Raw genomic sequence first — 57,671 nt, 5'->3', positions numbered from 1 at the left:
ACCAAGAATTTTGTTGAGATGTTGGATTATTATTGGATCGCCTTTCATGACAAAGCCCTCCTCTTTGGCTCTTTTAACTTTAGAACCAAATAAGAGAGTGTCAAAAAAGATGTAGTGCTATATCTGACTTTTCAGTCAACAAAGCGTCTCAATTAACTTGCTTGTTTCAGTTGCACGACCTCAACTTCACTTAAAATTTCCTTTGCCTGACGTACGCATTTACCACATTGAGAGCCCAATGGCGTGCATTGTCTGATACCACGGATATCCGTAATTCCTTGCTCGATAGCGAGGCTCTTAATTTTCTTATCAGAAATACCATGACACAAACAAACGTACATACTGCAACCTTAAAAACGACCTTTGTTCGAAATATAAAAAAGAATCGTTCTTATTACCAGTAAGTTTTACATGTTATTCAGATCGATTAGTTATAAAAGAAGAGAACAATTTGAAAGAGAAAATAGTTAGCGGAATAACACAAAAAGAAAGGATATTTAAGGTGCTGTTTTTATATGATTTATAACGGGCATAATGCACTACAATAGAAAAAACCTTTATAACTAAACTTCAATCGCTAGTTAAATGTTCATCTAATTCTAAGCTAAAAAGCAAAAAGGGAAGCCGAAGCTTCCCTTTTCTAATGCGAGGTTCGCAGTAAAATTTCGCTATTAAGCGAAGATTTTAGCTACAACACCAGCACCAACTGTACGGCCACCTTCGCGGATCGCGAAACGTAGACCTTCATCCATTGCGATTGGAGCGATTAGCTCTACAGTCATTTGGATGTTGTCGCCTGGCATTACCATTTCTACGCCTTCTGGTAGAGAGATATCACCAGTTACGTCAGTTGTACGGAAGTAGAACTGTGGACGGTAGCCTTTGAAGAACGGAGTATGACGGCCGCCTTCATCTTTAGAAAGTACGTATACTTCTGATTCGAACTTAGTGTGTGGAGTGATTGAACCAGGCTTAGCTAGTACTTGGCCACGTTCAACGTCATCACGCTTAGTACCACGTAGTAGTGCACCAACGTTCTCACCCGCACGACCTTCGTCTAGAAGCTTACGGAACATTTCTACACCAGTACATGTAGTTGTTGTAGTGTCGTGGATACCAACGATTGCTACTTCATCACCTACACGTAGGATACCGCGCTCGATACGGCCAGTTACTACTGTACCACGACCTTGGATTGAGAATACGTCTTCGATTGGCATTAGGAACGGCATATCTACTGCACGCTCTGGCTCTGGAATGTACTCGTCTAGTGCTTTAGCAAGCTCTAGAATCTTCTCTTCCCACTGTGCTTCGCCGTTTAGCGCGCCTAGTGCTGAACCTTGGATAACTGGTAGGTCATCACCTGGGAAATCGTACTCAGATAGAAGTTCACGAACTTCCATTTCTACTAGTTCTAGTAGCTCTTCATCGTCAACCATGTCACATTTGTTCATGAATACGATGATGTAAGGGATACCAACCTGACGGCCTAGTAGGATGTGCTCACGAGTTTGTGGCATTGGACCATCTGTTGCAGCAACAACTAGGATACCACCGTCCATTTGCGCAGCACCAGTGATCATGTTTTTAACATAGTCAGCGTGTCCTGGGCAGTCTACGTGTGCGTAGTGACGAGCTGGTGTATCGTACTCTACGTGTGAAGTAGAGATTGTGATACCACGCTCACGCTCTTCTGGAGCGTTATCGATAGATGCGAAGTCACGAGCTGCACCACCGTAGTGTTTAGACAGAGTAGTACAGATAGCTGCTGTTAGAGTTGTTTTACCGTGGTCAACGTGGCCGATAGTACCAACGTTTACGTGCGGTTTCGTACGTTCAAATTTTTCTTTAGACACGTTCGTGTTCCTTCCTAGTTATGATTCACCCCAAGTAACGTTCACTCAAGGCGCGCCAGAATTTGCTATTTTATGCGCCAACGCTCGTCAGCGCAATAGATTCGTTATTAATCAAATAACGTTAACCGCGTTCCGCAATAATTGCTTCCGCAATATTTTTAGGAACCTCAGCGTACTCACAAAACTCCATAGAGTAAGAAGCACGGCCTTGGGTCGCAGAACGTAGGTCCGTTGCATAACCAAACATCTCAGAGAGAGGTACTTTAGCATGGATAATTTTCAGACCAGCAAGGCCATCATCCATACCTTCGATCATGCCGCGACGACGGTTTAAGTCACCAACAACATCACCCATCCAATCTTCTGGAGTGGTTACTTCAACTTTCATTAGCGGTTCAAGAATAACTGGGTTTGCTTCAAGCGCACCTTTCTTGAATGCCATTGAGCCAGCGATTTTAAACGCCATCTCACTTGAGTCGACATCGTGGAATGAACCATCAAATAGTGTAGCCTTAACATCCAAAACTGGGTAGCCAGCTAACACACCGTTGTTCATTTGCTCCTCGATACCTTTCGCTACCGGAGCGATGAATTCCTTAGGAATTGCACCACCAACGATCTCGTCAACGAAGACAAAGCCCTGACCTACTTCAGCAGGTTCAATCTTCAGCCAAACGTGACCGTATTGACCACGACCACCTGACTGACGAACAAATTTGCCTTCTACTTCCGATTTACCACGAATGGTTTCACGGTAAGCAACCTGAGGTTTACCCACGTTGCAGTCAACGCTGAATTCGCGTTTCATACGATCAACGATGATGTCTAGGTGAAGCTCGCCCATACCAGAGATAAGCGTTTGACCCGTTTCTTGGTCAGTTTCAACGCGGAAAGATGGGTCTTCTGCAGCTAGTTTACCCAGTGCAATTGCCATTTTCTCTTGGTCAGCTGTAGAGCGTGGCTCTACTGCGATCTGAATAACCGGTTCAGGGAATTCCATACGCTCCAGAATCACTTTGTGGTTCTGGTCACACAGAGTGTCACCTGTCGTTACGTCTTTCAGACCGATCGCTGCGGCGATATCGCCAGCACGAACTTCTTTAATTTCTTCACGCTTGTTAGCATGCATTTGTACGATTCGACCAAAGCGCTCTTTCTTCTGTTTTACTGAGTTATAAACAGCATCACCTGAGTTCACAACACCAGAATAAACACGCATGAAAGTTAGCGTACCCACAAATGGGTCAGTCGCAATCTTGAATGCTAGTGCAGAAAACGGTTCATTGTCGTCAGCATGACGCTCAACTTCATGATCGTTTTCATCAACACCTTTGATTGAAGGTACGTCAATCGGAGCTGGTAGATATTCAACAACCGCATCCAGAACTGCTTGTACACCTTTGTTTTTAAACGCACTACCACAAGTAGCCAGTACGATTTCGTTATTTAGTGTACGTTGACGTAACGCTTGCTTGATTTCAGCTTCAGTCAGCTCACCATCATCAAGGTATTTTTCCATCAATTCTTCGCTTGCTTCTGCTGCAGTCTCAACCAAGTGACTACGCCATTCTTCAGCAAGTTCTTGCATGTCAGCTGGAATGTCTTCGTATGTGAACGTCATGCCTTGGTCGGCTTCATTCCAGTTGATAGCTTTCATCTTGATAAGGTCGATAACACCTTTAAACTCTTCTTCCGCACCAATGTTTAATTGGATTGGAACCGGAGTTGCACCAAGACGATGTTTAATTTGATCGATAACGCGTAAGAAATCTGCGCCTGCACGGTCCATTTTGTTTACAAATACGATACGTGGTACGTGGTATTTGTTTGCTTGACGCCATACAGTTTCAGACTGAGGTTCAACACCTGAAGCTCCACAGAATACAACCACTGCACCATCTAGCACGCGAAGTGAACGCTCTACTTCGATAGTAAAGTCAACGTGTCCAGGGGTATCGATGATGTTGATGCGATGATCTTGGAATTGTGCTTCCATACCACGCCAGAAAGTCGTAGTCGCAGCTGAAGTGATAGTGATACCACGTTCTTGCTCCTGCTCCATCCAGTCCATGGTTGCGGCGCCATCGTGAACTTCGCCGATTTTGTGAGAAAGGCCAGTGTAGAACAGAATACGTTCTGTAGTCGTTGTCTTACCTGCATCTACGTGAGCACAGATACCGATGTTACGGTAGCGCTCAATAGGAGTTTTGCGAGCCACGATTGAATCCTCTTATTAGAGATAGGGACTATTGCTATAGCTAAAAGTGATTGTCAGTTCAAAAACTATTGTTAGCTAAAAAACGAACCTCTAGATATAGCAATAGTTCCTAGCATAAGCATAGGAACTAAAGAAGTGCTGCAAGGAACCTTGCAGCACTGAAAAGGTATTACCAACGGTAATGAGCAAACGCTTTGTTCGCTTCAGCCATACGGTGAACGTCTTCACGTTTCTTAACAGCTGTACCTTTGTTTTCTGACGCGTCTAGCATTTCAGCAGCTAGGCGAGCAGCCATAGATTTTTCACCACGCTTACGCGCAGCTTCAACTAACCAACGCATAGCAAGTGCGTTACGGCGAACCGGACGTACTTCTACTGGAACTTGGTAAGTAGAACCACCAACACGGCGAGATTTAACTTCTACCGCTGGGCGTACATTTTCAAGAGCTTCTTCAAATACAGCTAAGTGATCTTTACCAGATTTCTCAGCCATAGTGTCTAGTGCAGTGTAAACGATTTTTTCTGCAGTAGATTTTTTACCGTCAACCATAAGGATGTTAACGAATTTTGCCAGCAGTTCAGATTTGAACTTTGGATCTGGAAGGATCTTACGCTGACCAATAACGCGACGACGTGGCATGGAATATTCTCCGTTGTCTTCTTCAGGTTATCCAAAACTTTTCAGTTTCTTCAAATATACAATAATTAATTTAGTGTTTGGCCTTACTTAACGGAATCCATTAAGACTTAGGACGCTTCACACCGTACTTAGAACGAGCTTGTTTACGATCGTTCACGCCTGCACAGTCAAGTGCACCACGAACGGTGTGGTAACGCACACCTGGAAGGTCTTTAACACGACCACCACGGATTAGAACAACAGAGTGCTCTTGAAGGTTGTGACCTTCACCGCCGATGTACGAAGTCACTTCGAAGCCGTTTGTTAGACGTACACGACAAACTTTACGAAGTGCTGAGTTAGGTTTTTTAGGTGTAGTAGTGTAAACACGAGTACATACACCACGTTTTTGTGGGCACGCTTCTAGTGCTGGCACGTTGCTTTTAACAACTTGCTTTGCACGTGGCTTGCGAACCAACTGGTTAATAGTTGCCATTAACTAGCTCCTGATTTGCTGAAATTAGCTTTGTGAAAAATCTATCCCTATTCACAATGCGTAAATAGGGACGCAAAATTCTATGCAGCAGTGAGATGTGTGTCAAGAAATATACAGATCTTTTTTTAGCCCGTTACCGAGCAGAAAACCGACCTGAAGTTGGTAAATAAATAATTAGTTACCAAGATATTGATTTTGAATGGTTTACTGTTAACTCAACGAACTCAAATCTATTGATAATTTGAATGTTTTCTGCGGCTTTTTCTGACCAACCACGGGCTTGGAGATCCTCTTGCAAGGCAAATACCTGACTAGCCAAAGTGATTTGGTCAAAATGTTCAGAATATTTACTGGATGCATAGACGGCATTTTCCACCAGCAGAAGTTCGTCTGTGGGCTGTAGATAGCGAGTCACAAGCTTCAGTTTTTCCAAAGATTTTACGATATGTAGCACTTGTACACCTTAGAAAGTTAGCAGTTGGTCGAACTCGTTCCAGTGCTCTGCAATTTGCTGTGGAGAGATAACTTCACCATCGATAATTAAATCGTTCGGCTCTAATCCCCACTCTTGCAAGCCCTGTGCGCAAATATAACGCTGCTCAATATCATACAAATCCAGCAGTTTAAACGCACTGATATAGTCTCGGCTCAGTACTTGAGACGGATCCTGCCCATTTAGCAGCTGTAACACCCCTTCACCAACAAAGAAAACAGCTAGCTCTTCCGAATACGCAGAGGCAGCTAAAATCGCGTCCAACCCTTCACGAGCAGAAGAAGAACCATGGGGAGGTGTATGAAAAATAAAAGCGACTTTTTTCAAAATTGAACCACTCTATCCTGACTCAACAAAGCTTCCGCTAAGCTTCCCAATCCTGATTGCTCAAAGTGTTCTGCCAGATTACTTGAAGGCAATTGATGTTGGCTTGCTTCATCTTGCCCAATGACGCCACGACGTAGTGCTGCTGCAACACAGGTTTCCAGACGAACTTGATACTTAACAGCCAATGATTGCCAAGCTTTGACTAAATCAAACTCATCATTGGCAGGTACGGTCAGTTTTGACGCATTGAACACACCATCTTGATAGAAAAAGACACTTTTCAACTGGTGCCCTTTTTCTATCAAAGTTTGTGCAAACAGATACGCATTACGTGCAGACTGCGTTCCGTAAACAGACCCATTGACCACTAAAGAGTAACTCAACGAAGCAGGACTTGAACTCACGCTTCATCGTCCTCTGTTTTACGCTGACGAATATACAGGTAAACAGTGTGCTTAGAGATGTTTAGTCGGTCAGCAACACGGTTAATCGCATCTTTAATATCAAAGATGCCCTTATCGAACAGTGCCATGACGATTTGACGGTTCTTAGTATTGTTCGACACCGTTTTATCGGTGTTGATTTCTTCAATAGTGCGCTCAACCGTTTGGTCAACAAGTTCTTCTACATCGCTCGCAAAGTTTACTGAAGAGGCAGCATCTTGTGCTTCTTGAGTAGGCATGAAAGATTGAAGTACTTGAGAGAAAGGTGCGTCAAGGTTGACGTTAATGCACAACAACCCAATTACACGGTTTTCACCATTACGGATAGCAACCGTAATCGACTTCATCAACACTCCGCCTTTTGCACGTGTGAAATAAGAACGTGAAAAATTGCGTTCTGAGCCTTCAATATCGCGCAGCATTTTTAAAGCAAGATCGGTAATAGGCGACCCTACTTGGCGACCTGTGTTTTCACCGTTAGCGATTTTAATTGCAGAGGTATTTAAATCTTCTAATGAGTGCAAAACAATCTCACAAAAAGGACCAATTAAGCTGGCAATACCATCTACAACAGCCTCATAAGAGCGCAAAATTACTTTGTCATGCTCAGTGAATGGTTTCACATGAACGGATTCCATTTCGAGCAGCATATCTGCATTGTTAAATGTTTCTGTTGTTGTCACTGTACTTTGACCTTAAAACGCAAAATCAACAAATTGTTGTAAGTCTATCAGAAAATTTTATTTGAATGCTTAGCTATATCACTAACAAGTGACTTGAAACAAATTATGTGGTGAAGCTCACTGAAAGAAAAAAGGTCTGAACCAATCAGACCTTTTCATCAACTTTAGTTAGCTGCTTTGTTACCACTAGATAACTGAGCTTGAGATAACTTATTGAGCCGCGGCTTCACCGCTATCAATTTTTAGCAGTTCAACTTCAAATACTAGCGTTGAGTTAGCTGGAATCGTTGGTGTGTCTTGCTCACCGTATGCTAGTTCTGGCGGGATAACAAACTTGAATTTTGAACCAACAGGCATCAACTGAACACCCTCAGTCCAACCTGGGATAACGCGGTTTAGAGGGAACGTTGCAGGCTCGCCACGATCGTAAGAGCTGTCAAACTGAGTACCGTCAGTCAGCGTACCTTTGTAATGTACTTGAACAGTATCAGTTTCTTTTGGCTGCTCACCTTCTGCTGGTGTGATCACTTGGTAAAGTAGACCAGATTCAGTTTTCTTTACGCCTTCTAGAGCTTCAAACTCAGAGCGGAACTTATCACCCGCTTCTTTATTTGCAGCAGCTTTCTCTGCAGCTTTCGCTTGCATAGTTTCAGCAACACGCTTGTCTAGAGCTTCTAGCGCTGCGCGAGTATCTTCTTCAGTAAGTTCTGCTTTGCCAGCGAAAACGTGTTCAATACCCTGAAGTACAAGATCTTTGTTTAGCTCAATACCGATTTCACGAGGCTTATCTAGGCTAGTATTTAGGTAGTTCGCGAAAGAAACACCAATAGCGTATGCCGCTTTATCATCGTCCGTTTTAAAAGTGACTGCTTGTTGCTCTTGTGCTGCTGGAGTCGCTTCCGCTTTCGGTGCTTCATCTTTTTGGCAACCGACAGCGAGCATAACTGTTGCAGCTAGCAGTGACACTTTAAATAGTGATTTCATTGAATTCTCCAATTTGTTGGCAAAGCTTATTTTATTGATAAAGCTTGAGTTATCATGCATAAAACCAGTTGTCTAACTGGTGCATCACGAAAAGTTGTACCAATATAGCGGTATGTTTTGAGATTGTCTCTACGGATAATTAGACCTAATGCGGATAATTTACCATCTCACCCTATGTTTTACTGTCATTGTTGCGTTAAACGGCTGCTTTTTCTCTGGAAAAGAGCTGGAACGCTGGGATTTAGAACCTAATGGTTCTGCCAGTTTCGGCTTAAGCCGTGACGGACGATTCGCACTCATCTATTCCCAGGAACACCAATTGGTTCTTTGGGATTTAAACTCACGAGAGAAACTCGCCGAACTCGGCGCACAAGACCCACAACAAAACACGGTGTCGCGCATCCGCATTTCAGATAATGGGCAATTTGCCGTTACAGCTAGCCAAATTAATTTTGCCGTTTGGAATCTTGCTTGGTCACAAGCGAAAGGCTTGTGGTCAATATCTGACGGTTTGATCCGCGACATTGATATCAGCAGTGATGGGCAACAAGTCTTGCTTGGTCTGTCTAATGGCAAAGCCATTTACGTCGATTTAGTCAGCGGACGCCGCATGGAGTTCCTTGCTCACCAAGAAAAAGTCAATTCCGTTGCACTCTCCCCTAATGGCCGCTACGCCCTTACTGGTGGTAACGACTATAAAGCTTACTTCTGGGACACAAAAACTGGGCAAATCATCCATAGCTTTGAACACCAACAGAGAGTAAATCGTGTGGCATTGCAGCGAGACGGGCAGCTCGCTTTTACTTCTGATGGCGGTGATGAATCCTTTATTTGGCAATTGCCAAGCGGTATCAAACAAACTCAACTGCACAGTTTCTCAAGACAATTGATCTTTTCCAGCGCACGTTTTTCTGATGATGGGGCGTTTTTAGTGACTGGAACACCCTCCAGTCGAATTGAAATTTGGGACAGTAAAAGCGGCGACAAACTTGAGAGCTATGAAGCTGAGCCGAGAAAAGATGCACGTCCACCACGAGCAGTAGTGTATGATGCCGCCTTCGATTCAAAACAGCGGATCATTTCAGGTACTTCTGCAGGAATTGCACAAGCCTGGCAGATAGACAAATAAGCCTGAAAACCACATCTGGGTATTACGATGACAGAACAACACACAGTACAGTTAGAACAACGTATTGAAGATTTGGAATGCAAGGTTGCGTTTCAAGAGCAGACTATTGATGAGCTTAACGAAGCTCTTTCTCAACAACAGCTTTTGATCAACAAGATGAAAGATCAAATGACATATGTGGTAGGGAAAATGAAGAACATGGAGACGTCTAGTATGGCGGACCCAAGTAAAGAGCCGCCACCGCCACATTACTAGAATCTCAACTCAATAGTGAGTTTTACATAAACAATGGCTTGCGTATTCAATATCCCTGCTTATTCAATGTTAGGGATTCAAGAAAAGTAATAGGCTATCACTGCACCAGCCACCACTAGGCAGCCACCAATCCGTCTAAGTTGGTTATCTGGTTGCTCGCTCAGCTGAGCGACCATTTGGCGCCAACCGTTTGGTGCAACAAGAGGCCCCAGCCCTTCAGCCACCAGCACTAAACCCAGTGCCATCCAAAGTGAATTACTCATTGTTGTTTTCTCCATAAATATGGCGTCATAAAAACAGGACCATAAGAAAAGGCTCCCAAAGGAGCCTTTTTATCAATACTTCAATTCATTACTTCGCAGAAGTGCCTTTTGCGTTATTCATGTATTGGAAGAAGTCACTCTTCGGATCCAACACTAGAATGTCACCTTTCTGGCTGAATGATTTCTCATAAGCTTTTAGTGAACGAACAAAGCCGAAGAACTCAGGGTCTTTGTTATACGCTTCAGAATAGATCTTCGCTGCTTTCGCATCCGCTTCACCACGTGTAACACGGGCTGTTTTGTCTGCTTCAGCTAGGATAGTCGCCACTTCAAGTTCTGCTTGTGCACGAATAACTTCTGCCTTCTCACGACCTTGAGAACGGTGTTTACGAGCAACAGATTCACGCTCAGCACGCATACGACGATAGATAGACTCACTGATTTCATCAGGTAAGTTGATTTTCTTCATACGGAAATCAACCACTTCTACACCAAGGTCTTTCATCGCACTTTGACGAGTATCGTTAAGTACGTTCGCCATGATTTGGTCACGTTGACCATCAATCTCTAGTGCTTGCTTCGCTGCTTCAGTCGTGACTACTTCTGAGTCAGAGCTGTCTGGCAACACATCTTTGTTACGAGGACCAGAAACGATCTGCTTAATTTCGCGAGAACCGATTTCTGAACGCAGCACGTCTGTCACTTTACGCTCAAGTAGTGCTTCTGCAGTCAGAGCATTACCACCACCCGTTGCTAAGTAGTATTGACCGAAGTCTTTAATACGCCACTTAACATACGTATCGATGATCACGTCTTTTTTCTCTGACGTTACGAAACGGTCAGAACGTCCATCCATAGTTTGAATACGCGCATCTAAAGATTTCACACGATCAAACAGAGGCATTTTAAAGTGTAAGCCCGGCTCGTAGATTTTCGCTGCATCGTTATTGTCTTTCATTACTCGACCGAATCGAATAACAAAGCCTTTCTCCCCTTCAGGGATAACGAACATAGACATCAACAACAGAGCAAGAACAACAACCACTACAGGGATCATTAACTTACGCATTATTAGTATCTCCCTTGACGTGAAGTAGTTGAACGGTTTTGAGCATCAGTTTCGCTATCAGTAGCTGAACGCTGAGACTCTAACTCAATGTTGTCATAAGTCGATGAAGACTTATCTGCACGTTTAGTCGGAGCTGCCTGTTGGCCTGCTAACTTATCAATCGGTAGGTAAAGCAAATTACCGCTCGATTCTGAATCAATCAGCACTTTAGACGTATTGCTGTATACCTCTTCCATCGTATCTAGATACAGACGGTTACGTGTAACTTCAGGCGCAGCTTTATACTCAGGTAGTAGTTTCTCAAACTGAGCAACTTGACCTAATGATTCGTTAACCACACGCTCGCTGTAACCCAAAGCTTCTTTTTTCAGACGCTCTGCACGACCAGTCGCTTTAGGAAGAATTTCGTTCTTATAAGCTTCTGCTTCACGAATGAAACGTTCTTCATCCTCACGAGCCGCAATTGCATCGTCAAAGGCATCTTTAACTTGCTCTGGCGGACGCGCAGATTGGAAGTTTACGTCAACAATCATTAAGCCCATGTCGTAACTATCAATAACTTGATTTAACGTCTCTTGAGTACTTTGACGAATTTGTTGGCGGCCACTGGTTAGGATGCTATCCATCAGTGAGTCACCAATCACCGCGCGTAATGCTGAGTCTGTCGCTTGGCGTAAGCTATCGTCTGCATTAGTCACTCGGTACAAGTATTTGAACGGATCAGATACACGGTATTGAACATCCATTGCTACTGTCACAACGTTTTCATCTTTAGTCAGCATTAGACCAGACGCACGCATTGAACGGATTGCTTGAATGTTCACTGGTGTAACTTCATCAATAAAGCGAGGACGCCAGTTCAAACCTGGGTCAACGATACGGTCATATTTACCTAATCGTAAAACCACACCGCGCTCAGCTTCGCTGATGGTATAGAAACCAGCAAAGAACCAGATAGCAATTGCGATAACAGCGATAACACCAAAACCAATGGCACCACCACCAGAGAAAGAAGGCCCTTTACCGCTTCTACCTTTGTTACCAAATTTTCCACCCAGTTTTTGACTCAGTTTGTTAAATACTTCGTCTAAATCTGGCGGACCTTGCTCACGGCCGCCTTTATCACCGCGATTATTGTTATTACCCCAAGGGTCATTATCGCGGCCATTGTTGCCGTTGTTATTTCCGGGCTCATTCCACGCCATTAGAAAGCTCCATCATTTGATATGACGTTATACTCTAGCAGTCCTTTAAGTAACTATAAAGTCACGTAAAACTGCCTCTTCTCTTTTTTCTAGTCTAGACCAATCTACTTGCTGCATACGAATTGATATCAGCAAATTGCCCTCAGAATCATATTCTTCATCTTGAATACACTTCATTTGGAAGAAAGTACTGCGAATTCTGCCTTGATGTTGCGGCGGAACACGTAGTTTATGTTCGACTATTTGGCTAGCCAGACGCTCTGTTAAAGCTTGGAATAGCAGATCAATGCCTAAGCCATCCATTGCCGAAATCCATACGGTTCTCGGCACACCCTCGTCATCTCTTTCAATGCGAGGCTCTTGAACGTCTAGATTGTCAATCTTGTTCATGATTAGCAGGGATGGTACTTCGTGAGCATCAATCTCCTGTAACACATCATTTACAGCTTGAATATTCTCACGAAAACGGTCATCGCTGGCATCAACAACATGTAACAAAATGTCAGCTTCTTGTGTTTCTTGTAACGTCGCCTTAAATGCCGCTACTAAATCGTGCGGAAGATGACGAATAAACCCTACCGTGTCAGCCAAAATTGCAGGACCAACATCGCTAAGTTCAATTTTTCTCAGAGTAGGATCTAGTGTCGCAAACAATTGGTCTGCGGCATAAACACCTGCCTCTGTAATTCGGTTAAATAGGGTCGACTTACCCGCGTTGGTATAACCAACCAATGATACTGTAGGTATCTCTGCTCGGGTTCTGGCACGTCTACCTTGTTCACGCTGCTTAGCTACTCGCTCTAAACGACGCAAAATCGCTTTAATACGCTCACGCAGCAAACGTCTGTCGGTCTCTAACTGAGTTTCACCCGGTCCACGTAGACCGATACCACCTTTCTGACGCTCCAAGTGAGTCCAACCGCGAATCAAACGAGTCGAGATATGACGTAACTGTGCCAACTCAACTTGCAATTTACCTTCGTGGGTACGAGCGCGCTGAGCAAAGATATCGAGGATCAAACCAGTACGGTCAACGACACGACACTGACAGAGATGTTCGAGGTTACGTTCTTGGGCAGGAGAAAGGGAATGGTTAAAGATCACGACATTTGCTTCTGTCGCTTGTACCGCTTGTGCGATCTCTTGGGCTTTACCTTCACCAACAAAATATTTAGGGTGAGGAGTTTGACGGCTTCCTGTAACAACTTGAAGTGTCTCTACTCCTGCGGAAGACACCAGCATTTGACACTCGCTGAGGTCTTCCCATTCACCCTGTTGTGTGAAGTTGATATGAACAAGTACGGCTCGCTCACCGGCTTCATAACGGTCAAACAAGCTACCAACTCCTTAATAAATATAGCTTTATATTTTTAATATTAATCTTCTGATTTCTCTGAAGGACGATCTGAAGGAGAACGTTCTGCAGTGTGGTGACTTACTGGACGAGCAGGTACCACAGTAGAAATAGCGTGCTTGTAAACCATTTGGTTAACTGTGTTCTTCAATAGGATCACAAATTGATCGAAAGACTCAATTTGGCCTTGTAGCTTAATGCCGTTAACCAGATAGATAGAAACTGGAATACGCTCGCGACGTAATGCATTTAAGAATGGGTCTTGTAGAGATTGCCCCTTAGCCATTTTTATTTTCCTTATTTGTATTTTGTTGTAGTTATTTAGCTAGCGGTGCACTAAAAAGTCTGTGCCGACCATGCCTATGAGCTAAACGAATAAAACCCCGTTGTTACAAGATATGGTGATGAAACGACCAAAAACAAGTAACGATCCCTGACAGGGTAAATTACGCAAAAGCGATCACATTATACACAGCGAAATCAGTCTAACGCTATGGCATTTGAAACAGTTTCGAATGCAAGATCAATGTTTTCGCTATCTAACCAAGTTAGATCATCCCAGCTGCGCAACCAAGTGATCTGACGCTTGGCCAATTGACGGGTTGCACAGACACCACGAAAGATCGCTTCATCTAAAGTGCAATTACCATCCAAATAGTCCCACATCTGTCTGTAGCCAACACATCGAATTGATGGCAAATCCGGATGAAGATCTTTTCGAGCATAGAGTGCTTTCATTTCATCTTCAAATCCATTCTCAACCATTTTTTCGAATCTTAGCTCAATTCGACGATGGAGCTCTGCCCTTTCCTTGGGTGCTATCGCGAACTGCTTAACACGAAATGGAAGTGGTTCTCCTTTCGTTTTAGTCAGCTCAGTTAGAGTTTTACCTGAAATTCGATAAACTTCCAATGCCCTAGACAATCTTTGTGGATCATTTGGGTGGATTCTCTCAGCAGAAACTGGGTCGATGACTTTTAGTTGGTCGTGCAATGCATCCCAACCGAGCTCAACCGATTCCTTCTCAATCTGCTGACGAATTTCAGGATCCGCGGCTGGAAGTGGTGATAACCCTTCCAACAACGCTTTGTAATACAACATAGTGCCACCCACGAGAAGTGGGATCTTACCTTCAGCCACAATATCGTTCATTTCTTTGAGCGCGTCACGACGAAAATCCGCAGCAGAATAGGATTCACTTGGATCCAAAATATCGATTAATCGATGTGGAGCAAGCTCCTGCTCTCGCACATCCGGCTTCGCTGTACCAATATCCATACCCTTGTAAATCAGAGCCGAATCAACACTGATGATTTCTATCGGGTACTTTTGACGGAGGCGAATTGCCAGTTCAGTTTTGCCCGATGCAGTTGGCCCCATAAGAAACAGAGCTAGAGGTAATTCTTTGGTCATGAGTTTTGCTTAAATACTTAATGCTTGGATAGTCGCTGAAAAATCGACAGGCTTGACGAAATTGCCATTGTTCAATGGCAGTTTGCCTTGCCATAACTGCTCTAATTCCGCAATCAATTGAATTGCTTCAGACAAAGTGTAGCTGGATTTTTTCACTGCCACATGATCGCTGAGCCATTGTGCTAATACTTGATGATCAAGAGAGCTTTCAGCCTGAGATAAGGTCGAAGCCGCGTAAGATAACAGATCCTGAACTAAATTTTGTAAATTTTGCTGACGTAATGGTTGTGGCACACCCATCAACATAACGCTTTGCGATGAACGACGCTGAAACTCAATACCGAACTTAGCAAACAATGCCTGATAACGCTCTAATGCTGAAACTTCTTGTGACGATATTTTCAGAGATAGTGGCACTAACAAAGGTTGGCTTTTTAAAGCCCCCTGCTCAACGTTCAGCTGTCCTAACACTTTAAACCATTCGGCTTTTAGTAAAGACAGCAGGACGCAGCCTTGAGGCGAGTTCATCAGCAAATAGCGCTGCTCTACCACGGCTATTGCTTTACCCAACTGTTCAATATCCACATGATCAAGAGCGACAGAATATGATTGTGGCGGTTGAAATTCTTGGCTATCTCCATGATTCAGCGATAAATACGTAGAATCATTATCAGGCGTTGTCATCAACTCTTGATAGACCCTAACCTCTGCTTTGCTCGGTGACTTTGCAGGCATTCTTTCCGCAGAAGGCTTACTTTTGGGTTTGTCTGAAGTTATCCACGGATTGCGTTCCAATTCTTTCAACTCGCTGCGTTCGGTTGCCCATTCATTACGTTGGACATTTTCACGCACCTGATAAGATCCGCCTTGAGAAGCATACGAATTCTCCGTAGTCGCTTTTCTTGGATACGAAGGTGAATTTTCAATCGTATGGAGAGCTCTTTGCTGTGCATCTTGCGATTGGTCAAAAGAAGTATCGGGTTCTTGCGTATCATTCGAGTGGAATGCCCCCTCATTGATACTTGGAGCATCAATATGATGGCTTTCCGCAAGTGCACTACTTAATGCCTGATAAATAAAGTCATGCACTAAACGGGCTTGATGGAATCGCACCTCGTGTTTTGCTGGATGAACGTTAACATCCACCTGATGAGGATCGATTTCAATATAAAGCACGTAAGTCGCAAATTGATCCGCTCTCAAGCTGCTTTCATAACTTTGACGAATAGCATGATTGATCAGCTTATCGCGCATCATACGTCCGTTAACGTAGCAGTACTGAATATCACTTTGCTGGCGAGCGCCTTCAGGTGTGGTTATCCAACCATGCAAACGTAATCCTTGATGCTCAAGTTCTATTTTTAGCATCGAGCGAACAAATGCACTCCCGCACACGGCAGCTATGCGTTTTTCAGCTTGAATTTCCGTTTTTGCAGCTCGGTACTGACGCACCATCTTGCCATTGTGGCGTAAATTAAACGTCACATCGAAACGGCTCAAAGCGATACGCTTTAACAGTTCATCAATATGAGTAAATTCTGTTTTTTCGGTGCGTAGAAACTTGCGACGAGCGGGGGTATTAAAAAACAAGTCAAGGACTTCAACGGTAGAACCAATAGGGTGCGCGGCAGGCTGAAGTTTCACTTCCATTTCACGCCCTTCACTATAGGCAGACCATGCTTCCTCTTGAGTCGCAGGGCGTGAAGTCAATGTTAAACGAGAAACAGAGCTGATACTGGCAAGCGCTTCACCTCGGAAACCTAAGCTAACAATTGCTTCAAGATCATCCAACGTATGAATTTTCGATGTAGCGTGACGACTCAGAGCTAAACCCAACTCCTCTTTCGCAATGCCACAGCCATTATCGCGGATACGAATCAGCTTAGCGCCACCCTTTTCGATATCAATATCGATGCGTGTAGCACCTGAATCTAAACTGTTTTCTACCAGCTCTTTCACGACAGAAGCAGGTCTTTCTACTACCTCACCCGCAGCAATTTGGTTTGCCAAACGAGCCGGTAATATTTGAATCGTCATAGTTATGATTACTTGTTTGGAATAATGAGCACTTGCCCAACCGCGAGTTGATCAGAGCGTAAATTGTTGGCTTTTCTGACGCTTTCAATATCAACATTATACTGGCTCGATATCTTGCCTAAGTATTCGCCTCTTTTCACGGTGTGTTTTCTTAATGGCTTATCTTTCAAGCTCACAGTGATTTTTAGCTTCTGCCCCAATTTAAGCGTGTCTGATTTTAGGTTGTTCTCACGTTTAATCTCAGCAACAGAAACTTTATAGGTACTAGCAATTTTTCCTAAAAAGTCACCTTTACTAACTGTATGAGTGATCGTTTCTGTTTCAATAGGGTTTGTGACAACAGGTACCGGAATTGGTGTCGGGCTTCCACCTGGAATAATGATCACTTGTCCAATCGCTAAGCTATTGCTGGTTAACTTATTGGTTTGCTTAATAGCATCAATACTCGTGCCGTATTTGTTGGCAATTGCAGATAGCGAATCACCACTCTGCACTTTATATTTCTGAGTCTTGTTGCGGTTAGCAAACAGAGTTCCTTCTGGTGGATTCTCTTCAAAATATTGAGTGATCGCTTTTGCCAGAGCGCGTGCAAGTTTGTCTTGATGACTACGCTGGAAAAGCAGCTGCTCTTCCGTTGGGTTAGAAATAAACCCTGTTTCCACAAGCACAGAAGGAATATCCGGTGATTTAAGCACCGCAAGACTCGCATTTACTGGCTCAGATTTGTGTAAGTGAGCCACTTTACCCATTTCACTCAGGATATTCGTTGCAACTTTGTACCCTTCTTTTTGGGAATGACTAAACTGCAAATCCAATAGTGTTTGGCTGACGTTGCGGTCACTATTGTTCTTCGCTAGAACTTGACCAGCACCACCTAGCAACTCAGATTGTTGTTCGTGATTCTCTACCCAACGTGCAATTTCAGTATTTGCACGACGAGTATTCAATACAAACACAGAAGCACCTCTAGGCTTTGGTGAAGCAAAAGCATCTGCGTGAATCGAGACTAACAAATGCGCTTTGTTGGTACGTGCTATCTCTGAACGTTTATTGAGGTTCACGAAGTAGTCACCACGACGAGTCAGTACGCCTTTAATGCCAGGAATGGCGTCCAGTTGATCAACCAGTTTTTTGGAAATTGCCAGAGTGGCATTTTTCTCATATTTCTTGGTTGGCCCTATCGAGCCAGGGTCTTCACCACCATGTCCAGCGTCAATAGCCACAACAATATTCGCATTGCCATAAAACTGAGAGGCATCTCTGCTCACTTGTGCAGGAGCACCAGATGTAGAACTTGAAGAAGATGAGGCTTCACTATGAGGTAAATCGACCACCAGACGGTGTCCATATTGACCTCCCGGAGTCGGTGCTAATGTAAACAGCTTAGGTGATGATTTTTTCTTTAATTCAAATACCAGACGATAGGTACCTTTCTCTGGAGGAGAACTAGCACGTATCTTCGTCAATACATCGCTGTCAGTTACCGTAAGTGGGAGCTTAGACTTGGACGAGGTACTTTTAAGATCGATGACTAACCGTTCAGGGCTAGTCAACGTAAAATAGGTAAAAGCGACTTCCGATTGAACATCAATCACAACGCGAGTTTCATCTGGAGAGGGCCAAACACGAACCCCCTCTAGTACATTCGCACTCGCATTGGATGTAATAAATGCAATCGCTAAAGTAAAAAAGGTAACAAAGAGGCGTAGGCGCGATCCTATCAACATAACTCCAACTGACTCAGTAACGTACGTCCATAATCGTTATTGGCTGTCAGCAACGCTTGGCGTTGTTCACCATCGTAACGAATTTCAATATCTATATCGGATGTTGGCAATAAACCTTGGCCTTTCTCTGGCCATTCAACCAAGCAAATCGCATCAGCAGTAAAATAGTCACGGATCCCCATAAATTCTAATTCTTCAGGATCCGCTAATCGGTAAAGATCGAAGTGATATACCTGCCAATCAGCCAACTGGTAAGGTTCAACCAGTGTATAAGTTGGGCTTTTCACATTACCTTGATGGCCTAAAGCACGAATAAATCCGCGGCTAAACGTTGTTTTGCCAGCACCAAGATCACCATGCAGGTAGAGAGTCGTTTGTTGTGTGCACAGCTTTGATAATGCAGTGCCAAGTTTTACCGTCTCTTGCTCATCTTTTAAAATAAACGTCTTAGTGCTCATTCAATACTTTCTCAAATGTATCTCAGGATCATCAGATCCCTATGACTATATAAAAACTAATAGAAACCGAATAGTAAACTGGTATCGAATTGAGAGACAAGATCTCTTGTGTAAGCAAACAGAAAAATGTCTGTATGAACTCGCTAAATAAGCTCAAGATCCTATCCTTTTCTTAATTAAGATGCTTGAGTTGAACTAGATCCACCCAGCGAGATCCGTTAAGATCCTCTGCCCTTTTTAGGCCAATAACCCTAACTAAAGTTTCGCCATGAACTACCAACAACTCGCAGATCAAATCAAGCAATGGGCTACTGAACTCGGTTTTGAAAAAGTCGGCATCAGCGATATCGATCTTCAAGAACATGAGCCAGCTCTACAACAATGGTTAGATGCCGGTTACCATGGCGACATGGATTGGATGGCAAGACATGGAATGATGCGAGCCCGCCCTGCGGAACTTCTTCCCGGCACAATCAGGGTCATTAGTGCGCGAATGAACTACCTTCCGCCACAGGCACAATTTGCTTCTAACTTGTCTGATCCCACTCAAGCTTACATAAGCCGATATGCTCTTGGACGTGACTACCATAAATTAGTTCGCAACCAATTGAAAAAATTGGGTGAAAAAATAGAACAGGAAGTTGGGAAACTAGGATTTCGCCCTTTCGTTGACTCTGCACCTCTATTGGAACGACCTCTAGCTCAAAAAGCTGGTTTAGGATGGACTGGCAAGCATTCACTGATTTTAGATAGAGACTCAGGTTCTTGGTTTTTCTTAGGCGAACTTTTAGTTGATATCCCGTTACCAGTGGACACGCCCTCTGAAAATGAATGTGGTAAGTGCAAAGCCTGTATCACCTCCTGCCCAACCGGAGCAATTGTCGCTGATGGAATCGTCGACTCAAGAAAATGTATTTCTTATCTGACTATTGAGTTTGACGGAATCATTCCTGAAGAATTTCGTGCCGCAATGGGAAATCGTATCTACGGATGTGATGATTGTCAGCTTGTTTGCCCTTGGAATCGATTTTCAGATCTTACCCAGCAAACTGATTTTCATCGAAGAGATTCTTTTGCATCCCCCGATTTACTAACTCTGTTTGAATGGGATGAAAAAACCTTTCTGCAAAAAATGGAAGGCTCTGCAATTCGACGTATTGGTCATCTGCAATGGCAAAGAAATATATCTATAGCACTTGGAAATGCTCCCTATTCAGAAAGCATCGTATTGGCTCTCAAAAATGCACTCGGACAGTCAGATATTTTAGATGTGCACTTAAATTGGGCTATTGAAAAACAATTGGCCAATTTGCCAAACACAATAGCGAGCCATGAGCGGCTGATTCGTATTATTCAGAAAGGCTTACCAAGAGACGCATAATAAGATAATGACGTGCTTTTCACGCACAAAGAGTGAGCACATTCTTTGATGCGCTTCTCAAAATGCACCAATGTGGAAAAAATTTTAAAGAAGCAACAAATTCTATATTTGAGAAAAGTTAGTCACATTAGCAGGAAATGACTAGGATCAAGGAAAATACAGTTAATGATCGTTTTTTAAGAATAGATCGCAATACCAAAAATATTACATTTCCATTAATTTCAATACTTTACCTAAAATTATCATCATTCATTCAATCTCTAATACCGCAAAAGATCCTACCAGTAAAAGCTATTTTCCTTGCAAAAAACAAATTATTCACTGAGTTATCCACATGATTAAATTGTGGATAACTCTGTTAATGAACAGTACAAAGAATGCCTGAACGTGCAGTATAAATGGGATAAAGAGGCAAGCCGATGAGTTGCGTTTATCAGGAGGAATTCAGCCTATGGAAATAGGTGAATGTCTTATTTGGGGGCTTATGCTTCACAGCATTATAGAAAGAGCATTGGCAGTTTGCCAAATAATTGCAGTATTAAAAGAAAAAAAATCTGCGAACAAGCGCAGTTTACTTTTAATATTTCAAATTTTGATTTGGAGCGACACACGAGGTTCGAACTCGTGACCTCAACCTTGGCAAGGTTGCGCTCTACCAACTGAGCTAGTGTCGCATGATTAACCGCATTTTGCGTTTAATCTAAATTTGGTTGCGGGAGCTGGATTTGAACCAACGACCTTCGGGTTATGAGCCCGACGAGCTACCAAGCTGCTCCATCCCGCGTCCATGTTATGTCATCGTTAAGCACGATGAAGGCTATAGCTTTCTATAAAGAAAGAAATTTGGAGCGACACACGAGGTTCGAACTCGTGACCTCAACCTTGGCAAGGTTGCGCTCTACCAACTGAGCTAGTGTCGCATGATTAACCGCGTTTCGCGTTTAATCTGAATTTGGTTGCGGGAGCTGGATTTGAACCAACGACCTTCGGGTTATGAGCCCGACGAGCTACCAAGCTGCTCCATCCCGCGTCCGAAATCATTGTTAAGCACAATGAGAGCTTCAGTTTCTACTTAAAGAAATCTGGAGCGACACACGAGGTTCGAACTCGTGACCTCAACCTTGGCAAGGTTGCGCTCTACCAACTGAGCTAGTGTCGCATGTCACTGTTAAGCACAATGAAAGCTTTGTTTTCTTCTTAAAGAGAATTTTCTCTTTAAATAAGAAATTGGAGCGACACACGAGGTTCGAACTCGTGACCTCAACCTTGGCAAGGTTGCGCTCTACCAACTGAGCTAGTGTCGCATGATTAACCGCGTTTTGCGTTTAATCTAAATTTGGTTGCGGGAGCTGGATTTGAACCAACGACCTTCGGGTTATGAGCCCGACGAGCTACCAAGCTGCTCCATCCCGCGTCCGAAATCATTGTTAAGTACAATGAAAGCTGCAGTTTCTACTTAAAGAAATCTGGAGCGACACACGAGGTTCGAACTCGTGACCTCAACCTTGGCAAGGTTGCGCTCTACCAACTGAGCTAGTGTCGCATCAACAACGTTTCCGTTGTTCAGGGCTGCGAATTATAAGAGCATTTTTGTGCGATGCAAGCCCTTATCGAAAAAAAAATTCTTTTTTTTATCGCTTGACTAAAAAGCATCCGCAAACAGCGAGTTTTGCTTAAAAGACCAACAGTATAAGTCTGTCATTTAAGGCTTCTCTTAAATTCGAGCTCACGCATTATGCGAGATAAACCGTTATTCTGACAGAATTATTTGCAACTTATTTTACGACCGACGTATTTTTAACCGTACAGCACAAACATGTACGAAAGCTGAGATTGGTAAATACGTTAATCTTTGAAAGCTTTTGACTAGGAAAGTAAAAAGGAATTTGGATTGGGAAGATTAATCTCTCAACAGCGAAAGCAAAAAATGATCTTGCTAATGGTGCTGTTCACCACTTTTTTGATCCTAACAGGGTGTGGTTCAATGCCAAAACCTATGCGAAATCTAGGAAAAAGTGATGTTGATTTTGTCATGGATGTTCATGCTAAGCAGCAAAAACAGATGCTGATGGAATTAACACGCAAGCTCTATGTCCGTAACCCATGGCAGCTAAAAAAAAGCTCTGGTATGACCGTTGATGCGCGTATGGCGCAAATATTTGGTACTTACAATACGATTGAAATTCCGTCTCTTGTGTTTGACGAACTAAACGGAGTGACGGGCATTGATGCCATTCTTCTTAGCTTTGATGAGAATTTCCAAGGTGACCGAGTATTCGCAGCAATGGTGGGATTAACAGAAATGCTTAGACGCTCCTATAACCACCAGCAGGAGTTTTTCATTCTAGACTCCCTCAATGAGCAGTCTCTTTATAACAGCGCTCGGAATATTGAGATTTTTGTTTGGCGTCTCTATCAAAGAAGAGACAGCAAAGGTGAACTCTTTCTACTGTCCAACAACATCAGCGAAACGGGTTACGACCTTAGCTTTGATCGGTTGTTTTCTAAGATGGCGATGGTTCAGGACATGATGGCGTTGATTGTTGCGGATAAAACCAACAGAGGAATCACTAAAGTGGTTCAAAGTGTTGCTCAACTCGCCTTCCTCCCTGTCCCATAAAAAAACCGCAGCTTATGCTGCGGCTTGAGTGTTCAACGGTAGATGACTTTTATATCGACATTATGGTTTGGCGATAGTATTTGAGCTCCGCGATAGATTCACGGATATCATCTAGTGCTAAATGGCTACCTTGCTTAGAGAAACCATCTAAAATCTCCGGCTTCCATCGACGTGTTAGTTCTTTCAACGTGCTGACATCGATATAGCGATAATGGAAATATTCTTCCAATACTGGCATATGTTTGTAGAGGAAACGGCGATCCTGACCAATACTGTTACCGCAAATTGGTGATTTTCCACGAGGAACCCATTTTTCTAGAAACTCGATAGTTTGAGCGACAGCCTGCTCTTCAGTCACCGAGCTTTGGCGAATACGTTCAACTAACCCGCTACCCGTGTGTGTGTTGGTACACCAATCATCCATTTTGTCTAGCTCTGACTCTGGTTGATGAATCGCTAACACTGGTCCTTCAGCAAGAATGTTGAGTTCGCTATCGGTGACAATAGTGGCAATTTCGATGATTTTGTGAGTTTCAGGATCTAAGCCAGTCATCTCTAAATCGATCCAAATAAGATTTTGATCGCTGTAAGACATAAGTGAGTGCCTATATGGGTTTGTCGATAAAAGAGGTACTATACCCAAATTCAGATAGCCAAGAAACCTAGCCAAGCGCATTTACTCAAATGCATTGGGCTTTCTACTTGGCACAAAAATCAATCAAATTAATAACTACCATCGCATTCATAAAAGTAGAACATAGTGGCAAAGAAAAAAAAGCTGACTAAAGGCCAAGTTAGGCGCGTAAGAAGCAACCAACATAGAAAACTCCAACAAGACGATTCCGTACAATGGGAAGAGTCAATGCTTGAGAGTGCAAAGTTAGGATTAGTGATTACTCGCTTTGGACAGCATGCTGATATCGAAGATCCTGATACTGGAACCATTCACCGCTGTAACCTTCGCCGCGGCATAGAAACACTTGTCTCTGGAGACAAGGTCATTTGGCGTCCCGGTAATGAAATTCTTGCAGGCATTTCAGGTGTGGTGGAAGCCGTTGAGCCACGGACATCGGTTTTAACTCGCCCTGACTATTACGACGGTTTAAAGCCTGTCGCTGCGAACGTCAACCAAATGGTGATTGTCTCTTCTGTAATGCCTGAGCTTTCCCTTAACATTATCGACCGATATTTAATTGCGTCAGAAACGCTAGAAATCGCTCCACTGATTGTCCTAAACAAGATTGATTTGTTAACGGAAGAGCAACGCTCACAATACCAAGAGTGGCTAGCTGAATATGAGCGCATCGGTTACGAAGTTCTTTATGTCAGTAAGCAAACTGGCGAAGGTATCAAGGCGCTGGAAGAAAAACTGCGCGATAAAATTAATATCTTCGTTGGCCAGTCTGGTGTGGGAAAATCCAGCTTAGTTAATGCTCTAATGCCTGAACTTGCAGAAACGGTTGAAGAAGGTGCTATTTCTGAAACTTCTGGCTTAGGTCAACACACAACGACCGCAGCTCGTCTCTACCACATCCCATCTGGCGGTGACTTGATTGATTCTCCGGGAGTTCGTGAGTTTGGTTTGTGGCACTTAGAAGCCGATGATATTACCAAAGCATATGTAGAATTTCGTTCTTACTTGGGTGGCTGTAAATTCAGAGACTGTAAACACGGTGACGATCCAGGCTGTATCTTGCGTGAGGCCGTTGAGAAAGGCGAAGTGAGCAAAATTCGCTACGATAACTACCACCGAATCATCGAAAGCATGGATGAAAACAAAGCCAACCGTCAGTATTCTCGTAATAAGAAAGCCGATCTATAACGCTATTTTGTTGCGATTTATAACCTAGGTGCTGACACTTGTTGCGATTTTCAGTAACATCTCGCGCCCAAAGCTCAAGGTTTGCCCACCTTTTGAGTAGAACAGACAATTTGGCCCATTGTTTAAACACATTGGACCTAAACACATTGGAATGAAACACAATGGATAAAATTAAAGTTGGACTGCAGTATTGGATTCCACAACACGGTTTGACTCGCTTAGTCGGCAAGTTAGCCTCAGCAAAAGCAGGTAGCCTTACTACAGCTGTTATCCGCTGGTTTATCAAACAATACAACGTCAACATGGACGAAGCTCTGCATTCAGATCCAAAACACTTTAAGACATTTAATGAGTTCTTCGTTCGAGAGCTTAAATCAGGCGCTCGTACAATTGTTGAAGATGAGTTAGTCATTACTCACCCAGCAGATGCTTGTGTGAGCCAGTTTGGTCCAATTACCGATGGCAAGCTGATTCAAGCGAAAGGTCATGATTTCTCGGCACAAGAGCTGTTAGGCGGCGACGCTAAATTGGCTGAAGAGTTCCGCGACGGTGAATTCGCAACGCTGTATTTATCGCCTCGTGACTATCACCGTGTACACATGCCATGTGACGGCACTCTACGTCAGATGATTTACGTACCGGGTGACCTGTTTTCAGTAAATCCTTTAACGGCTGAAAACGTACCAAACCTATTTGCACGTAACGAACGTGTGGTTTGTATTTTTGATACTAAATTCGGTCCAATGGCACAGGTACTAGTGGGTGCAACTATCGTCGGTAGTATTGAGCTGACTTGGGCTGGTACAGTGACACCACCACGTGGAAATACGGTTTATCGTTGGGATTACCCAGCAACAGGTAACAAGGCTGTTTCCTTTAAGAAAGGTGAAGAAATGGGCCGCTTTAAGCTTGGCTCAACGGTCATCAACTTATTTGCAAAAGACGCCATCCGTTTTGATGAGAGCATGCAAAACAATGTACCAACTCAATTAGGTACACCATACGCTCACATCAACAAGTAACAATGTTTTGTCTCTAAAATGCCCTGCTTAGTCTGGGCATTTTGTTTTTGACCTAAACCACACATTCGTCTTTTATCTCAGTAAATGAGCAGAACTTTAACCCTCCTCTAAGACCCTATTGATTCAATAGCTTAAGATCTCCCCATTCTTCTTTGAGTGAGGATTTACCCATGCCGACTTTGCAACCCATGTTGCTTATCAAACTGTTAGTGTGTCTGCTGATTCCTCTTGGCGTCCTTATGATGCCAATTGATGCAATTCCTATCGATAATCTCACTCTTATCCAACATCGCTTACTGGCTATATTCTTGCTTGCGGCTCTTTTGTGGGTACTCGAACCGGTTCCCGTATTTGCAACCTCAATTTTCATCATCACACTCGAACTCATTATGATTTCGAATAAAGGATTGCATTGGTTTAGAGCTCCCTCAGAAGGACACGAACTGGGTGTTCTCATTCCATACACTGAAATTTTCGGCGCATTTTCTTCTCCGATCATCATCTTATTTATGGGCGGTTTTGCACTGGCTATCGCGGCATCCAAATACGAACTCGACAACAATCTAGCCCGCGTACTGCTCAAACCTTTTGGCAGCCAGCCAAAATTCATCATGCTTGGACTTATGTTGATTACTTCTGTGTTTTCGATGTTTATGTCCAACACCGCTACCACGGTAATGATGTTGGCACTGTTAGGCCCGATTGTGGCATCCGCCCCTAAAGGGGACTTAGGCATTAAAGCTCTGGTATTATGTATTCCGATTGCCGCCAATACCGGTGGTATCGCTACACCTATTGGCACACCACCCAATGCCATCGCTCTGCAATATTTAACTGGTGAACACTCGATTAGCTTCTTGTCATGGATGATGATGGGTCTGCCTTTTGTCTTTATTCAGCTTACGATTGCGTGGTTTTTATTGCAGAAGTTGTTTCCTTCTTCTCAAAAGACCATGACGCTCAAATTAGAAGGGCGATTTATGCGTAACTGGCGTGCGATCGTGGTGTATTTTACTTTCGCCGCCACCATTCTGCTGTGGATGACAACCTCATTGCACGGTATGAACACTTATGTGGTTGCAGTGATCCCATTAGCCATATTCACCCTAACGGGCATTATGGGCAAAGAAGAGCTGAAACAGATTAACTGGGATGTGCTTTGGCTAGTTGCCGGTGGTATCGCCATCGGCATTGGTTTAGAGCAAACAGGATTAGCGAAAGCACTGGCTCATGCTATTGATTATGAGTCGTTATCACCGATGTCTGTTGTTATCACGCTCTCACTCATTTGCTGGCTAATGGCAAACTTTATGTCTAACACAGCAACCGCGAACTTATTAATGCCTATCGCTGCTGCTATTGGCACATCAATGCAAAGCCTAGCAGATGTTGGCGGAATCCAAGGTCTGTTAGTTGTCGTCGCCTTCTCGGCTTCTCTAGGTATGATTTTACCTGTCTCAACACCGCCTAACTCACTCGCTTATTCAACGGGGCTTATTGAAAGTAAAGATATGGCAAAGGCCGGTGTGATTATTGGTGTGGTCGGCTTATCGATTGTTTACGCTGCGGTTTGGATACTCACCTAAGCTCTTTTCCCTCTCCAAAGTCTCCCTTATAAAAGGGAGACTTGAGTTTCTAGCCTTAGAAAATTCATACATTTTTATTTACACTAAAGCCCCATCATTCACGCCAAGTGGACTTCCCACGTAAAGAGTATGAATTCACTTTGTTTTCCCAAGCCTTGATGGCATATTGATCGCCCTTTTCTCTCCCTCTCAAGGACAACTCATGGGCTATGAATGGCTGGCGCTTGCTGCGGCATTTCTTTGGGCTATAGCCAGTTTACTCTCTGTCACTCCTGCCAGACATCTTGGCACTTTTGCTTATAGTCGATGGAGAATGGGCTCAACCTTTACCATTCTAGCGACAATGGCCTTGATTACTGGTGGTTGGTCAACTGTTGAATCATCAGCCATACCGCCAATGATGCTGTCAGGTCTGATAGGTATATTTATCGGTGATACGGCACTCTTCGCCTGTTTAAATCGCATGGGGCCTCGCCAGTCTGGATTGCTGTTCTCTTGCCACGCCGTTTTCTCAACTGTGCTGGGTTACTTTCTCTTTAGCGAAAGTATGACGCCTCTTGAACTATTAGGCTCAACACTGGTCTTCTCTGGTGTACTGACTGCGATCTTTTTTGGGCGTAGAGGACAAAGTAGCAATCATTTAGAAATGGTTCACGGCAATGTTTGGATAGGGCTAGGGTTAGGGTTAACGGCGGCTCTGTGCCAAGCTTTGGGTGGCGTGATAGCAAAGCCCATCATGCAAACTGACATTGACCCTGTAGCCGCTTCATCTATTCGAATGCTGACTGCGTTTGTCGCACACTGCTTACTGAGAGCAACAGGGACTCGCGTTGCGCGTCCAACGCAAAAAATGAATTGGAAAATTTTTGGTATCACTACCATTAACGGTTTTATCGGTATGGCGCTAGGCATGACGCTGATTTTGTATGCCCTACGAGAAGGCAATGTGGGTATGGTTGCTCTGCTTTCTTCCACCACACCTATCATGCTATTGCCTATACTTTGGATTTACACCAAACAAAGACCGAACCGTTTTGCTTGGCTAGGCGCAATTGTCGCTGTCGCTGGAACAAGTATTTTGGTCTATTAACGATCTATTTTTCGTTTACTAACTATAAGAATAAACAATCAATTTGAGACAAAATTTTGATCAATTGGCTACATTTTATTGCAACGATAGGGAGAATCATTGATCTTGCCCTACTGCAACGGCTATAAAGTGTAGTAAAATTACGCTAATTTCAGTTTTTAGTTACTTTGATTTTATTGAATTTGACGAGGTTATAAGTATGTCAGCTAAGAAGCCAATGGCTCTAGTGATTCTTGACGGTTGGGGTTACCGTGAAGACAGCAACAACAATGCTATCAGCAATGCTAATACTCCAGTAATGGATGCTTTAATGGCAAACAACCCAAATACTCTAATTTCGGCTTCTGGTATGGACGTTGGTCTACCTGACGGTCAAATGGGTAACTCTGAAGTTGGCCACACAAACATCGGCGCTGGTCGTATCGTGTACCAAGATCTAACTCGCATCACTAAATCAATTTCTGACGGTGAGTTCCAGACAAACGAAGTGCTAGTAGCAGCTATCGACAAAGCAGTTGCAGCGGGTAAAGCTGTACACCTAATGGGCCTTATGTCTCCAGGTGGCGTTCACTCTCACGAAGATCACATCTATGCAGCTATCGAACTAGCAGCAGCGCGTGGCGCAGAAAAGATTTACCTACACTGCTTCCTAGACGGTCGTGATACACCACCTCGCAGTGCAGAAGGTACTCTGCAACGTTTTGACGAACTATTCGCAAAACTAGGCAAAGGCCGTATCGCATCTCTAGTTGGTCGTTACTACGCTATGGACCGTGACAACAACTGGGAACGTGTAGAGAAAGCTTACGATGTGCTAACTGCAGCTCAAGGTGAGCTCACTTTCGACTCTGCTCTAGCAGGTCTAGAAGCGGCATACGCTCGTGAAGAAAACGATGAATTCGTTAAAGCAACGGAAATCCGCGCAGAAGGTCAAGAGTCTGCAGCAATGCAAGACGGCGACACAGTTCTATTCATGAACTACCGTGCTGACCGTGCACGTCAAATCACGCGCACTTTCGTAACAGATTTCGCTGGTTTCGAGCGTAAAGTATTCCCTGCTCTGAACTTCGTAATGTTGACTCAATACGCAGCAGACATTCCACTACCAGCAGCTTTCCCACCAGCATCACTAGAGAACACTTATGGTGAATGGTTATCGAAAGCAGGTAAAACTCAGCTACGTATCTCTGAAACAGAGAAATACGCGCACGTAACTTTCTTCTTCAACGGTGGTGTTGAGAACGAATTTGATGGTGAAGAACGTCAACTTGTTGCTTCTCCTAAAGTAGCGACTTACGACCTTCAACCAGAAATGAGCTCTGCTGAGCTAACAGACAAGCTTGTAGCAGCAATCAAATCTGGTAAATACGACGCTATCATCTGTAACTACCCGAACGGCGACATGGTTGGCCACACGGGCGTTTACGAAGCTGCGGTTAAAGCATGTGAAGCCGTTGACGAATGTATCGGTCGTGTTGTTGAAGCTATCAAAGAAGTGGATGGCCAGCTACTGATCACTGCTGACCACGGTAACGCAGAAATGATGGTTAACCCAGAAACGGGTGGCGTACACACTGCACACACTAACCTACCAGTACCACTGGTTTACGTTGGTAACAAAGACATCGAGTTTATCGAAGGCGGTAAACTGTCTGACCTAGCACCAACAATGCTTGCTCTGACAGGTACTGAAATCCCAGCAGATATGTCTGGTCAAGTTATTTACAAATAAGTAAAACTTGCGAAGTGAATGTTAAAGCCCTAACCCAGTTAGGGCTTTTTTATCACCAAAATCAGCTTTAAGGCAAAAATATCTCCAATAGGTAAACAGTATGACAAAGTTTTTGCATCCGACACTCGCCTCATGCCACTCTTTGAGTATACTGGTTACTCATTGAATCTATTGGCGAACATTCTCCCTACATGACAATCACGTTGCGACACTACCTAAAGCACAACCTCGTCAAAATTCCATTGGCGTTGTGTTTCTGTTTTTCCGTTTTGTCTGTTTCCCAAGTTTTTGCGGCCTCACAGCAAGAACTAAAGGGCGTGGCTGGAGAAATTTCTCGTCAGAAACAGGAATTATCCAAACAACAAGGTCAACTGGATCAGTTGCAACAATCGCTGAAGCAACAAGAGATCAATATTTCGAATTTGGAAAAGCAGATTAAAGACACCAAAAGTGACTTAACATCAGCCAATCAGAACATCAATAAGCTCCAAGCGAAAATCAAAGAACTGGAAAGTCAGCGCACCCAGCAAGCGGACAAATTGAAACAGCTCCTTCAGACCTATTACATCACTCAGAATGCAACTACGAATGGCAACTTGCTTAATAACAATGTGGAAGAAGACCGTATCAGCCAGTACTTCCAACATTTAGCCCAAGCGCGAAGTGAAACCATACAAGCATTGAAACTGACACGTGAACAACTTGAAGAGAACCAAAAGCAGCTTCAGCTTGAACGAGACCAAATTGCATCGCTGTTAGAAGAACAAACCAGCAAACGTGACCAACTGGCAAAAACGCAGTCGGAACGTAAAGGTACGGTAAACAAAATTCAGAAAAGCATCTCCGGCGATAAAGTCTATCTTGCCGAGTTGCAACGCAATGAAACCCGATTGAAAGCGGAAATTGCCAAAGCGGCTAAACGCAATGCCATCCCTATGGACGGTATCAGCCAACAACGTGGCAAACTCAGCTGGCCAATTAAAGGTTCGGTATTACATAACTTTGGTGAGCGCCAAACTGGTCAGGTCGATTGGAAAGGGATTGTAATATCAGCCAATTATGGTCAGGCAGTGACTGCAGTTTATCCGGGTACCGTTGTGTTTGCGGAATACTTGCGTGGCTATGGTCTTGTCGTCCTGCTAGACCATGGCAAAGGAGACATGACTTTATACGGCTTTAACCAATCACTAATGAAGAAAGAAGGCGACAAGGTGACAGCAGGCGAAACTATCGCTCTCGCGGGTGATACTGGTGGCCAATCTAGGCCAAGTCTCTACTTCGAAGTTCGCCGCAACAGCCGAGCTGAGAACCCTCGTACTTGGCTAACTCGTTAATTATCTATTGATGGTTCGGATTTAAATACGACACAAACCATCCATCAAATTTATAGTTTGTTTGAACTAATTCATCCGATCCTGATTTGTAAACTTTTACGATTAGGTACATAGCCAAAGCCTTGTCAGATAAGCCTTATCTACCCCCCCTCACGCTAAATTTGGCACAAAAACAGGTTAAAATTAAACCGTCTATTCACCAATCCATAATCATTATGTCTATTACTGAAAAAGCGAAAAAGCTCATCATAGATAGCACTGACATTCTAACGAACAATGTCATTAAATTAGGGACTCAATACGGCTACATCGCCTACACATCGAACACAAGTGCCGCTTGGAGAGAGTCGATTGTCGGAGTATCGACGGGCTTAAATTGTTTGCTATCAAACGAGAAAGTAGAAACGATAGATCCCAATATTCGTATGGAACTTAATGATTGGGATGAAGACATCATCGGATACTTCCGTGAAAGGGCTATTGTTCATCAAAAAAGAGCAATCGAGCTCTATATGTATACCGGACTACTAAAACATTATCGTCAGGTATTTCTTGAATTAATCGTATCGATTGAAGGGACGGACGAAGACAAATCGTGGCTTATCTCATTAATTCACGGCTACTTCGACCGCGGTGAGATCGTAACTTGTTATGAATATCAAAAGCTCACTTCCAACTCGAACCAAGAATTAGAAGAGATAAAACAGAGCCACCGAGAGGTTCTCAACAACAAGAACCAGCTGCTCTCAATTATTGAAAGTATCGACCAACCATTATTTGGCATTGATAACAAAGGCTGTATTCGTCATGCCAACGGATTGGGTCACAAAATATTGTCACTTCACTCTCACTCTGCCGATGACCAAAACTATTGGGATGTTAACTTAGATGATAAAGGCTTCAACGTTAATGATCTGATTGCCGATTTCAACATCATCAGTGAGTCCGATAAAACCAATAAACATCTGTACAACATCGTTAATATTCACGGCACACCTTATGAATTGTATTTCTACAAATACAAAGGCATGGTGCGATACCGTGATGAGCACGATTCGATCATCGTGATGCTACGCGATATCTCAAGTTTGGCAGCCTATGAAAACCAACTCGAATCAGAGCGACAAAAGAGATTTGCTGAGAAACAAGAAATCATTCAAGTGCTTGGGGATATTCTTGAAAACCGTTCGGATGAAACAGGTTTACATGTTCGACGCGTTGCGTGCGTGGCAAGCAAATTAGCTATGTTGCATGGTTTGGATCATGATGATGTGACCACCATCTATACGGCGAGCCCACTTCACGATGTCGGCAAAATTGCTGTTCCAGATGCCATTTTGAATAAACCGGGCAGGTTAACCAAACAAGAATTCGATGTAGTGAAAAGACACTCTGAAGTAGGTCGAGACCTGCTGCAAGGGAGTGATTCTCACCTAATGCAAATGGCCTGTATTATCGCTCATGAACACCACGAGAAATGGGACGGTAACGGCTACCCATGCGGCAAAGCTGGTGAAGATATCCATATCTTTGCTCGCATTGTGGCAATTGCCGATGTATTCGATGCCCTACTTAGCAAGCGTCCATACAAAAACGCTTGGGCAAAAGAAGAGGTTTTGCAGGAGTTTATCGACCAGAAAGGTAAGCATTTTGATCCAAAGCTAGCTCAGTTGCTCATCGACAACTTCGAAGAGCTTGCTCAGTTACATGCGCAGGCAGATGAGTTCAGCCTACCTCAGATTCACCAACTGCATACCATTAACTGCGCAGCGGCATAGTAAGAATGGATAAAATTTGAAATCAGACAAAGGAAGGTTATTACCTTCCTTTGTTATTGACGATAATAGCTTTCAACGGTCTTAATCAGCGTTGCGAGCTCTTTCTCTGGTAAACGGTTTATACCACCAGCAGCTTCCCGCCCTCCACCAGTGACAAACTGCGAACATAACTCCCCTGCACCTTGCTTGTTGTTAAGTGGTGCACGTAGAGAAATCGCATAATTCTCAGCATCAAACCTAGTAAGTACAAGATGGGCTTGATTTGGTGATTGGTTGGCTATCAAGTTGCCATACACACCGCTTATTCGATGAGAGAAACCTTCATCGGGCAACTCAAATACTCTTAAAACGTCACTTTCATAGATACTAGGAACAGAAATAGCCAGCAATGCGTCAGCTTCATAAGCGGCTTTTAAAACGTAGTAAGGTGAAGACTTATCTTTAATTACATCCCATGGCGACGAGTAACCAAGCAGTGTTTGATAGAGTAACGCTGGGTGAAAATGCAATTGTTCGATGCTTTTCCCATAGCCGTTGTAATTGATAAGGGTTCCAAGTTCCTTGAGCTGAGCGGATTCCTCTTGAGATAGACCTGCATCCTTACACATTTTATCTGCGACACTATTTAGATTATCACCATAGGCAGCAGCAATTGCCCAATGACGAAATTTTCCATCTAAAAGATCATCGATAATAAGAGCAGTACACATATTAGGATCTAAATGAATATGCGCGGAGAGCTTATTATGAGTAGGAATATCACCTGATTGATGGTGATCCGCGTAAAACACTTCAGCGCCCACATCAAGAGCAGCAAGCAGACCAACCATGTTTTTCTGCATCGAAATATCCAGCACAGTAAGCGAGTCCCCCACTTTCGGACTCACAGTCTCAAGTAACTGAATATCTCTTTTCACCCCCGTGACTAGCTGTGCGTCACGAGGCTGAGCAAGTCTGAGTTGAAGAAGTGAGATGATGCCATCGGCATCACCATTAAAAACGTCATAGTGCATGGCAGATAATGATGAGTTGGCCTAAGAATCAATAAACTAACAGCGTTCGAGCATCAGTAACAAGATTGAAAGGTTATAACTCATCACCTTTGCCGCATTAGCGCATGTTCGCACTACACATGCAGCGCGCGAATACCGTCTTCCAGCAGTTGAAGTTGCTCGTAACCTTGAGGAGTAGTGCAAGGCTTCACTAACGAGATCATTTGCAGCATGCCTTTATAAATCACTTGCTCAGTAATTTTGGTTTTCAAAGACATCGCTGACTGATAAGCCAACCATCCGGAGTAAACCATATGCAGTGATGTTACTAGAGTTTCCAACTCCTCTTTTTCAACATCTAGAAGCTCCATATCAACAAAGTTCTGCATGATATTGATTAAGTTCACATGCAGTTTCTCTTGTGAAGAAATGTACTCGACATGCAACTCTTCATCACGCTGCAAAATTTCAGGCAAGTTCGAATAGAAGAAACGATACTTCCACATCAAATTGAACATGGAATCCAGATAGTGCTTTAACAAGGTTAAGCTTTCATATTGGCCTTGCAGCGGTGTAAAACGCTCAATCAACTCTTTCGAATACAGCGCAAAAATTTCTCGTACTATCTCCTGCTTATTGCGGAAGTGGTAATAAAGATTCCCCGGGCTGATTTCCAAATAGGCAGCAATATGGTTAGTTGTGATAGCACGCTCACCGTTCTCATTAAATAGATCTAAAGCGGCGTGAACAATTCTGTCTCTTGTCTTCATTAGCTTGCCAGATTGTAATTGACTCTATCGCAGTATAAATCAGTGATAGCTAAAGTAAAAAAAAAGCGCTCGATAATGAGCGCTTCGTATGTCATTCACTTATTTGTTATAGGACAGGTTGTGGTAAGGCTTGGATAGCTCATGCACAGCTTCAACGAATACACCAGCATTCTCTGGCGGAACGTCTAAGTGAATACCATGCCCAAGGTTAAAGACATGACCTGTACCTTCATGACCAAAGCCTTCTAAAATCGACGCCACTTCTTCACGAATTCGTTCTGGCTGCGCGTAAAGAATCGATGGGTCCATATTTCCTTGCAGGGCAACTTTATCACCAACACGAGCTTTGGCATCAGCAATGTTAATTGTCCAATCCAGACCTACCGCATCACAACCTGTGGCTGCAATACTTTCTAACCACATACCGCCATTCTTAGTGAAAAGAGTTACCGGAACACGACGACCTTCGTTTTCACGAATCAAACCATCAACGATCTTATGCATGTATTGCAGTGAGAATAGGTTGTAATCACGAGGAGTTAATACACCGCCCCATGTATCGAATACCATTACAGATTGAGCTCCCGCTTTAATCTGTGCGTTTAAATATTCAATAACACTGTCTGCCAACTTATCCAACAGAGCATGCAGCGTCGCAGGCTCTGCGTACATCATTTGCTTAATCTTAGTAAAAGCTTTCGAGCTGCCACCTTCAACCATGTAAGTTGCCAATGTCCAAGGGCTACCAGAAAAACCAATCAGAGGCACTTCACCTTTCAGGTCTTTACGGATTTGGCGCACCGCATTCATTACATACTGCAACTCACCTTCAGGATCAGGCAGACCGATTTTATCCACATCAGCTTTACAAGTAATAGGACGGTCGAATACCGGGCCTTCACCAGCCGCAAAACGTAAACCAAGTCCCATTGCATCAGGGATAGTCAGAATGTCTGAAAACAGAATGGCAGCATCAAGCGGAAAACGACGCAGTGGTTGTAATGTCACTTCAGAAGCAAGCTCTGCGTTTTTGCATAGCGACATAAAGTCACCGGCCTGTGCACGTGTTGCACGATATTCTGGCAGATAACGTCCTGCTTGGCGCATCATCCATACCGGAGTGCAATCAACTGGCTGCTTCAACAAAGCACGAAGATAACGGTCGTTCTTTAATTCTGTCATTCTGTCTTCCAACTTCTAGGCTTATTTCTTTAGTTTCTTTGCAAAATAGGCGCGTATTCTATCACTTTTTCGCATGTAACAGACTATTGATTTACTTTTGCAGACCAGCGCTTTGCAACCTAGATCATGTTATTAACTTTTAAATCAATGGTTAATTTGCGTGCAAACTGAAACAGTGTTTAAAATCTCGTTGCTAGCGAAAACTACAATAATATAAGGGTACTTAGTACTCGACATCTCATAACGACATCTTACTTACCCCCTCCCTCACCGGAGGGTTTTTTTTACCTAAGATTCATTACTATATCGACGTTGAGTACTCATTTTTGATGGCATTTACGGTATGTTCAATTAGCGATCTGGCGATAGTTCCTTTTGGTGCTACTGGCGGCATGTCAGCAGGCTTAAACCACTGTGCGTCACTTAGTTCTGAATAGTCCGGTCGAATTTCGCCACCAGCATAATCAGCCAAAAACGCCATCATCATACTGGAAGGAAACGCCCAAGGCTGACTGCCAAAATAACGGATATTCTTAACGGTAATGCCCGTTTCTTCCAATACTTCCCGAGCGACACATTGCTCAAGAGTTTCACCTACCTCCAGAAATCCAGCAATCACGGTATACATACCTGTTTGATGACGAGGATGTTGTGCAAGCAGAATCTGGTCGTCTTTACGAACGGCAACAATAATGCACGGGAAAATTCTTGGGTAATGAAGAGTTCGGCAATCTTGGCACTGCATAGCCAAATCTCGATGATTGAGATGATTGCGTCCACCACATTGTGGGCAAAAACGCATAGTTTGGCTCATATGGCCGTATTGAACACAACGACTAGCAGCAAGAAACAAAGCTTCATCTAGCACTAGCAATTCGCGCAGCGAAGTCATTTCAAGATCTTTATCGATCTCAGAGTGATTAAGCCAGTAAACGGAATGTCCGTTGTATTGATCAACTTCGATCGCCGACTCAATCGGTAATTCAAGATCCTTCGCGGAACCAAATGGGACAGAGCCATCAATGGTCCAAAGTTCACTTCCTGAAACGACACACCAATAAGCTGATTTGAGGTCACTATTTTTTAACATACAAACTCCTGTTGCTTGCAGTTCGTTCATTTTACTGGCAATCTAATTTCATACCAGAGTTTGTCTCGATTTGTTTACCACGCATAAACTCTCGTGAAGACAACAGGCTGTATCCTACTCATACAGCGAAATGTGCAAAGGACAGTCTATCCTAAGATAGCTCGATCTTGAGGGCATGGTCATGCTAAAAAAATTCAAACAAACCCAAGAACAATGGGGCGGATCCAGTGACGTTATCGATCATTGGTTAGAGAAAAGACAGCATGTAGTTGTAGAATATTGCAAAATTGCTGCGCTTCAACCTTGTGCTGCTAAAGCCGCGGTTTCAGAACTCCCTTCACCTCAAGAGCTTCAATATTTTTGCCAAGATCTTGTCGACTATATCTCAGAAGGCCATTTTAAGGTCTACGATATGGTGATGAATAAGTGGCACTCTACAGGTTTTAAAGCAACAGATGAAATCAACCGTGCTTATGCGGAGATCATCTTAACTACAGATCCTCTTCTTAACTTCACCGATAAATATGCTGCTGTGGGTGACGAAGATGAACTGGAATCTTTTGATCATGATCTTTCTAAAGTTGGACAGATTTTGGAATCTCGTTTTGAGCTAGAAGATCACCTAATTCAACTCATCATTGATAGTCTGTCTATTCCACCAGGCGCGTAAGTTAGCCACTGTTTTTTAGATGCTTTATCGACTTTACTAAAAATTCGTCCCAATAAAAAAGGCACCTTTCGGTGCCTTTTTTCATATCGATAGTTCGATTACTCTTCTGAAGAGAAACCTGCGTTCAGTAGCGCAGCTAGGTTATCTGTAGCTTGCTCCGCTGAAGGACCTTCTTTCTGAGCTTCACGCTTAGATTGACGATCTTGGTGGTACGCAAAACCAGTACCAGCAGGGATCAAGCGACCAACGATAACGTTCTCTTTCAGACCACGTAGGTCATCACGCTTACCAGATACCGCAGCTTCAGTCAGTACGCGCGTCGTTTCTTGGAACGATGCCGCAGAGATGAACGATTCTGTCGCTAGAGACGCTTTCGTGATACCTAGAAGTTCACGTTCGAAACGTGCTGGCTCTTTGCCTTCTGCTTCTAGTGCACGGTTAGCAATCTTAACTTGTGAGTATTCAACTTGCTCACCAGGTAGGAACTCAGAGTCACCTGCGTGAGTAATTGTACACTTACGTAGCATCTGACGAACGATGGTTTCGATGTGCTTATCGTTAATCTTAACGCCTTGCAGACGGTAAACTTCCTGAACTTCGTTAGCGATGTAAGAAGTCACAGCGTGGATACCACGTAGACGTAGGATGTCATGTGGAGACTCTGGACCATCTGCGATCACGTCACCACGTTCGATACGCTCACCTTCAAACACGTTCAATTGACGATGCTTAGGAATCATCTCTTCGTAAACTTCACCGCTGTCGCGAGTGATAACTAGACGACGTTTACCCTTAGTCTCTTTGCCGAACGACACAGTACCTGTGTATTCAGCAAGGATTGCAGGCTCTTTCGGCTTACGAGCTTCAAATAGGTCAGCTACGCGAGGTAGACCACCCGTGATGTCTCGGTTACCGCCAGATTTCTGAGGAATACGAGCAAGAGTATCACCCACATTCACTTCAGCGCCATCTTCGATGTTCACGATAGCTTTACCAGGTAGGAAGTACTGAGCTGGCATATCTGTACCAGGGATCACTACATCGTTACCTTTCTCATCCACAAGTTTGATAGCTGGACGCATATCTTTACCTGCTGCTGGACGAGCTGCTGCATCAGTTACTTCGCTTGAAGATAGACCTGTTAGGTCATCTGTTTGACGAGAAACTGTTACGCCATCGATCATGTCTACGAACTGGATGCGACCTGCTACTTCAGTAATGATTGGTAGCGTGTGCGCTTCCCAGTTTGCCACTGTTTCACCAGCTTCAACTGCGTCGTTATCTGCTTTGCTTAGCAATGAACCGTAAGGAAGTTTGTGCTTCTCTTTGGTACGACCAAATTCGTCAATGATTGTTAGCTCAGAAGCACGAGAAGTGATTACAAGCTTGTTATCTTTGTTAATTACGAACTTAGCATTGTGTAGCTTAACAGAACCTGTGTTCTTAGCTTGGATGCTGTTCTCTGCTGCTGCCGTAGATGCCGCACCACCGATGTGGAACGTACGCATCGTTAGCTGTGTACCAGGTTCACCGATAGACTGAGCAGCGATTACACCTACTGCTTCACCTTGGTTCACTAGGTGACCACGAGCTAGGTCACGACCGTAACATAGTGCACAACAACCGAAGTCTGCGTCACACGTTACTACTGAACGTACTTTAATACGGTCAACAGAGTTGTCGTTTAGAACCTGACACCATTTCTCATCAAGAAGCGTGTTACGAGGAACTAGAACTTCTTCTGTACCTGGTTTCAGAATGTCTTCTGCAACCACACGACCAAGTGCAAGTTCAGTTAGCGGAACTTTAACGTCACCACCCTCGATGTGAGGCATCATGTCTACACCCTCGTGGGTGCCACAGTCGTGCTCATAAACTACTACGTCTTGAGCAACGTCTACTAGACGACGTGTTAGGTAACCAGAGTTCGCTGTCTTCAATGCTGTATCCGCAAGACCCTTACGAGCACCGTGCGTTGAGATAAAGTACTGAAGTACGTTTAGACCTTCTTTAAAGTTCGCAGTGATTGGCGTCTCGATGATTGAACCATCTGGACGAGCCATCAGACCACGCATACCCGCAAGCTGACGAATCTGAGCTGCAGAACCACGAGCACCTGAGTCAGCCATCATATAGATGCTGTTGAATGACTCTTGCTTCTCTTCCTTACCTTCACGGTTAATAACCGTTTCAGAAGAAAGGTTTTCCATCATCGCTTTCGCTACGCGATCGTTGGTAGATGCCCAAATATCGATCACTTTGTTGTAGCGTTCGCCCGCAGTTACAAGACCAGATTGGAACTGTTCTTGAATTTCGCGTACTTCTTCTTCTGCTTCTGCGATTTCAGTGTATTTCGCTGGCGGTACAACCATATCGTCGATACCAACAGATACACCAGAAAGTGCCGCGTAAGCAAAACCTGCGTACATGATTTGGTCAGCGAAGATTACTGTATCTTTCAGACCTAGCTTACGGTATGCCTCGTTAAGTAGGTTAGAGATTTGCTTCTTACCTAGCTTTTGGTTAACGATGCTGTAAGGAAGACCTGCAGGTACGATTTGCCACAACATTGCACGACCGACAGTAGTATCTACCATCTTAGTTTCTGTTGTGCTGTGACCATCTTCGTCAACAACTGTTTCTGTAATACGTACTTTAACGCGTGCGTGTAGCTCAGCGCTCTTAGTGCGGTATGCCTTCTCAGCCTCTTCTGGGCCAGCAAGGTACATGCCTTCACCTTTCGCGTTGATCTTCTCACGAGTCATGTAGTACAGACCCAATACAACGTCCTGAGAAGGAACGATGATCGGATCACCTGACGCTGGCGACAGAATGTTGTTTGTCGACATCATCAGAGTACGGGCTTCTAGCTGTGCTTCTAGAGTTAGAGGCACGTGTACCGCCATTTGGTCACCATCGAAGTCCGCGTTATACGCCGCACACACTAGTGGGTGTAGCTGAATCGCTTTACCTTCGATTAGTACAGGTTCAAATGCCTGGATACCTAGACGGTGAAGTGTTGGTGCACGGTTAAGTAGCACTGGGTGTTCACGGATAACTTCATCCAGGATATCCCATACAACAGCTTCTTCGCGCTCTACCATTTTCTTAGCAGCTTTGATTGTAGTCGCAAGACCACGAGTCTCTAGCTTGCTGTAGATGAATGGTTTGAATAGCTCAAGTGCCATCTTCTTAGGAAGACCACACTGGTGCAGACGAAGGTATGGACCTACTGTGATTACAGAACGGCCAGAGTAGTCTACACGTTTACCTAGAAGGTTCTGACGGAAACGACCTTGTTTACCCTTGATCATATCAGCAAGAGATTTCAGAGGACGCTTGTTCGAACCTGTGATCGCGCGACCGCGACGACCGTTGTCTAGAAGCGCATCAACAGACTCTTGTAGCATACGTTTTTCGTTGCGTACGATGATGTCCGGAGCAGCTAGCTCTAGAAGACGTTTCAAACGGTTGTTACGGTTAATAACACGACGGTATAGATCGTTCAGATCAGAAGTCGCAAAGCGACCGCCATCTAGTGGTACTAGAGGACGTAGATCTGGCGGAAGCACTGGAAGTACAGTCAGAATCATCCATTCAGGTTTGTTACCTGAACTTACGAATGCTTCAACTAGCTTCAAACGCTTCGTTACTTTCTTACGCTTAGTTTCTGAGTTAGTCGTATCTAGCTCTTCACGCATCTGTTCGATTTCTGCATGAAGGTCCATTGAGCTCAATAGATCTTTGATCGCTTCAGCACCCATCTTAGCGGAGAATTCATCACCCCACTCTTCTAGGCGGTCTAGGTACTCTTCCTCAGTCAGCATTTGACCTTTTTCAAGATCAGTCATGCCTGGTTCTGTTACTACGTACATTTCGAAGTAAAGAACGCGCTCGATATCACGTAACGGCATATCCATTAATAGACCGATACGAGATGGTAGAGATTTTAGGAACCAGATGTGAGCAACTGGAGATGCAAGCTCGATGTGGCCCATACGGTCACGACGAACTTTAGTCTGTGTAACTTCAACGCCACACTTCTCACAGATAACACCACGGTGTTTTAGACGCTTATATTTGCCACAAAGACATTCGTAGTCTTTTACTGGGCCAAAAATACGCGCACAAAACAGACCATCACGCTCAGGTTTGAACGTACGATAGTTAATCGTTTCAGGTTTTTTAACTTCACCAAAAGACCATGAACGGATCATGTCTGGTGAAGATAGACCGATTTTGATTGCATCAAATTCTTCGGTCTTATGCTGTGCTTTTAGAAAGTTTAATAAGTCTTTCACAATCAGCTCCTGTAAGGAGTTAAAAGCAGCCAGCCAAACGCCAGCTGCTTTCTACCAGATAATCACATTTCTCTAACGAGAAACGAATTACTCTTCGTCTTCTAGCTCGATGTTGATACCTAGCGAGCGAATCTCTTTCAACAATACGTTGAACGATTCTGGCATGCCAGGTTCCATGCTGTGGTTGCCATCTACGATGTTCTTATACATCTTAGTACGGCCGTTAACGTCATCCGACTTAACTGTTAGCATTTCTTGTAGCGTGTAAGCAGCACCGTATGCTTCTAGTGCCCATACTTCCATCTCACCGAAACGCTGACCACCGAACTGAGCTTTACCACCAAGTGGTTGCTGAGTAACAAGGCTGTAAGAACCCGTAGAACGAGCATGCATCTTGTCATCAACAAGGTGGTTCAGTTTCAGCATGTACATGTAACCAACAGTTACAGGACGCTCAAACGCATCACCTGTACGACCATCAAACAGTGTCAACTGACCAGACGTTGGAAGGTCTGCTAGTGACAATAGTTCTTTGATTGAAGCTTCGTTCGCGCCATCAAATACTGGTGTAGCAATCGGTAGACCGCCACGTAGGTTACCAGCCAGTACGCGTACTTCTTCATCGCTCATTGAAGCAATGTCGACGCTCTGACGAGTTTCACCAAGATCGTAAACCTTCTGTAGGAATTCGCGCAGCTTAGCAAGCTCTTGCTGTTCCTTAATCATCTGGTTGATCTTGTCACCAATACCTTTAGCTGCCAGACCTAAGTGAACTTCTAGGATCTGACCGATGTTCATACGTGAAGGTACACCCAGTGGGTTTAGTACGATATCTACTGGCTGACCAGTTTCATCGTATGGCATGTCTTCAACAGGGTTGATCTTAGAGATTACACCCTTGTTACCGTGACGACCCGCCATCTTATCACCCGGTTGGATGCGACGTTTCACCGCTAGGTAAACTTTAACGATCTTCAGTACGCCTGGTGCTAGATCATCACCTTGAGTGATCTTGCGACGCTTAGCTTCGAATTTCTTGTCGAAGTCAGCTTTCAGTTCGTCGTACTGTTCAGCCATTTGCTCTAGCTGAGTTTGTAGTTCGTCGTCTTCTAGCGTTTGTTCTAGCAATTGCTTACGGTCGATAGATTCAACTTTAGCTTGGCTGTAACCTGCTGTAAGTAGCAGAGAACGAACACGTGCAAACAGACCACCTTCAAGAATTTGGAACTCTTCAGTAAGGTCTTTCTTCGCTTCTTTCAGCTGCATTTGTTCGATTTCAAGTGCACGTTTGTCTTTCTCTACGCCATCGCGAGTGAAGACTTGTACATCGATAACCGTACCAGCAACAGAGTTAGGCACACGTAGTGAAGTATCTTTAACGTCAGAAGCTTTTTCACCGAAGATCGCACGTAGTAGCTTCTCTTCAGGCGTTAGCTGAGTTTCACCTTTAGGTGTTACTTTACCAACTAGGATGTCGCCACCCTTAACTTCTGCACCGATGTAAACGATACCTGACTCATCCAATTTAGATAGAGCAGCTTCACCTACGTTTGGAATATCCGCAGTGATCTCTTCAGCACCAAGCTTAGTATCACGAGCCACACAAGATAGTTCTTGAATGTGGATAGTCGTAAAGCGGTCTTCTTGAACAACACGCTCAGAAACTAAGATCGAGTCTTCGAAGTTGTAACCGTTCCAAGGCATGAATGCGATACGCATGTTCTGGCCAAGAGCTAGTTCACCAAGGTCAGTTGATGGACCATCAGCGATTACATCACCACGTGCTACTAGTTCACCCGGCATCACACATGGACGCTGGTTGATACATGTATTTTGGTTCGAACGTGTGTACTTAGTTAGGTTGTAGATATCGATACCAGCTTCGCCAGGTACCAACTCTTCTTCATTAACCTTAACAACGATACGAGATGCATCCACAGACTGAACAACACCACCACGTTTAGCAACCGCAGTTACACCTGAGTCAACCGCTACGTTACGTTCAATACCAGTACCAACTAGAGGCTTGTCTGCTCTTAGAGTTGGAACTGCCTGACGTTGCATGTTCGCACCCATCAATGCACGGTTCGCGTCATCGTGTTCTAGGAACGGGATAAGCGAAGCAGCGATAGATACTACTTGGTTTGTCGCAACGTCCATGTAGTCAACGTGTTCACGAGGGTGAAGACCAGATTCACCTTTTTGACGCGCTGTGATCAGTTCGTCAGCAAAAGTGCTCTCTTCAGTCAGTTTCGCGTTCGCCTGAGCGATAACGAATTGACCTTCCTCGATAGCTGATAGGTAATCAACTTCGTCAGTTACAACGCCATCTACTACACGACGGTATGGAGTCTCTAGGAAACCGTACTCGTTACAACGTGCAAACGCAGATAGAGAGTTGATAAGACCGATGTTTGGACCTTCAGGCGTTTCAATAGGACATAGACGACCGTAGTGAGTTACGTGTACGTCACGTACTTCGAAGCCAGCGCGTTCACGAGTCAAACCACCAGGACCCAATGCAGAAATACGACGCTTGTGCGTTACTTCTGAAAGCGGGTTGTTCTGGTCCATGAATTGTGAAAGCTGTGAAGAACCAAAGAATTCTTTAACAGCAGCAGAAATTGGTTTCGCGTTGATCAGATCTTGTGGCATCACGTTGTCTAGATCGCCTAGGCTTAGACGTTCTTTAACTGCGCGTTCAACACGTACAAGACCAACACGGAATTGGTTTTCTGCCATTTCGCCTACGCTACGGATACGACGGTTGCCAAGGTGGTCGATATCGTCCACTTCGCCAATACCGTTACGGATCGCGATAAGCTTCTTCATCACTTCGATGATATCTGTTTCATCAAGAGTGCCTTGCTCTCCGGCGTCTTCACGACCGATTGAGCTGTTGAACTTCATACGACCTACAGTTGATAGATCGTAGCGTTCTTCAGAGAAGAATAGGCTATTAAATAGCGTTTCAGCCGCTTCTTTCGTTGGCGGCTCGCCAGGGCGCATCATGCGGTAGATTTCTACAAGCGCAGAAATACGGTCAGTAGTGCTGTCAACACGGATAGTGTCAGACATGAATGGACCGTGGTCTAGATCGTTCGTAAATAGAACTTCTAGTTTCTTGTATCCCGCTTGAGATAGGTTCGCAAGAGCTTCTAGGCTAATTTCTTGGTTCGCAGCGATGATGATCTCGCCAGTCGCTTCATTGATGTAATCTTTAGAAGATACTTTACCAACTGTGTATTCAACTGGTACTTCAATGAAGTTAACGCCATCTTTTTCAAGTTGACGGATGTGTCGAGCAGTAACGCGACGACCTTTCTCTACATAGACCTTGCCATCAGCTTCAATGTCAAACGTAGCAGTTTCACCACGTAGACGCTCAGGCACCAACTCCATCATTAGAGTTTGGTCTTTCACTTCGAAGTTTACTTTTTCGAAGAAGATATTAAGGATCTCTTCAGTCGTCTTACCTAGTGCACGAAGAATGATCGATGCTGGTAGTTTACGACGACGGTCAATACGTACGTATAGGTTATCCTTTGGATCGAATTCGAAATCCAACCATGAACCACGGTAAGGAATGATACGTGCGTTATATAGAACTTTACCTGAAGAGTGGGTCTTACCCTTATCGCTGTCGAAGAATACGCCTGGGCTTCTGTGCAGCTGGGATACGATAACCCTCTCAGTACCATTAATTACAAAGGTACCATTATCTGTCATGAGTGGAATTTCACCCATGTAGACTTCTTGTTCTTTAATATCTTTGACAGTACCTGCTGGCGCGTCTTTATCAAAAATCACAAGGCGTAATTTTACGCGTAGTGGTTTTGAATAAGTTACACCACGGATTTGACATTCTTTAACGTCAAAAACTGGCTCACCAAGACGGTAGCTAACGTATTGCAGCTCTGAATTGCCGTTGTAGCTCTGAATTGGAAATACAGAACGAAAAGCAGCTTCAAGACCGTATTGTCCTTCAGGATCCTGTTCGATAAATTTATCGAACGAATCGAGCTGGATCGATAGCAGGTATGGAATGTCCAGTACTTGTGGACGAGTACCAAAGTCCTTACGGATGCGCTTTTTCTCGGTATAAGAGTAAACCATGGGGTTCCTCAGCTCGCTGATAAGTGACCCAAACTGTCCACCTAGAAGGTTTAGGACAGTGACTAAATCGCTGTTTACTGTAGTGACGGCTCATCAGTTCGACGACCGCTTTTTGCATGAATATGGGACGCTTAAACAGCGGGAAAATTCGCCCATACCCTACAGCGCAAAAAGGCCGGTGGTTATTAAACCACCAGCCATTAGCCTTGCGGCTAAGAAATTAAGTAATAATTACTTAACTTCAACAGTTGCACCAGCTTCTTCAAGCTCTTTCTTCAGTGCTTCAGCTTCTTCTTTAGAAACAGCTTCTTTAAGTGCAGCTGGAGCGCCGTCAACTAGAGCTTTAGCTTCTTTAAGACCTAGGCCAGTTGCGCCACGTACTGCTTTGATTACAGCAACTTTGTTCGCACCAGCAGCAGCTAGGATTACGTTGAATTCAGTTTGTTCTTCAACAGCAGCAGCAGCTGGACCACCAGCTACAACAGCAGCAGCAGCAGAAACACCGAATTTCTCTTCCATTGCAGTGATTAGTTCAACAACTTGCATTACAGACATTTCTGCAACTGCGTCTAGGATTTGCTCGTTAGTAATAGACATAACAATTCTCTTTTAAGTCAACAATAAGTTTATTTTGCAACCAGTAAAAAGCAAGGCAATTAAGCAGCTTCTTTTTGATCACGGATAGCAGCGATAGTACGTACCAATTTGCCAGCAGAAGCTTCTTTCATGCACATCATTAGGCGTGCGATTGCTTCGTCGTAAGTTGGTAGTGTCGCTAGTACTTCAACGTCAGTGATAGAACCTTCGTATGCAGCAGCTTTGATCTCGAATGCTTTGTTCTCTTTAGCGAAGTCTTTGAAAAGACGCGCTGCAGCACCTGGGTGCTCGTTAGAGAAGCCGATCAAAGTTGGACCTACGAATACGTCTTGTAGACATTCGTAAGCTGTGCCTTCTACAGCGCGACGTGCTAGTGTGTTACGAACAACTCTTAGGTAAACGCCCGCATCACGCGCTTGTTTACGTAGAGTAGTCATCGCAGCAACTTTTACACCACGAGAGTCAGCAACAACTGCAGAAAGTGCACCACTGGCCGCTTCGTTGACTTCAGCAACAATTGCTTGTTTGTCTTGAAGATTTAAAGCCATCTTGGATTACTCCTGGTTGTTATTACACCACTCACTATTGTCACAACAGTGAGAGATAATTAGGTGCAGTTCCAGAAGAAAGGTAACCCATTCTTTAAAATAAAAAATGAAATCTTTCTGTCAGGTTCGGGCACCATCTACGTAGGTTGTATTAAGTTATCAATTGATAACGCCTACGGTCTTGGACGGAGACTGAATACTGATTCAGAGAATCGGGCTTCAGCCCCAACCACAAATATTAGGCGCAAAATTATACACAAATTTTGCGCCTAAGCAAATGCATTATGCTTGAGCGTTCAGAGTATTCTGATCAACAGCAACACCAGCACCCATAGTAGTAGAGATGCTTACCTTCTTCACGAAAACGCCTTTCGCAGAAGATGGTTTTGCTTTCTTAAGCGCAACTAGTAGAGCTTCTAAGTTCTCTTGTAGTTGGTTAGCTTCGAAAGACACCTTACCGATAGTAGTGTGGATGATACCGTTCTTGTCGTTACGGTAACGAACCTGACCAGCTTTAGCGTTCTTAACCGCTTCAGCAACGTTAGGAGTTACAGTACCAACTTTAGGGTTTGGCATTAGACCACGTGGACCAAGGATAGTACCAAGTTGACCTACAACGCGCATTGCATCTGGAGATGCGATTACTACGTCAAAGTTCATCTCGCCTTTCTTAACTTGGTCAGCTAGATCGTCCATACCCACTAGGTCTGCGCCTGCAGCTTTAGCAGCTTCAGCGTTAGCACCTTGAGCGAATACAGCTACGCGAATATCACGACCAGTACCGTGAGGTAGTACAGTTGCACCACGTACGTTTTGGTCAGATTTACGAGCGTCGATACCTAGGTTAACAGCAACGTCAACAGATTCTACGAATTTTGCAGTTGCTAGTTCTTTAAGAAGAGCAACAGCTTCGTTGATTTCGTACTCTTTAGTTACATCCACTTTTGCGCGGATTGTACGCATACGCTTAGTTAGTTTTGCCATTATATTAACCCTCTACCACTAGGCCCATTGAACGAGCAGTACCAGCGATAGAACGCTTCATCGCTTCGATGTCAGCACCAGTCATATCAGCAGCTTTAGTTTGCGCGATTTCTTGGATTTGAGCGTCAGTGATAGTACCCACTTTTTCAGTGTTTGGACGACCAGAACCAGACTTGATACCAGCTGCTTTCTTAAGAAGAACTGCTGCAGGTGGAGTCTTAGTTTCGAACGTGAAAGAACGGTCGCTGTATACAGTGATAACAACTGGAGTAGGTAGACCTTTCTCCATAGATTCTGTACGTGCGTTGAACGCTTTACAGAATTCCATGATGTTCACACCACGTTGACCTAGAGCAGGACCAACTGGTGGACTTGGGTTAGCCATACCCGCTGCAACTTGCAGCTTGATATAAGCTTCAACTTTCTTAGCCATGATATTTCCTAAATTTTGGGTTCAAACGCTAATTAACAATCAGCTCCCCGAAGTAACAAAACCATTAGAGGTTTATTTAACCTAATTTCTAAATTACGAAAACCTAGAAAAGGTATAAAGACCTGTAAAAAGGCGCGAAATTATAGCTAGCATTCGCGCCTTAGACAAGCCTAAAAGGTGTTTTTTTAGTCAATCTTTTCAACTTGACCAAATTCAAGCTCAACTGGTGTCGCACGACCAAAGATCGATACAGACACTTTCAGGCGGCTCTTCTCGTAATCCACTTCTTCAACAGTACCGTTAAAGTCAGCAAATGGACCTTCGTTAACACGAACCACTTCACCCGCTTCGAACATAGTCTTAGGACGTGGAGCTTCGCTCGCTTTCTCTAGACGATTCAGAATAGCGTCAGCTTCTTTATCAGTGATTGGCGCTGGACGATCAGATGTACCACCAATGAAGCCCATTACACGAGGGACGCTACGTACTAAGTGCCAAGATTCATCATTCATGATCATTTGCACAAGCACGTAACCAGGGAAGAATTTACGTTCACTCTTACGGCGTTGACCCGCGCGCATCTCAACAACTTCTTCAGTTGGGACAAGCACTTCACCGAATAGATCTTCCATGCTGTGCATCTTGATATGTTCGCGTAGAGATTGTGCTACACGACCTTCAAAGCCAGAGAAGGCTTGAACTACATACCAGCGTTTTTTTGGAGCTTCACTCATGTATTAAACCCTCTATACCCCAGTAGCATAGGCCACTAGACGAACCATGATTCCGTCAATGCCCCAAAGCACTAGAGCCATTACAATACTTACCGCTAACACAATTAGTGTTGTTTGCATCGTTTCTTGGCGTGTAGGCCAAACCACTTTACGAACTTCCATTCGAGATTCACGAGCAAAACTAATTGCGTCTTTGCCTTTTGATGTTGTTGCAGCAACACCTAACGCAGCAGCAATTAACACAATTACACCTGCAGCACGAATTACTACAGACAATTCACCATACAGGTAATTACCCACAACAGCGGCAGCTAGCAGAGCAAAAGTGACAATCCACTTCAATGTATCTGCTGCGTTTGAGCTATCAGGAGCTTCAGCATTTGCTTTCATAAACCAACCTGTCACACAAGTCTTACTATAGACGACAACAACCCCGCTGCTGCAGGGCAAATCCATAACATCAAGGAAAAAACCTCGATGCACTCTCTTTTTTATTTGTTAAAGAGCTAAATTCTTTAACAAATAGTCCTGTTTTCACACTTGCTTGTATAAAAAACTAGCTAATGCTTAATACAGCGCATAAAAAAGGCATCAAATGATGCCCTTTTTAGTAGTGTCACGTCAAATCTTATTCAAAGATTTTAGCTACAACACCAGCACCAACTGTACGGCCACCTTCGCGGATCGCGAAACGTAGACCTTCATCCATTGCGATTGGAGCGATTAGCTCTACAGTCATTTGGATGTTGTCGCCTGGCATTACCATTTCTACGCCTTCTGGTAGAGAGATATCACCAGTTACGTCAGTTGTACGGAAGTAGAACTGTGGACGGTAGCCTTTGAAGAACGGAGTATGACGGCCGCCTTCATCTTTAGAAAGTACGTATACTTCTGATTCGAACTTAGTGTGTGGAGTGATTGAACCAGGCTTAGCTAGTACTTGGCCACGTTCAACGTCATCACGCTTAGTACCACGTAGTAGTGCACCAACGTTCTCACCCGCACGACCTTCGTCTAGAAGCTTACGGAACATTTCTACACCAGTACATGTAGTTGTTGTAGTGTCGTGGATACCAACGATTGCTACTTCATCACCTACACGTAGGATACCGCGCTCGATACGGCCAGTTACTACTGTACCACGACCTTGGATTGAGAATACGTCTTCGATTGGCATTAGGAACGGCATATCTACTGCACGCTCTGGCTCTGGAATGTACTCGTCTAGTGCTTTAGCAAGCTCTAGAATCTTCTCTTCCCACTGTGCTTCGCCGTTTAGCGCGCCTAGTGCTGAACCTTGGATAACTGGTAGGTCATCACCTGGGAAATCGTACTCAGATAGAAGTTCACGAACTTCCATTTCTACTAGTTCTAGTAGCTCTTCATCGTCAACCATGTCACATTTGTTCATGAATACGATGATGTAAGGGATACCAACCTGACGGCCTAGTAGGATGTGCTCACGAGTTTGTGGCATTGGACCATCTGTTGCAGCAACAACTAGGATACCACCGTCCATTTGCGCAGCACCAGTGATCATGTTTTTAACATAGTCAGCGTGTCCTGGGCAGTCTACGTGTGCGTAGTGACGAGCTGGTGTATCGTACTCTACGTGTGAAGTAGAGATTGTGATACCACGCTCACGCTCTTCTGGAGCGTTATCGATAGATGCGAAGTCACGAGCTGCACCACCGTAGTGTTTAGACAGAGTAGTACAGATAGCTGCTGTTAGAGTTGTTTTACCGTGGTCAACGTGGCCGATAGTACCAACGTTTACGTGCGGTTTCGTACGTTCAAATTTTTCTTTAGACATGAGTTGTCCCTCTAGGTACGGATTTAAGTGGCTTTATAAATGACCACGCAACCAAAAATTTGGTAGTAAAAAGTATATATCAAAAGGAAAAGTTTGCTTAGAGCTGGTGCTGATAGGCAGAATCGAACTGCCGACCTCATCCTTACCAAGGATGCGCTCTACCATCTGAGCTATATCAGCACTCTTAAATGGAGTGGAGCGGGCAGCGGGAATCGAACCCGCATCATCAGCTTGGAAGGCTGAGGTAATAGCCATTATACGATGCCCGCAACACGTAACTCTGAGAGCTATTTCCTAATAATATGGTGGAGGGGGACGGATTCGAACCATCGAAGGCGGAGCCGGCAGATTTACAGTCTGCTCCCTTTGGCCACTCGGGAACCCCTCCAAATTTTTACGCCACTTCTCTCATAAAGGAGAAAATGGTGCCGACTACCGGAATCGAACTGGTGACCTACTGATTACAAGTCAGTTGCTCTACCTACTGAGCTAAGTCGGCATAAGTGGTGCGCATTCTAGTGAATGATTTATTTGCTTGCAATACTTATGAGCAAAAAAATGCGAAATTTAGCGTACTTTTGTTTATTCGATGATTTTTCAAGCGAATTTATGCCTAAACACTAAATATTCCATCTTTCCCATTTGCATTGTCGCTACCATATTGTATGTTCGCTGGTCTTACTCTAATTTCGATAATTGAGCATGTTATGACCCCATATTTATCTTTCGATCGCCAGCAATGGTCTGAGCTTCGTAACTCAGTACCAATGATGTTGTCTGAAAGTGATCTGCAAGAGTTGCAAGGTATCAATGAGAATCTGACGATAAAAGAGGCAGTGGAAATATATCTTCCTCTAGCTCGTCTTCTCAACCTGTATGTAGCAGCAAGACAGAGTCGTAATAGCGTGCTCAATCAATTCCTTGGTAATAAGGAAAGCGCCCCACCTTTTATTATTGGCATAGCTGGAAGTGTCGCAGTCGGCAAAAGTACCACCGCTCGTTTATTAAGAGCTTTGCTTTCTCGTTTTGAAAATCACTCAAAGGTTGAACTCGTCACTACTGACGGCTTTCTTCATCCAAACAAAGTGTTGGACGAAAGAGGCATCATGCATAAAAAAGGGTTCCCTGAATCCTATGATATGCGAAGTCTTGTTCAGTTTGTTTCAGATGTTAAGGCTGGTATGCCAAACGTGGAAGCTCCGGTATATTCACATCTCACCTATGACATTACAGAGCAGAAAAAAGTCGTCGATCGTCCAGATGTTTTAATCATTGAAGGTTTAAACGTATTACAAAGTGGTATGGATTATCCTCATGACCCACATCGTGTATTTATTTCCGATTTTCTCGACTTTTCTATTTACGTCGATGCCGATAGTCAGATGATCGAAAAGTGGTATGTAGAACGATTTATGAAGTTCAGAGACAGTGCATTCAAAGAACCGGGGTCTTATTTCAGTCATTACACTTCTTTAACTGAAGAACAAGCTATAGCTAAAGCACAACAAATTTGGCACTCAATTAACGGCAAGAACCTTCAAGGTAATATCCTACCCACTAAAGAACGTGCGCAACTTATATTGCGAAAAGGGCTTAATCATACTGTCGAAGAGATATTGCTTCGTAAATAGGTACAAAAAAGAGGCTTAACGCCTCTTTTTTATTGCTCATTCTTTCTCAATGAAATTTCCCCACCGATAAAGCTCTTTAGCCCTTCATCTGTCTCCAGTAAGACGCCACCTTGCGCATCTATACCACGTTCGATACCAGTAACCTCATTCGCGCCCATAATCAGTTTAACTTTACGCCCTATGAAGTTATCTAAGCGGTTCCAACGCTCAACGAAATTTTGCATGCCGTGTAACTCGTAGTGTTTTAATGCTGCATCAAGAGTATTGATAAACTCTGCGGCCAACACATTCCGATCAATATGATCCGTACCGATCACTTCGGACAAGCTTGCCCATGGCTGATCGATTGCAGAGTCTCTGTCTTGCATAGCTAAGTTCATGCCCATTCCAATAACTAAATGCGCTGCACCACCCGCCTGACCTGACATTTCAACCAATATGCCAGCAAGTTTTCTATCTTGATAATAGAGATCATTTGGCCACTTCAGTTTTACGCCATCCAATCCCATTTTCTCAAGTGCTTCTACCATAGCAACACCAACCACAAGGCTAAGTCCCATAGCAGCAGCCATTCCCGCATCTAAACGCCAGTACATTGATAGATACAAGTTGGCACCAAATGGCGACACCCAATGACGCCCACGCCGGCCTCGACCACTCTCTTGATATTCAGCAATACAAACTGTTCCAGATTTTAAGCTTGTGGTGTTCTCAATTAAATATTGGTTTGTCGAACCAATGACAGGATGAAGCTCCACAGGATTACTTACTTTGGACTGAATCAAAGCTTCATCCAACATAATTAGTGGTTGCGAAAGCTGATAACCTTTTCCTTGAACTCGAAAAATATCAACGCCCCACTCCTGAATACCTTTTATATGTTTACTAATCGCAGCGCGAGACATACCAAGCTCTTCGCCTAGAGATTCTCCCGAGTGAAACGAACCATCAGATAACTTGCTCAGCAGCTTTAACTTTACGTCTGGATTTTTCACTCACGCCTCTCCAATCAAACAACTCAAATAGGTTTCTTTATCCCGCCCCATGAAGCGAACTTCATGTTCAAGTAACACGCCGTAGGTTTCTAAGACCTTGTTACGAACGATAGCTGCCAATTCAACGACATCTTGTGCCGTTGCGTTGGACCTATTAATCAAAACAAGTGCTTGGTTAGGGTGCACCTGAGCTCCACCGTGAATCATCCCTTTGAGACCAGCATGTTCAATCAACCAACCAGCAGCTAACTTCATACCTTCATCAACAGGATAGGCAACAATATCGGGAAAGAAAGACTTCAGCATTTCAAAATGCTGTTCAATCACTACTGGATTTTTGAAGAAGCTTCCCGCATTACCGGTATCGATAGGATTGGGTAATTTGTCACTGCGAACCTGACATACTCGCTCAAAAACCTGTTGTGAAGTGCAGCTGTCTCCCAACTCTTTCAACGGACCATAATTAATGTTTGGCTTCCAGTCCTTAACAAGTTTTAAACCAACGGCAACAACAATCGCTTTGTTATATAACTCGTTTTTGAAAATAGAATTTCGGTAAGCAAAATCACATTCGTCTTTTGTTAGTCGTTTAACTTCCAGTGTATCAAGACAAAGATAATCTACGTAATCGCAGACATCTTGGAACTCTAATCCGTAGGCTCCGATATTTTGTATCGGTGCAGAACCTGCACATCCTGGAATTAGCGCCAAGTTTTCAAGACCAGATATGTTTTGGTCAATACTCCAAGCCACCAGTTCAGGCCAATCTTCCCCACCTTCAACATGCAAATAATGGTAAGTGTCATCTTCAGAATGCTTGATACCTAGCATTCGGTTCACCATTACGAGACCTTTATAAGCTTCGGTGAAGAGCATATTACTTCCTTTACCTAACATTAATTTAGGCAGGCTTTTCAGTTCTTCACTGCGATATACTTCTCTAAGATCGTCAACAGTCTTAATGAGTGTCAGGGTATGACATTCCTCTTCAATACCAAAGGTGTGGTAAGGCGCCAAATTTACATTATGTTGTAATTGCAAAGGGTTATGTAATTGCATGAGACTCTTCAGATAAACTAAACTTCGGACATTCTACAACAGATGCCACGATAAGACACAAATGCCTTCGCTCAAGTTTGAACACTTAGATCCAATAAAGCTTCCTCTGCTAAAAAGATTTTATAAACAGCATTATCCAAGTTCGAAACCAAAAAGCGATGAGTTGTCGATCGCGGCATATGATGATTTATCTATGGTTGCTGTTGTAAGGTTTCGCCCTGTAGCACAATACAGATTGTTAACTGGGATGGCAGTCTGTGAGACTAGAAGAGGTAAAGGGATCGGCTCTCAGTTACTTCACTATTGCGAAAACGAGATTATGGCGAAAAATGATTTTTGTTTTTCTTATGCCCATCTGCAAAACTTCTATGAACAAGTAAACTTCAGAAAGATCGATGTCGAAAACTTGCCAAGTGAACTTAGAACCTTATTTCTTCGTTACAGTCAAAGCGGTAAAGATCTCATTCCAATGCAATTTTTTACCGTACAAGAGTAAGACAAAGCAGCTTTTCTAGCCTTTTGTTTCACTAGTTTGGTATTATTCGTTGTTCGCACATTTGCACATTTGCACATAAGTAAGGTAAAGCATCCAAAATGATTGCTCGTAGAAACCCATTCGACCAGCTGCCGACTATTGCGCAAGATCCGAATAAGTTTGCCATTCTCTTCTCTGCTAAGGAGTTTCGAACTCATCTTATTGAGTCAATTCGTCAGGCAAGTAAGCGTATTTACCTTGTTGCCCTCTACCTAGAAGACGATGAAGCTGGACGCGAAATTCTAACTGAGCTTTTTGAAGCTAAACAACGTAACCCTGGTTTAGACATTAATATTTGTGTCGATTGGCACCGAGCGCAGCGCGGGCTCATTGGCAAAGCAGCCTCTGAAGGTAATGCTGCAATATACCGCAAGTTTAACCAGGAGTATCAACATACAATTCCGACTTATGGAATCCCTGTTCGTGGGCGCGAAGTATTTGGTGTATTACACCTTAAAGGCTTTGTGATTGATGATACCGTTATTTACAGCGGTGCTAGCTTAAACAACGTTTATCTTCACTATAAAGAGCGTTATCGCTTTGACCGTTATCATTCGATTGAGAATGCAGCTTTAGCTGACAGTATGGTTAAATTTGTTCAAGATGAGATGCTCGCTCACCCAGCAGTTAATGATCTTAGTGCTCAAGACAAACCTGATACTAAAGAGATCAAAACAGATATTCGTCAGTTTAGAGCTTCTTTGGCTCAAGCAAACTACATATTTGATGCTGATACGGTTTCGCAAGATAAAGTTGGGATTACTCCTCTTGTCGGTTTAGGTAAACGTCGAAATAGACTCAACCAATATATCGTGCAGCTGATAGCGCAAGCTAAAGACGAAGTCTTCATTTGCACGCCGTATTTTAACTTCCCAAGAAGTATTGCTAAAGAAGTTAAAAAGGCTCTTAAGCGTGGCGTTAAAGTTCACATCATCATTGGCGATAAAACAGCAAACGACTTTTATATTTCACCAGAAGAAGAATTCAAAACGATAGGCGGCTTACCTTATCTTTATGAGATTAATTTACGTCGCTTCGCTAAAGCGAACGAAGCGAACATTGCTAGCCGTAATCTATCCATTCATTTATGGAAACATGATGACAACAGCTTCCACTTAAAAGGGATATGGGTCGATAAACGTTATATGTTGCTAACAGGTAATAACTTGAACCCTAGAGCATGGAAACTCGATTTAGAGAACGCTCTGCTGGTTAAGGATGATTACCATCTATTAACCGAACAATTTGAGAAAGAGATACAGAATATTCTTCAGCATACTCATTTAGTTTGTACGTACAGACAAATTGAGAAACTCGAAGACTATCCAGAAACAGTACAACGCTTGGTTAGAAAAATAACCCGAGTGAAAGCGGATAGAGTATTAAAACAAATACTATAAAACCAAACTAGAAAGCCGACATTCTGATGTCGGTTTTTTTATGTCGAAAATTCTCTCATTAGTAAAACACTCTTAATTGAAAAGCATTTCCACAAACCAGCCACATACGTGTTCTGAAGGGCTATATGGCTCTGCCAGCAATTTATCTTCACAGATAGTGTTCTTTGAAACGTAGATGCAATTCAGATAAGTATTCCTTTAAAAGGCTTAATACGGAGAGCGTTGAACACTATTTACATCAATAATACATGAGATTCTTGCCTAACATGTCCTGAAAATAAAGTCATTCCATTGCAGCGGCAATATTGCCATAAAAGTGCGAACTAAATGGGGTGGTGTGCTAGAAGGAGCAGACTGTTTACTTCAGAACAAACAATCGGAGCAGGTATTACGACGCTCAGTCATTGTGTACTTTTCTTTAGACGTG

General features: G+C 43.7%; 51 protein-coding genes and 12 tRNA genes (1 of these 63 running past the window's edge). 15 read left to right on the top strand and 48 right to left on the bottom strand.

Going from position 1 to position 57,671, the window contains the following annotated elements; translation table 11 throughout:
* From bfr to fkpA, 11 genes are all read right to left on the bottom strand, one after another.
* Positions 1 to 48, bottom strand: the 5' portion of a protein-coding gene (bfr, locus tag ACOSVQ_RS17925; protein WP_165312423.1) for a bacterioferritin. Its footprint begins 429 nt before the window's first position; only the first 48 of its 477 coding nucleotides appear in the window; its start codon is at positions 46 to 48; its stop codon lies beyond the left edge, outside the window.
* A 104-nt stretch (positions 49 to 152) separates the two neighbouring features.
* The gene (locus ACOSVQ_RS17920; RefSeq protein WP_165312424.1) at positions 153 to 341 is read right to left on the bottom strand and encodes a (2Fe-2S)-binding protein; all 189 of its coding nucleotides are present in this window, start codon (positions 339 to 341) and stop codon (positions 153 to 155) included.
* A gap of 330 nt (positions 342 to 671) precedes the next feature.
* Positions 672 to 1,856: an elongation factor Tu gene (gene tuf, locus ACOSVQ_RS17915; RefSeq protein ID WP_491983798.1), complete on the bottom strand. Its 1,185-nt coding sequence runs from the start codon at positions 1,854 to 1,856 to the stop codon at positions 672 to 674.
* A gap of 121 nt (positions 1,857 to 1,977) precedes the next feature.
* The gene (fusA, locus tag ACOSVQ_RS17910) at positions 1,978 to 4,074 is read right to left on the bottom strand and encodes an elongation factor G (protein WP_491983797.1); all 2,097 of its coding nucleotides are present in this window, start codon (positions 4,072 to 4,074) and stop codon (positions 1,978 to 1,980) included.
* Between the two features lie 169 nt (positions 4,075 to 4,243).
* Complete coding sequence (gene rpsG / locus ACOSVQ_RS17905; protein ID WP_042490263.1) at positions 4,244 to 4,714, bottom strand: 30S ribosomal protein S7; 471 nt, start codon at positions 4,712 to 4,714, stop codon at positions 4,244 to 4,246.
* Between the two features lie 100 nt (positions 4,715 to 4,814).
* Complete coding sequence (gene rpsL / locus ACOSVQ_RS17900) at positions 4,815 to 5,189, bottom strand: 30S ribosomal protein S12 (RefSeq protein ID WP_005595139.1); 375 nt, start codon at positions 5,187 to 5,189, stop codon at positions 4,815 to 4,817.
* A 178-nt stretch (positions 5,190 to 5,367) separates the two neighbouring features.
* The gene (tusB, locus tag ACOSVQ_RS17895; RefSeq protein WP_491983796.1) at positions 5,368 to 5,643 is read right to left on the bottom strand and encodes a sulfurtransferase complex subunit TusB; all 276 of its coding nucleotides are present in this window, start codon (positions 5,641 to 5,643) and stop codon (positions 5,368 to 5,370) included.
* Between the two features lie 9 nt (positions 5,644 to 5,652).
* On the bottom strand, positions 5,653 to 6,009 hold the full coding sequence (gene tusC, locus ACOSVQ_RS17890) for a sulfurtransferase complex subunit TusC (RefSeq protein ID WP_491983795.1): 357 nt from the start codon (positions 6,007 to 6,009) through the stop codon (positions 5,653 to 5,655).
* Positions 6,006 to 6,392, bottom strand: coding sequence for a sulfurtransferase complex subunit TusD (tusD, locus tag ACOSVQ_RS17885; RefSeq protein ID WP_491983822.1), 387 nt, complete (start codon positions 6,390 to 6,392; stop codon positions 6,006 to 6,008). The genes tusC and tusD overlap by 4 nt, the downstream gene beginning before the upstream one ends.
* Before the next feature lie 17 nt (positions 6,393 to 6,409).
* Positions 6,410 to 7,135, bottom strand: a complete 726-nt coding sequence (locus ACOSVQ_RS17880) for a helix-turn-helix transcriptional regulator (RefSeq protein WP_042490253.1) — start codon at positions 7,133 to 7,135, stop codon at positions 6,410 to 6,412.
* Between the two features lie 210 nt (positions 7,136 to 7,345).
* Positions 7,346 to 8,119: an FKBP-type peptidyl-prolyl cis-trans isomerase gene (gene fkpA, locus ACOSVQ_RS17875; protein WP_491983794.1), complete on the bottom strand. Its 774-nt coding sequence runs from the start codon at positions 8,117 to 8,119 to the stop codon at positions 7,346 to 7,348.
* A gap of 148 nt (positions 8,120 to 8,267) precedes the next feature.
* On the opposite strand from fkpA, the gene ACOSVQ_RS17870 reads away from it, so the two are divergent.
* Together ACOSVQ_RS17870 and ACOSVQ_RS17865 are read left to right on the top strand one after the other, a co-directional pair.
* Positions 8,268 to 9,248, top strand: coding sequence for a WD40 repeat domain-containing protein (locus tag ACOSVQ_RS17870; protein WP_491983793.1), 981 nt, complete (start codon positions 8,268 to 8,270; stop codon positions 9,246 to 9,248).
* Positions 9,249 to 9,275: 27 nt separating this feature from the next.
* The gene (locus ACOSVQ_RS17865) at positions 9,276 to 9,503 is read left to right on the top strand and encodes a SlyX family protein (RefSeq protein WP_491983792.1); all 228 of its coding nucleotides are present in this window, start codon (positions 9,276 to 9,278) and stop codon (positions 9,501 to 9,503) included.
* A gap of 77 nt (positions 9,504 to 9,580) precedes the next feature.
* On the opposite strand, the gene ACOSVQ_RS17860 is transcribed toward ACOSVQ_RS17865, so the two are convergent.
* The 9 genes from ACOSVQ_RS17860 to tsaE form a co-directional block, all read right to left on the bottom strand.
* The gene (locus ACOSVQ_RS17860; protein ID WP_491983791.1) at positions 9,581 to 9,766 is read right to left on the bottom strand and encodes a DUF2065 domain-containing protein; all 186 of its coding nucleotides are present in this window, start codon (positions 9,764 to 9,766) and stop codon (positions 9,581 to 9,583) included.
* 88 nt (positions 9,767 to 9,854) lie between these two features.
* A complete protein-coding gene (hflC, locus tag ACOSVQ_RS17855) occupies positions 9,855 to 10,835 on the bottom strand; it encodes a protease modulator HflC (RefSeq protein ID WP_491983790.1) in 981 nt (326 codons plus the stop codon).
* A gap of 2 nt (positions 10,836 to 10,837) precedes the next feature.
* A complete protein-coding gene (gene hflK, locus ACOSVQ_RS17850) occupies positions 10,838 to 12,040 on the bottom strand; it encodes an FtsH protease activity modulator HflK (protein ID WP_491983789.1) in 1,203 nt (400 codons plus the stop codon).
* Positions 12,041 to 12,085: 45 nt separating this feature from the next.
* Positions 12,086 to 13,375: a ribosome rescue GTPase HflX gene (gene hflX / locus ACOSVQ_RS17845; RefSeq protein ID WP_491983788.1), complete on the bottom strand. Its 1,290-nt coding sequence runs from the start codon at positions 13,373 to 13,375 to the stop codon at positions 12,086 to 12,088.
* Between the two features lie 41 nt (positions 13,376 to 13,416).
* Positions 13,417 to 13,680, bottom strand: coding sequence for an RNA chaperone Hfq (gene hfq / locus ACOSVQ_RS17840; RefSeq protein WP_042490235.1), 264 nt, complete (start codon positions 13,678 to 13,680; stop codon positions 13,417 to 13,419).
* Positions 13,681 to 13,874: 194 nt separating this feature from the next.
* Positions 13,875 to 14,807 carry a tRNA (adenosine(37)-N6)-dimethylallyltransferase MiaA gene (gene miaA, locus ACOSVQ_RS17835; RefSeq protein WP_491983787.1) on the bottom strand — a complete coding sequence of 311 codons (933 nt, stop codon included), beginning with the start codon at positions 14,805 to 14,807 and terminating at the stop codon, positions 13,875 to 13,877.
* A 9-nt stretch (positions 14,808 to 14,816) separates the two neighbouring features.
* Complete coding sequence (gene mutL / locus ACOSVQ_RS17830) at positions 14,817 to 16,844, bottom strand: DNA mismatch repair endonuclease MutL (protein ID WP_491983786.1); 2,028 nt, start codon at positions 16,842 to 16,844, stop codon at positions 14,817 to 14,819.
* Positions 16,845 to 16,852: 8 nt separating this feature from the next.
* On the bottom strand, positions 16,853 to 18,571 hold the full coding sequence (locus ACOSVQ_RS17825) for an N-acetylmuramoyl-L-alanine amidase (protein WP_491983785.1): 1,719 nt from the start codon (positions 18,569 to 18,571) through the stop codon (positions 16,853 to 16,855).
* Positions 18,565 to 19,029: a tRNA (adenosine(37)-N6)-threonylcarbamoyltransferase complex ATPase subunit type 1 TsaE gene (tsaE, locus tag ACOSVQ_RS17820; RefSeq protein WP_457511443.1), complete on the bottom strand. Its 465-nt coding sequence runs from the start codon at positions 19,027 to 19,029 to the stop codon at positions 18,565 to 18,567. Before tsaE ends, ACOSVQ_RS17825 begins: the two co-directional genes overlap by 7 nt.
* A gap of 268 nt (positions 19,030 to 19,297) precedes the next feature.
* On the opposite strand from tsaE, the gene queG reads away from it, so the two are divergent.
* Positions 19,298 to 20,410 carry a tRNA epoxyqueuosine(34) reductase QueG gene (gene queG / locus ACOSVQ_RS17815; RefSeq protein WP_491983784.1) on the top strand — a complete coding sequence of 371 codons (1,113 nt, stop codon included), beginning with the start codon at positions 19,298 to 19,300 and terminating at the stop codon, positions 20,408 to 20,410.
* 598 nt (positions 20,411 to 21,008) lie between these two features.
* Here queG and ACOSVQ_RS17810 read toward each other — a convergent pair.
* The 8 genes from ACOSVQ_RS17810 to ACOSVQ_RS17775 form a co-directional block, all read right to left on the bottom strand.
* Positions 21,009 to 21,084, bottom strand: a tRNA-Gly gene (locus tag ACOSVQ_RS17810).
* 33 nt (positions 21,085 to 21,117) lie between these two features.
* Positions 21,118 to 21,194: transfer RNA gene (locus ACOSVQ_RS17805), tRNA-Met, on the bottom strand.
* A gap of 60 nt (positions 21,195 to 21,254) precedes the next feature.
* A tRNA-Gly gene (locus ACOSVQ_RS17800) sits at positions 21,255 to 21,330 on the bottom strand.
* Between the two features lie 33 nt (positions 21,331 to 21,363).
* Positions 21,364 to 21,440: transfer RNA gene (locus tag ACOSVQ_RS17795), tRNA-Met, on the bottom strand.
* A gap of 53 nt (positions 21,441 to 21,493) precedes the next feature.
* Positions 21,494 to 21,569: transfer RNA gene (locus ACOSVQ_RS17790), tRNA-Gly, on the bottom strand.
* A 69-nt stretch (positions 21,570 to 21,638) separates the two neighbouring features.
* Positions 21,639 to 21,714, bottom strand: a tRNA-Gly gene (locus ACOSVQ_RS17785).
* A 33-nt stretch (positions 21,715 to 21,747) separates the two neighbouring features.
* Positions 21,748 to 21,824: transfer RNA gene (locus ACOSVQ_RS17780), tRNA-Met, on the bottom strand.
* A 53-nt stretch (positions 21,825 to 21,877) separates the two neighbouring features.
* Positions 21,878 to 21,953 (bottom strand) — tRNA-Gly (locus ACOSVQ_RS17775).
* A gap of 441 nt (positions 21,954 to 22,394) precedes the next feature.
* Here ACOSVQ_RS17775 and ACOSVQ_RS17770 point away from each other — a divergent pair.
* Positions 22,395 to 23,030, top strand: coding sequence for a hypothetical protein (locus tag ACOSVQ_RS17770; protein ID WP_491983783.1), 636 nt, complete (start codon positions 22,395 to 22,397; stop codon positions 23,028 to 23,030).
* A gap of 49 nt (positions 23,031 to 23,079) precedes the next feature.
* Here ACOSVQ_RS17770 and orn read toward each other — a convergent pair whose 3' ends face one another.
* Complete coding sequence (orn, locus tag ACOSVQ_RS17765) at positions 23,080 to 23,625, bottom strand: oligoribonuclease (RefSeq protein ID WP_491983782.1); 546 nt, start codon at positions 23,623 to 23,625, stop codon at positions 23,080 to 23,082.
* 165 nt (positions 23,626 to 23,790) lie between these two features.
* Between orn and rsgA the strand changes: the two genes are divergently transcribed.
* The 7 genes from rsgA to ACOSVQ_RS17730 all read left to right on the top strand — a co-directional run bounded on the left by rsgA (position 23,791) and on the right by ACOSVQ_RS17730 (position 33,394).
* Complete coding sequence (gene rsgA / locus ACOSVQ_RS17760; RefSeq protein WP_491983781.1) at positions 23,791 to 24,852, top strand: small ribosomal subunit biogenesis GTPase RsgA; 1,062 nt, start codon at positions 23,791 to 23,793, stop codon at positions 24,850 to 24,852.
* 161 nt (positions 24,853 to 25,013) lie between these two features.
* On the top strand, positions 25,014 to 25,874 hold the full coding sequence (gene asd / locus ACOSVQ_RS17755; protein ID WP_491983780.1) for an archaetidylserine decarboxylase: 861 nt from the start codon (positions 25,014 to 25,016) through the stop codon (positions 25,872 to 25,874).
* 170 nt (positions 25,875 to 26,044) lie between these two features.
* Positions 26,045 to 27,460 (top strand): SLC13 family permease, encoded by a 1,416-nt coding sequence (locus ACOSVQ_RS17750; protein ID WP_491983779.1) that lies wholly within the window; start codon positions 26,045 to 26,047, stop codon positions 27,458 to 27,460.
* Between the two features lie 202 nt (positions 27,461 to 27,662).
* The gene (locus ACOSVQ_RS17745) at positions 27,663 to 28,550 is read left to right on the top strand and encodes a DMT family transporter (protein WP_491983778.1); all 888 of its coding nucleotides are present in this window, start codon (positions 27,663 to 27,665) and stop codon (positions 28,548 to 28,550) included.
* Positions 28,551 to 28,749: 199 nt separating this feature from the next.
* Complete coding sequence (gpmM, locus tag ACOSVQ_RS17740; protein WP_491983777.1) at positions 28,750 to 30,282, top strand: 2,3-bisphosphoglycerate-independent phosphoglycerate mutase; 1,533 nt, start codon at positions 28,750 to 28,752, stop codon at positions 30,280 to 30,282.
* Between the two features lie 191 nt (positions 30,283 to 30,473).
* The gene (locus ACOSVQ_RS17735; RefSeq protein WP_491983776.1) at positions 30,474 to 31,616 is read left to right on the top strand and encodes a murein hydrolase activator EnvC family protein; all 1,143 of its coding nucleotides are present in this window, start codon (positions 30,474 to 30,476) and stop codon (positions 31,614 to 31,616) included.
* A gap of 215 nt (positions 31,617 to 31,831) precedes the next feature.
* Positions 31,832 to 33,394 carry an HD domain-containing phosphohydrolase gene (locus tag ACOSVQ_RS17730; protein WP_491983775.1) on the top strand — a complete coding sequence of 521 codons (1,563 nt, stop codon included), beginning with the start codon at positions 31,832 to 31,834 and terminating at the stop codon, positions 33,392 to 33,394.
* 53 nt (positions 33,395 to 33,447) lie between these two features.
* Here ACOSVQ_RS17730 and ACOSVQ_RS17725 read toward each other — a convergent pair whose 3' ends face one another.
* The 4 genes from ACOSVQ_RS17725 to nudC form a co-directional block, all read right to left on the bottom strand.
* Positions 33,448 to 34,407: a DHH family phosphoesterase gene (locus ACOSVQ_RS17725; protein WP_491983774.1), complete on the bottom strand. Its 960-nt coding sequence runs from the start codon at positions 34,405 to 34,407 to the stop codon at positions 33,448 to 33,450.
* Between the two features lie 113 nt (positions 34,408 to 34,520).
* Positions 34,521 to 35,156 carry a TetR/AcrR family transcriptional regulator gene (locus ACOSVQ_RS17720; protein ID WP_491983773.1) on the bottom strand — a complete coding sequence of 212 codons (636 nt, stop codon included), beginning with the start codon at positions 35,154 to 35,156 and terminating at the stop codon, positions 34,521 to 34,523.
* A gap of 99 nt (positions 35,157 to 35,255) precedes the next feature.
* Positions 35,256 to 36,338 carry a uroporphyrinogen decarboxylase gene (hemE, locus tag ACOSVQ_RS17715; protein WP_491983772.1) on the bottom strand — a complete coding sequence of 361 codons (1,083 nt, stop codon included), beginning with the start codon at positions 36,336 to 36,338 and terminating at the stop codon, positions 35,256 to 35,258.
* A gap of 301 nt (positions 36,339 to 36,639) precedes the next feature.
* Positions 36,640 to 37,458, bottom strand: coding sequence for an NAD(+) diphosphatase (gene nudC / locus ACOSVQ_RS17710; protein WP_491983771.1), 819 nt, complete (start codon positions 37,456 to 37,458; stop codon positions 36,640 to 36,642).
* Between the two features lie 145 nt (positions 37,459 to 37,603).
* On the opposite strand from nudC, the gene rsd reads away from it, so the two are divergent.
* Complete coding sequence (gene rsd, locus ACOSVQ_RS17705; protein ID WP_491983770.1) at positions 37,604 to 38,098, top strand: sigma D regulator; 495 nt, start codon at positions 37,604 to 37,606, stop codon at positions 38,096 to 38,098.
* 98 nt (positions 38,099 to 38,196) lie between these two features.
* On the opposite strand, the gene rpoC is transcribed toward rsd, so the two are convergent.
* From rpoC to ACOSVQ_RS17640, 13 genes are all read right to left on the bottom strand, one after another.
* Positions 38,197 to 42,399: a DNA-directed RNA polymerase subunit beta' gene (rpoC, locus tag ACOSVQ_RS17700; protein WP_491983769.1), complete on the bottom strand. Its 4,203-nt coding sequence runs from the start codon at positions 42,397 to 42,399 to the stop codon at positions 38,197 to 38,199.
* A gap of 87 nt (positions 42,400 to 42,486) precedes the next feature.
* Positions 42,487 to 46,515 (bottom strand): DNA-directed RNA polymerase subunit beta, encoded by a 4,029-nt coding sequence (gene rpoB, locus ACOSVQ_RS17695; protein WP_491983768.1) that lies wholly within the window; start codon positions 46,513 to 46,515, stop codon positions 42,487 to 42,489.
* Positions 46,516 to 46,746: 231 nt separating this feature from the next.
* Positions 46,747 to 47,112: a 50S ribosomal protein L7/L12 gene (rplL, locus tag ACOSVQ_RS17690; protein ID WP_491983767.1), complete on the bottom strand. Its 366-nt coding sequence runs from the start codon at positions 47,110 to 47,112 to the stop codon at positions 46,747 to 46,749.
* A 59-nt stretch (positions 47,113 to 47,171) separates the two neighbouring features.
* Positions 47,172 to 47,660 (bottom strand): 50S ribosomal protein L10, encoded by a 489-nt coding sequence (rplJ, locus tag ACOSVQ_RS17685; protein ID WP_102964694.1) that lies wholly within the window; start codon positions 47,658 to 47,660, stop codon positions 47,172 to 47,174.
* A 282-nt stretch (positions 47,661 to 47,942) separates the two neighbouring features.
* Positions 47,943 to 48,644: a 50S ribosomal protein L1 gene (gene rplA, locus ACOSVQ_RS17680; RefSeq protein WP_491983766.1), complete on the bottom strand. Its 702-nt coding sequence runs from the start codon at positions 48,642 to 48,644 to the stop codon at positions 47,943 to 47,945.
* A 4-nt stretch (positions 48,645 to 48,648) separates the two neighbouring features.
* Complete coding sequence (gene rplK / locus ACOSVQ_RS17675; protein ID WP_165312466.1) at positions 48,649 to 49,077, bottom strand: 50S ribosomal protein L11; 429 nt, start codon at positions 49,075 to 49,077, stop codon at positions 48,649 to 48,651.
* A 185-nt stretch (positions 49,078 to 49,262) separates the two neighbouring features.
* On the bottom strand, positions 49,263 to 49,811 hold the full coding sequence (gene nusG, locus ACOSVQ_RS17670; protein WP_102943115.1) for a transcription termination/antitermination protein NusG: 549 nt from the start codon (positions 49,809 to 49,811) through the stop codon (positions 49,263 to 49,265).
* A gap of 12 nt (positions 49,812 to 49,823) precedes the next feature.
* Positions 49,824 to 50,201: a preprotein translocase subunit SecE gene (gene secE / locus ACOSVQ_RS17665; protein ID WP_491983765.1), complete on the bottom strand. Its 378-nt coding sequence runs from the start codon at positions 50,199 to 50,201 to the stop codon at positions 49,824 to 49,826.
* A gap of 238 nt (positions 50,202 to 50,439) precedes the next feature.
* Positions 50,440 to 51,624, bottom strand: a complete 1,185-nt coding sequence (gene tuf, locus ACOSVQ_RS17660) for an elongation factor Tu (protein ID WP_491983764.1) — start codon at positions 51,622 to 51,624, stop codon at positions 50,440 to 50,442.
* A gap of 104 nt (positions 51,625 to 51,728) precedes the next feature.
* A tRNA-Thr gene (locus ACOSVQ_RS17655) sits at positions 51,729 to 51,804 on the bottom strand.
* A 14-nt stretch (positions 51,805 to 51,818) separates the two neighbouring features.
* Positions 51,819 to 51,893, bottom strand: a tRNA-Gly gene (locus ACOSVQ_RS17650).
* Positions 51,894 to 51,927: 34 nt separating this feature from the next.
* Positions 51,928 to 52,012, bottom strand: a tRNA-Tyr gene (locus tag ACOSVQ_RS17645).
* A 35-nt stretch (positions 52,013 to 52,047) separates the two neighbouring features.
* Positions 52,048 to 52,123 (bottom strand) — tRNA-Thr (locus ACOSVQ_RS17640).
* 208 nt (positions 52,124 to 52,331) lie between these two features.
* On the opposite strand from ACOSVQ_RS17640, the gene coaA reads away from it, so the two are divergent.
* Positions 52,332 to 53,255: a type I pantothenate kinase gene (gene coaA, locus ACOSVQ_RS17635; RefSeq protein ID WP_491983763.1), complete on the top strand. Its 924-nt coding sequence runs from the start codon at positions 52,332 to 52,334 to the stop codon at positions 53,253 to 53,255.
* A gap of 29 nt (positions 53,256 to 53,284) precedes the next feature.
* Here the strand turns inward: coaA and birA are convergent, their stop codons facing one another.
* Positions 53,285 to 54,250 (bottom strand): bifunctional biotin--[acetyl-CoA-carboxylase] ligase/biotin operon repressor BirA, encoded by a 966-nt coding sequence (gene birA / locus ACOSVQ_RS17630; RefSeq protein ID WP_491983762.1) that lies wholly within the window; start codon positions 54,248 to 54,250, stop codon positions 53,285 to 53,287.
* Complete coding sequence (murB, locus tag ACOSVQ_RS17625; protein ID WP_491983821.1) at positions 54,251 to 55,321, bottom strand: UDP-N-acetylmuramate dehydrogenase; 1,071 nt, start codon at positions 55,319 to 55,321, stop codon at positions 54,251 to 54,253. It lies immediately after the preceding gene.
* 49 nt (positions 55,322 to 55,370) lie between these two features.
* On the opposite strand from murB, the gene ACOSVQ_RS17620 reads away from it, so the two are divergent.
* Positions 55,371 to 55,805: a GNAT family N-acetyltransferase gene (locus ACOSVQ_RS17620; protein WP_491983761.1), complete on the top strand. Its 435-nt coding sequence runs from the start codon at positions 55,371 to 55,373 to the stop codon at positions 55,803 to 55,805.
* Positions 55,806 to 55,903: 98 nt separating this feature from the next.
* On the top strand, positions 55,904 to 57,244 hold the full coding sequence (pssA, locus tag ACOSVQ_RS17615; RefSeq protein ID WP_491983760.1) for a CDP-diacylglycerol--serine O-phosphatidyltransferase: 1,341 nt from the start codon (positions 55,904 to 55,906) through the stop codon (positions 57,242 to 57,244).
* Positions 57,245 to 57,671: the final 427 nt, after the last annotated feature.

It is taken from the genome of Vibrio sp. HM8-C (assembly GCF_058630515.1).
The sequence above is the reverse complement of the archived record's forward strand: the minus strand, read 5'-3'. Positions and strand labels throughout refer to the sequence as shown.

Bases quoted from the DNA above. Each gene is read 5' to 3' on its own strand.
- rplJ (WP_102964694.1), bottom strand. From the start codon at position 47,660: ATGGCTTTAAATCTTCAAGACAAACAAGCAATTGTTGCTGAAGTCAAC.
- ACOSVQ_RS17865 (WP_491983792.1), top strand. From the start codon at position 9,276: ATGACAGAACAACACACAGTACAGTTAGAACAACGTATTGAAGATTTG.
- rpoB (WP_491983768.1), bottom strand. From the start codon at position 46,515: ATGGTTTACTCTTATACCGAGAAAAAGCGCATCCGTAAGGACTTTGGT.
- rplK (WP_165312466.1), bottom strand. From the start codon at position 49,077: ATGGCTAAGAAAGTTGAAGCTTATATCAAGCTGCAAGTTGCAGCGGGT.
- ACOSVQ_RS17725 (WP_491983774.1), bottom strand. From the start codon at position 34,407: ATGCACTATGACGTTTTTAATGGTGATGCCGATGGCATCATCTCACTT.
- pssA (WP_491983760.1), top strand. From the start codon at position 55,904: ATGATTGCTCGTAGAAACCCATTCGACCAGCTGCCGACTATTGCGCAA.
- ACOSVQ_RS17745 (WP_491983778.1), top strand. From the start codon at position 27,663: ATGGGCTATGAATGGCTGGCGCTTGCTGCGGCATTTCTTTGGGCTATA.
- gpmM (WP_491983777.1), top strand. From the start codon at position 28,750: ATGTCAGCTAAGAAGCCAATGGCTCTAGTGATTCTTGACGGTTGGGGT.
- orn (WP_491983782.1), bottom strand. From the start codon at position 23,625: ATGTCTTACAGCGATCAAAATCTTATTTGGATCGATTTAGAGATGACT.
- ACOSVQ_RS17735 (WP_491983776.1), top strand. From the start codon at position 30,474: ATGACAATCACGTTGCGACACTACCTAAAGCACAACCTCGTCAAAATT.
- secE (WP_491983765.1), bottom strand. From the start codon at position 50,201: ATGAAAGCAAATGCTGAAGCTCCTGATAGCTCAAACGCAGCAGATACA.
- tsaE (WP_457511443.1), bottom strand. From the start codon at position 19,029: ATGAGCACTAAGACGTTTATTTTAAAAGATGAGCAAGAGACGGTAAAA.
- mutL (WP_491983786.1), bottom strand. From the start codon at position 16,844: ATGACGATTCAAATATTACCGGCTCGTTTGGCAAACCAAATTGCTGCG.
- ACOSVQ_RS17750 (WP_491983779.1), top strand. From the start codon at position 26,045: ATGCCGACTTTGCAACCCATGTTGCTTATCAAACTGTTAGTGTGTCTG.
- tuf (WP_491983764.1), bottom strand. From the start codon at position 51,624: ATGTCTAAAGAAAAATTTGAACGTACGAAACCGCACGTAAACGTTGGT.
- hflC (WP_491983790.1), bottom strand. From the start codon at position 10,835: ATGCGTAAGTTAATGATCCCTGTAGTGGTTGTTGTTCTTGCTCTGTTG.
- rplA (WP_491983766.1), bottom strand. From the start codon at position 48,644: ATGGCAAAACTAACTAAGCGTATGCGTACAATCCGCGCAAAAGTGGAT.
- rplL (WP_491983767.1), bottom strand. From the start codon at position 47,112: ATGTCTATTACTAACGAGCAAATCCTAGACGCAGTTGCAGAAATGTCT.
- ACOSVQ_RS17620 (WP_491983761.1), top strand. From the start codon at position 55,371: ATGCCTTCGCTCAAGTTTGAACACTTAGATCCAATAAAGCTTCCTCTG.
- miaA (WP_491983787.1), bottom strand. From the start codon at position 14,807: ATGACCAAAGAATTACCTCTAGCTCTGTTTCTTATGGGGCCAACTGCA.
- ACOSVQ_RS17920 (WP_165312424.1), bottom strand. From the start codon at position 341: ATGTACGTTTGTTTGTGTCATGGTATTTCTGATAAGAAAATTAAGAGC.
- rpsG (WP_042490263.1), bottom strand. From the start codon at position 4,714: ATGCCACGTCGTCGCGTTATTGGTCAGCGTAAGATCCTTCCAGATCCA.
- rsd (WP_491983770.1), top strand. From the start codon at position 37,604: ATGGTCATGCTAAAAAAATTCAAACAAACCCAAGAACAATGGGGCGGA.
- hflK (WP_491983789.1), bottom strand. From the start codon at position 12,040: ATGGCGTGGAATGAGCCCGGAAATAACAACGGCAACAATGGCCGCGAT.
- coaA (WP_491983763.1), top strand. From the start codon at position 52,332: ATGACCCCATATTTATCTTTCGATCGCCAGCAATGGTCTGAGCTTCGT.
- rpsL (WP_005595139.1), bottom strand. From the start codon at position 5,189: ATGGCAACTATTAACCAGTTGGTTCGCAAGCCACGTGCAAAGCAAGTT.
- hfq (WP_042490235.1), bottom strand. From the start codon at position 13,680: ATGGCTAAGGGGCAATCTCTACAAGACCCATTCTTAAATGCATTACGT.
- nusG (WP_102943115.1), bottom strand. From the start codon at position 49,811: ATGAGTGAAGCTCCAAAAAAACGCTGGTATGTAGTTCAAGCCTTCTCT.
- ACOSVQ_RS17870 (WP_491983793.1), top strand. From the start codon at position 8,268: ATGCGGATAATTTACCATCTCACCCTATGTTTTACTGTCATTGTTGCG.
- hemE (WP_491983772.1), bottom strand. From the start codon at position 36,338: ATGACAGAATTAAAGAACGACCGTTATCTTCGTGCTTTGTTGAAGCAG.
- ACOSVQ_RS17770 (WP_491983783.1), top strand. From the start codon at position 22,395: ATGCCAAAACCTATGCGAAATCTAGGAAAAAGTGATGTTGATTTTGTC.
- ACOSVQ_RS17730 (WP_491983775.1), top strand. From the start codon at position 31,832: ATGTCTATTACTGAAAAAGCGAAAAAGCTCATCATAGATAGCACTGAC.
- ACOSVQ_RS17860 (WP_491983791.1), bottom strand. From the start codon at position 9,766: ATGAGTAATTCACTTTGGATGGCACTGGGTTTAGTGCTGGTGGCTGAA.
- fkpA (WP_491983794.1), bottom strand. From the start codon at position 8,119: ATGAAATCACTATTTAAAGTGTCACTGCTAGCTGCAACAGTTATGCTC.
- ACOSVQ_RS17720 (WP_491983773.1), bottom strand. From the start codon at position 35,156: ATGAAGACAAGAGACAGAATTGTTCACGCCGCTTTAGATCTATTTAAT.
- nudC (WP_491983771.1), bottom strand. From the start codon at position 37,458: ATGAACGAACTGCAAGCAACAGGAGTTTGTATGTTAAAAAATAGTGAC.
- ACOSVQ_RS17825 (WP_491983785.1), bottom strand. From the start codon at position 18,571: ATGTTGATAGGATCGCGCCTACGCCTCTTTGTTACCTTTTTTACTTTA.
- queG (WP_491983784.1), top strand. From the start codon at position 19,298: ATGAACTACCAACAACTCGCAGATCAAATCAAGCAATGGGCTACTGAA.
- asd (WP_491983780.1), top strand. From the start codon at position 25,014: ATGGATAAAATTAAAGTTGGACTGCAGTATTGGATTCCACAACACGGT.